Origin of the sequence: Nonomuraea sp. NPDC000554, assembly GCF_040300065.1 — a bacterium.
In the GTDB taxonomy this organism is placed as follows: Bacteria; Actinomycetota; Actinomycetes; order Streptosporangiales; family Streptosporangiaceae; genus Nonomuraea.
In genome coordinates this window covers 1-57,059 of record NZ_JBEPDC010000010.1, presented here as the reverse complement: position 1 = coordinate 57,059, position 57,059 = coordinate 1, and the positions used below count along the sequence as shown (strand labels likewise).

The 57,059-nt window shown below is 71.1% G+C and carries 52 protein-coding genes; 29 read left to right on the top strand and 23 right to left on the bottom strand.

The window, feature by feature from the left end; all coding sequences use genetic code 11:
• Positions 1-56 precede the first annotated feature (56 nt).
• The 7 genes from greA (at position 57) to phoH2 (ending at position 7,648) form a co-directional block, all read left to right on the top strand.
• Positions 57-557: a transcription elongation factor GreA gene (gene greA / locus ABT294_RS20150; protein ID WP_350807536.1), complete on the top strand. Its 501-nt coding sequence runs from the start codon at positions 57-59 to the stop codon at positions 555-557.
• Between the two features lie 86 nt (positions 558-643).
• A complete protein-coding gene (locus tag ABT294_RS20145; protein WP_350807535.1) occupies positions 644-1,849 on the top strand; it encodes a C40 family peptidase in 1,206 nt (401 codons plus the stop codon).
• Between the two features lie 193 nt (positions 1,850-2,042).
• Positions 2,043-2,564, top strand: a complete 522-nt coding sequence (gene abmR / locus ABT294_RS20140; RefSeq protein WP_350807534.1) for an ATP-binding transcription factor AbmR — start codon at positions 2,043-2,045, stop codon at positions 2,562-2,564.
• 248 nt (positions 2,565-2,812) lie between these two features.
• A complete protein-coding gene (locus ABT294_RS20135) occupies positions 2,813-4,645 on the top strand; it encodes a phosphoenolpyruvate carboxykinase (GTP) (RefSeq protein ID WP_502912079.1) in 1,833 nt (610 codons plus the stop codon).
• A 114-nt stretch (positions 4,646-4,759) separates the two neighbouring features.
• Positions 4,760-5,299: a hypothetical protein gene (locus tag ABT294_RS20130; protein WP_350807532.1), complete on the top strand. Its 540-nt coding sequence runs from the start codon at positions 4,760-4,762 to the stop codon at positions 5,297-5,299.
• A gap of 54 nt (positions 5,300-5,353) precedes the next feature.
• Positions 5,354-6,121 carry an isoprenyl transferase gene (locus ABT294_RS20125; RefSeq protein WP_350807530.1) on the top strand — a complete coding sequence of 256 codons (768 nt, stop codon included), beginning with the start codon at positions 5,354-5,356 and terminating at the stop codon, positions 6,119-6,121.
• 207 nt (positions 6,122-6,328) lie between these two features.
• The gene (gene phoH2, locus ABT294_RS20120) at positions 6,329-7,648 is read left to right on the top strand and encodes an RNA 5'-3' helicase PhoH2 (RefSeq protein WP_350807529.1); all 1,320 of its coding nucleotides are present in this window, start codon (positions 6,329-6,331) and stop codon (positions 7,646-7,648) included.
• Position 7,649: 1 nt separating this feature from the next.
• Here phoH2 and ABT294_RS20115 read toward each other — a convergent pair whose 3' ends face one another.
• Genes ABT294_RS20115 through ABT294_RS20105 form a run of 3 tightly spaced genes read right to left on the bottom strand, consistent with a single transcriptional unit; the run spans position 7,650 to position 10,233 of the window.
• Positions 7,650-8,153 carry a hypothetical protein gene (locus ABT294_RS20115; protein WP_350807527.1) on the bottom strand — a complete coding sequence of 168 codons (504 nt, stop codon included), beginning with the start codon at positions 8,151-8,153 and terminating at the stop codon, positions 7,650-7,652.
• Positions 8,150-9,562, bottom strand: a complete 1,413-nt coding sequence (locus ABT294_RS20110) for an ATP-binding protein (protein WP_350807526.1) — start codon at positions 9,560-9,562, stop codon at positions 8,150-8,152. Before ABT294_RS20110 ends, ABT294_RS20115 begins: the two co-directional genes overlap by 4 nt.
• The gene (locus ABT294_RS20105; RefSeq protein ID WP_350807525.1) at positions 9,559-10,233 is read right to left on the bottom strand and encodes a response regulator; all 675 of its coding nucleotides are present in this window, start codon (positions 10,231-10,233) and stop codon (positions 9,559-9,561) included. Before ABT294_RS20105 ends, ABT294_RS20110 begins: the two co-directional genes overlap by 4 nt.
• 339 nt (positions 10,234-10,572) lie before the next feature.
• On the opposite strand from ABT294_RS20105, the gene ABT294_RS20100 reads away from it, so the two are divergent.
• Together ABT294_RS20100 and ABT294_RS20095 are read left to right on the top strand one after the other, a co-directional pair.
• Positions 10,573-11,208 carry an aggregation-promoting factor C-terminal-like domain-containing protein gene (locus ABT294_RS20100; RefSeq protein ID WP_350807524.1) on the top strand — a complete coding sequence of 212 codons (636 nt, stop codon included), beginning with the start codon at positions 10,573-10,575 and terminating at the stop codon, positions 11,206-11,208.
• Positions 11,209-11,279: 71 nt separating this feature from the next.
• On the top strand, positions 11,280-13,277 hold the full coding sequence (locus tag ABT294_RS20095; protein ID WP_350807523.1) for a glycosyltransferase family 2 protein: 1,998 nt from the start codon (positions 11,280-11,282) through the stop codon (positions 13,275-13,277).
• Here ABT294_RS20095 and ABT294_RS20090 read toward each other — a convergent pair.
• The 5 genes from ABT294_RS20090 to ABT294_RS20070 are packed head-to-tail and all read right to left on the bottom strand — an operon-like array spanning position 13,267 to position 19,398.
• Positions 13,267-14,412 carry an alpha/beta hydrolase family protein gene (locus ABT294_RS20090; RefSeq protein WP_350807522.1) on the bottom strand — a complete coding sequence of 382 codons (1,146 nt, stop codon included), beginning with the start codon at positions 14,410-14,412 and terminating at the stop codon, positions 13,267-13,269. The two genes, ABT294_RS20095 and ABT294_RS20090, sit on opposite strands and share 11 nt — an antisense overlap.
• The gene (locus ABT294_RS20085; RefSeq protein WP_350807521.1) at positions 14,412-15,407 is read right to left on the bottom strand and encodes an alpha/beta fold hydrolase; all 996 of its coding nucleotides are present in this window, start codon (positions 15,405-15,407) and stop codon (positions 14,412-14,414) included. The genes ABT294_RS20090 and ABT294_RS20085 overlap by 1 nt, the downstream gene beginning before the upstream one ends.
• Positions 15,404-16,675: an MFS transporter gene (locus ABT294_RS20080; protein ID WP_350807519.1), complete on the bottom strand. Its 1,272-nt coding sequence runs from the start codon at positions 16,673-16,675 to the stop codon at positions 15,404-15,406. Before ABT294_RS20080 ends, ABT294_RS20085 begins: the two co-directional genes overlap by 4 nt.
• A 58-nt stretch (positions 16,676-16,733) precedes the next feature.
• Positions 16,734-18,593, bottom strand: coding sequence for a helix-turn-helix domain-containing protein (locus ABT294_RS20075; protein WP_350807518.1), 1,860 nt, complete (start codon positions 18,591-18,593; stop codon positions 16,734-16,736).
• 52 nt (positions 18,594-18,645) lie between these two features.
• Complete coding sequence (locus ABT294_RS20070; protein ID WP_350807517.1) at positions 18,646-19,398, bottom strand: 3-hydroxybutyrate dehydrogenase; 753 nt, start codon at positions 19,396-19,398, stop codon at positions 18,646-18,648.
• Between the two features lie 286 nt (positions 19,399-19,684).
• On the opposite strand from ABT294_RS20070, the gene trpD reads away from it, so the two are divergent.
• Positions 19,685-20,722: an anthranilate phosphoribosyltransferase gene (trpD, locus tag ABT294_RS20065; RefSeq protein ID WP_350807516.1), complete on the top strand. Its 1,038-nt coding sequence runs from the start codon at positions 19,685-19,687 to the stop codon at positions 20,720-20,722.
• Here trpD and ABT294_RS20060 read toward each other — a convergent pair.
• The 4 genes from ABT294_RS20060 to ABT294_RS20045 all read right to left on the bottom strand — a co-directional run bounded on the left by ABT294_RS20060 (position 20,719) and on the right by ABT294_RS20045 (position 25,595).
• Complete coding sequence (locus tag ABT294_RS20060; RefSeq protein ID WP_350807515.1) at positions 20,719-22,119, bottom strand: class II fumarate hydratase; 1,401 nt, start codon at positions 22,117-22,119, stop codon at positions 20,719-20,721. The two genes, trpD and ABT294_RS20060, sit on opposite strands and share 4 nt — an antisense overlap.
• A gap of 29 nt (positions 22,120-22,148) precedes the next feature.
• The gene (locus ABT294_RS20055) at positions 22,149-23,771 is read right to left on the bottom strand and encodes a serine/threonine-protein kinase (protein WP_350807513.1); all 1,623 of its coding nucleotides are present in this window, start codon (positions 23,769-23,771) and stop codon (positions 22,149-22,151) included.
• A 35-nt stretch (positions 23,772-23,806) separates the two neighbouring features.
• Positions 23,807-24,916 carry a serine/threonine-protein kinase gene (locus tag ABT294_RS20050; protein ID WP_350807512.1) on the bottom strand — a complete coding sequence of 370 codons (1,110 nt, stop codon included), beginning with the start codon at positions 24,914-24,916 and terminating at the stop codon, positions 23,807-23,809.
• 70 nt (positions 24,917-24,986) lie between these two features.
• Positions 24,987-25,595 carry a superoxide dismutase gene (locus tag ABT294_RS20045; RefSeq protein ID WP_350807511.1) on the bottom strand — a complete coding sequence of 203 codons (609 nt, stop codon included), beginning with the start codon at positions 25,593-25,595 and terminating at the stop codon, positions 24,987-24,989.
• A 530-nt stretch (positions 25,596-26,125) separates the two neighbouring features.
• Here ABT294_RS20045 and ABT294_RS20040 point away from each other — a divergent pair.
• On the top strand, positions 26,126-26,314 hold the full coding sequence (locus ABT294_RS20040; RefSeq protein ID WP_350807509.1) for a DUF5999 family protein: 189 nt from the start codon (positions 26,126-26,128) through the stop codon (positions 26,312-26,314).
• 93 nt (positions 26,315-26,407) lie between these two features.
• On the opposite strand, the gene ABT294_RS20035 is transcribed toward ABT294_RS20040, so the two are convergent.
• Together ABT294_RS20035 and ABT294_RS20030 are read right to left on the bottom strand one after the other, a co-directional pair.
• Positions 26,408-28,060, bottom strand: coding sequence for a fumarate hydratase (locus ABT294_RS20035; protein ID WP_350807801.1), 1,653 nt, complete (start codon positions 28,058-28,060; stop codon positions 26,408-26,410).
• A gap of 25 nt (positions 28,061-28,085) precedes the next feature.
• Complete coding sequence (locus tag ABT294_RS20030; RefSeq protein ID WP_350807507.1) at positions 28,086-29,018, bottom strand: DMT family transporter; 933 nt, start codon at positions 29,016-29,018, stop codon at positions 28,086-28,088.
• A 68-nt stretch (positions 29,019-29,086) separates the two neighbouring features.
• On the opposite strand from ABT294_RS20030, the gene pdxR reads away from it, so the two are divergent.
• Genes pdxR through ABT294_RS50850 form a run of 3 tightly spaced genes read left to right on the top strand, consistent with a single transcriptional unit; the run spans position 29,087 to position 31,816 of the window.
• Positions 29,087-30,604 (top strand): MocR-like pyridoxine biosynthesis transcription factor PdxR, encoded by a 1,518-nt coding sequence (pdxR, locus tag ABT294_RS20025; protein WP_350807506.1) that lies wholly within the window; start codon positions 29,087-29,089, stop codon positions 30,602-30,604.
• Between the two features lie 53 nt (positions 30,605-30,657).
• Positions 30,658-31,596, top strand: coding sequence for a Gfo/Idh/MocA family protein (locus ABT294_RS20020; RefSeq protein WP_350807505.1), 939 nt, complete (start codon positions 30,658-30,660; stop codon positions 31,594-31,596).
• Positions 31,597-31,627: 31 nt separating this feature from the next.
• The gene (locus ABT294_RS50850) at positions 31,628-31,816 is read left to right on the top strand and encodes a Cgl0159 family (beta/alpha)8-fold protein (RefSeq protein WP_502912078.1); all 189 of its coding nucleotides are present in this window, start codon (positions 31,628-31,630) and stop codon (positions 31,814-31,816) included.
• On the opposite strand, the gene ABT294_RS20010 is transcribed toward ABT294_RS50850, so the two are convergent.
• From ABT294_RS20010 to ABT294_RS20000, 3 genes are all read right to left on the bottom strand, one after another.
• Positions 31,813-32,976: an MFS transporter gene (locus ABT294_RS20010; protein ID WP_350807504.1), complete on the bottom strand. Its 1,164-nt coding sequence runs from the start codon at positions 32,974-32,976 to the stop codon at positions 31,813-31,815. The genes ABT294_RS50850 and ABT294_RS20010 overlap by 4 nt on opposite strands.
• Before the next feature lie 269 nt (positions 32,977-33,245).
• The gene (locus ABT294_RS20005; protein ID WP_350807503.1) at positions 33,246-33,770 is read right to left on the bottom strand and encodes a DUF998 domain-containing protein; all 525 of its coding nucleotides are present in this window, start codon (positions 33,768-33,770) and stop codon (positions 33,246-33,248) included.
• 183 nt (positions 33,771-33,953) lie between these two features.
• Positions 33,954-34,661 (bottom strand): SDR family oxidoreductase, encoded by a 708-nt coding sequence (locus ABT294_RS20000; protein ID WP_350807502.1) that lies wholly within the window; start codon positions 34,659-34,661, stop codon positions 33,954-33,956.
• 73 nt (positions 34,662-34,734) lie between these two features.
• Between ABT294_RS20000 and ABT294_RS19995 the strand changes: the two genes are divergently transcribed.
• A complete protein-coding gene (locus tag ABT294_RS19995; RefSeq protein WP_350807501.1) occupies positions 34,735-35,286 on the top strand; it encodes a TetR/AcrR family transcriptional regulator in 552 nt (183 codons plus the stop codon).
• Between the two features lie 77 nt (positions 35,287-35,363).
• Positions 35,364-35,987 (top strand): DUF1707 SHOCT-like domain-containing protein, encoded by a 624-nt coding sequence (locus ABT294_RS19990; RefSeq protein ID WP_350807500.1) that lies wholly within the window; start codon positions 35,364-35,366, stop codon positions 35,985-35,987.
• A gap of 69 nt (positions 35,988-36,056) precedes the next feature.
• Here ABT294_RS19990 and glpX read toward each other — a convergent pair whose 3' ends face one another.
• Positions 36,057-37,091: a class II fructose-bisphosphatase gene (gene glpX / locus ABT294_RS19985; protein ID WP_350807499.1), complete on the bottom strand. Its 1,035-nt coding sequence runs from the start codon at positions 37,089-37,091 to the stop codon at positions 36,057-36,059.
• A gap of 173 nt (positions 37,092-37,264) precedes the next feature.
• On the opposite strand from glpX, the gene ABT294_RS19980 reads away from it, so the two are divergent.
• The 3 genes from ABT294_RS19980 (at position 37,265) to ABT294_RS19970 (ending at position 38,750) form a co-directional block, all read left to right on the top strand.
• A complete protein-coding gene (locus ABT294_RS19980) occupies positions 37,265-37,876 on the top strand; it encodes a TetR/AcrR family transcriptional regulator (protein ID WP_350807498.1) in 612 nt (203 codons plus the stop codon).
• Between the two features lie 11 nt (positions 37,877-37,887).
• The gene (locus tag ABT294_RS19975; RefSeq protein ID WP_350807497.1) at positions 37,888-38,418 is read left to right on the top strand and encodes a DUF4245 domain-containing protein; all 531 of its coding nucleotides are present in this window, start codon (positions 37,888-37,890) and stop codon (positions 38,416-38,418) included.
• A 95-nt stretch (positions 38,419-38,513) separates the two neighbouring features.
• Complete coding sequence (locus ABT294_RS19970; protein WP_350807496.1) at positions 38,514-38,750, top strand: exodeoxyribonuclease VII small subunit; 237 nt, start codon at positions 38,514-38,516, stop codon at positions 38,748-38,750.
• A 147-nt stretch (positions 38,751-38,897) separates the two neighbouring features.
• Here ABT294_RS19970 and ABT294_RS19965 read toward each other — a convergent pair whose 3' ends face one another.
• Complete coding sequence (locus ABT294_RS19965) at positions 38,898-39,314, bottom strand: nitroreductase family deazaflavin-dependent oxidoreductase (protein ID WP_350807495.1); 417 nt, start codon at positions 39,312-39,314, stop codon at positions 38,898-38,900.
• A gap of 87 nt (positions 39,315-39,401) precedes the next feature.
• Here ABT294_RS19965 and ABT294_RS19960 point away from each other — a divergent pair, with 87 nt between their 5' ends.
• Entirely contained in the window at positions 39,402-40,034 is a 633-nt protein-coding gene (locus tag ABT294_RS19960) for a TetR/AcrR family transcriptional regulator (protein WP_350807494.1), read from the top strand.
• Between the two features lie 103 nt (positions 40,035-40,137).
• Here ABT294_RS19960 and xseA read toward each other — a convergent pair whose 3' ends face one another.
• Positions 40,138-41,355, bottom strand: coding sequence for an exodeoxyribonuclease VII large subunit (gene xseA / locus ABT294_RS19955; RefSeq protein ID WP_350807492.1), 1,218 nt, complete (start codon positions 41,353-41,355; stop codon positions 40,138-40,140).
• Between the two features lie 26 nt (positions 41,356-41,381).
• The gene (locus ABT294_RS19950) at positions 41,382-42,449 is read right to left on the bottom strand and encodes a DUF8129 domain-containing protein (protein ID WP_350807490.1); all 1,068 of its coding nucleotides are present in this window, start codon (positions 42,447-42,449) and stop codon (positions 41,382-41,384) included.
• Between the two features lie 100 nt (positions 42,450-42,549).
• Between ABT294_RS19950 and ABT294_RS19945 the strand changes: the two genes are divergently transcribed.
• Positions 42,550-43,518, top strand: a complete 969-nt coding sequence (locus ABT294_RS19945) for a 4-hydroxy-3-methylbut-2-enyl diphosphate reductase (RefSeq protein WP_350807489.1) — start codon at positions 42,550-42,552, stop codon at positions 43,516-43,518.
• Here the strand turns inward: ABT294_RS19945 and ABT294_RS19940 are convergent.
• Both ABT294_RS19940 and ABT294_RS19935 read right to left on the bottom strand, forming a co-directional pair.
• On the bottom strand, positions 43,515-44,024 hold the full coding sequence (locus tag ABT294_RS19940) for a DUF6542 domain-containing protein (protein ID WP_350807488.1): 510 nt from the start codon (positions 44,022-44,024) through the stop codon (positions 43,515-43,517). The genes ABT294_RS19945 and ABT294_RS19940 overlap by 4 nt on opposite strands.
• A gap of 14 nt (positions 44,025-44,038) precedes the next feature.
• A complete protein-coding gene (locus ABT294_RS19935) occupies positions 44,039-45,304 on the bottom strand; it encodes a DNA recombination protein RmuC (RefSeq protein ID WP_350807799.1) in 1,266 nt (421 codons plus the stop codon).
• 87 nt (positions 45,305-45,391) lie between these two features.
• On the opposite strand from ABT294_RS19935, the gene ABT294_RS19930 reads away from it, so the two are divergent.
• From ABT294_RS19930 to ABT294_RS19895, 8 genes are all read left to right on the top strand, one after another.
• Positions 45,392-46,108 carry a hypothetical protein gene (locus tag ABT294_RS19930; protein ID WP_350807487.1) on the top strand — a complete coding sequence of 239 codons (717 nt, stop codon included), beginning with the start codon at positions 45,392-45,394 and terminating at the stop codon, positions 46,106-46,108.
• Between the two features lie 11 nt (positions 46,109-46,119).
• Positions 46,120-47,196, top strand: coding sequence for a redox-regulated ATPase YchF (gene ychF, locus ABT294_RS19925; protein ID WP_350807486.1), 1,077 nt, complete (start codon positions 46,120-46,122; stop codon positions 47,194-47,196).
• Positions 47,197-47,279: 83 nt separating this feature from the next.
• Entirely contained in the window at positions 47,280-47,576 is a 297-nt protein-coding gene (locus ABT294_RS19920) for a hypothetical protein (protein ID WP_350807485.1), read from the top strand.
• 600 nt (positions 47,577-48,176) lie between these two features.
• Positions 48,177-48,956 (top strand): conjugal transfer protein, encoded by a 780-nt coding sequence (locus ABT294_RS19915; RefSeq protein WP_350807484.1) that lies wholly within the window; start codon positions 48,177-48,179, stop codon positions 48,954-48,956.
• Between the two features lie 57 nt (positions 48,957-49,013).
• Positions 49,014-49,280, top strand: coding sequence for a hypothetical protein (locus tag ABT294_RS19910; protein WP_502912089.1), 267 nt, complete (start codon positions 49,014-49,016; stop codon positions 49,278-49,280).
• A gap of 55 nt (positions 49,281-49,335) precedes the next feature.
• Positions 49,336-52,770 carry a TcpE family conjugal transfer membrane protein gene (locus tag ABT294_RS19905; protein ID WP_350807482.1) on the top strand — a complete coding sequence of 1,145 codons (3,435 nt, stop codon included), beginning with the start codon at positions 49,336-49,338 and terminating at the stop codon, positions 52,768-52,770.
• A gap of 47 nt (positions 52,771-52,817) precedes the next feature.
• Complete coding sequence (locus ABT294_RS19900; protein ID WP_350807481.1) at positions 52,818-55,295, top strand: ATP-binding protein; 2,478 nt, start codon at positions 52,818-52,820, stop codon at positions 55,293-55,295.
• Positions 55,292-57,059, top strand: a 1,768-nt coding sequence (locus ABT294_RS19895; RefSeq protein WP_350807480.1) for a type IV secretion system protein, incomplete at its 3' end; no start/stop codon positions are given. The genes ABT294_RS19900 and ABT294_RS19895, both read left to right, overlap by 4 nt.

Sequence of the window (57,059 nt, the reverse complement as noted above, 5' to 3'; positions counted from 1 at the left end):
CAACTGGACGCAACCTCGACAGAGCTCAGTGCCCCCTAGGCAAGCAAGGAGAACCCGTGGCCGACTCTCGCGATGAGAACGTCACATGGCTGACGCAGGAGGCGTACGACCGTCTGAAGGCGGAGTACGAGTATCTCTCGGGCCCAGGGCGCGTCGACATCGCCAAGAAGATCGAGGCCGCCCGCGAGGAAGGTGACCTGAAGGAGAACGGTGGCTACCACGCCGCCAAGGACGAGCAGGGCAAGATGGAGGCCCGCATCTTCCACCTCCGCCAGATCATCGACAACGCCCAGGTGGGTGAGGCGCCGAAGACCGAGGGCATCGTCGGCCCCGGCATGACCGTGACGATCCGGTTCGTCGGCGACGACGACGAGGTCACCTTCCTGCTCGCCTCCCGCGAGGAGAGCGGAGCACCCATCGACGTCTACTCGCCCAGGTCGCCCCTCGGCGCCGCGATCAACGGCAAGAAGATCGGCGAGAAGGCGACGTACGCCATGCCGAACGGTCGTCAGAACACCGTCGAGATCCTCGAGGCCGTGCCGTACATCGGCAACTGACTCCCGAAGACCAGACCCGCCGGGCCTATCCGAGTCCGGCGGGCTTTTCGCGTTCCTCGGGCATCCGCCAGGACCTCGGCTTCCTCATGGCCGCCTCCACCCGGCGCGACCACCGCAGGCTGGTGCCGTTCATCGTGGTGGCGCTGGTCGCGGTGCTCACCGCCGACACCCTGCTGCTCGTCCAGTCGGGCGAGCGCGCCGACACGACCGTGGCGCGGCGGCGGCCGGCCGCGGTGGTTCCCAGGCAGACCCTGGCGGCCGAGACCAGGCCCCAGACCAATCCCCAGACCAATCCCCAGGTCACGACCACCATGCAGCCGGTGGCGCCGCTCGGGCAGCTGCACAAGCCCAACCTGTTCGTGGTCACCCGCAAGCCCCTCACCAACCAGCTCTTACGCAAGGTCGCCCGGGTCAAGGGGGTCAAGGCGCTGGAACTGGCCGACGCCGCGTCCGTCCTGCTCGACAACAAGCGGGTGCAGACCCTGGCCGTCAACCCGTCCTCGTTCCGGGCGTACACGCCGAAGGTGACCGCGTCCTCCGACGCGCTCTGGACGAACGTCGCCGCCGGTGACGTCGCCGTCTCGTTCGTGCTGGGCAACGACGGCGGGCTCGCGCTGCACCGCCGCGTCTCCGGCCCGGCGGGGGAGCTGCGGATCGGCGCCTACGCCACGACCGGCTTCGGCGCGGTCGACGCGGTCGTGTCCAGGGAGACCGGGCGGACCCTCGGGCTGCCGCAGAACAACGCGCTGATCGTCAGCGCTCCCGGCGTCGACTCGGCCAAGCTACGCAAGTCCGTGCTCGGCCGGCTGCCCAAGGGCACGCAGGCGGTCATGGTGAACCCGGTGCTGCCCAAGCCGCAGACCAGGCAACAGACGCTGGCCACGGGCTCGTTCATGACGGCCGCCCAGATCACCGTGGCGCTGAAGGCCGCGGTGTCCAAGCTCGGCAGGCCGTACGTGTGGGGGGCGGAAGGCCCCAACACCTTCGACTGCTCGGGCCTCGTGCAGTGGGCGTACGCGCAGGCGGGCGTGCGGATGCCGCGGGTGACCCACCAGCAGTGGGTGACGGGGCCGCAGGTGTCGCTGGCGCAGGCGCAGCCGGGTGACCTGCTGTTCTGGCGCAGCGACCCGACCAACCCGGGCTACATCTCGCACGTGGCGATCTACTGGGGCAACGGGAAGATGCTGCAGGCGCCGCGCACCGGGGACGTGGTGAAGTTCTCCCCGGTGAACACCCGCAACCTGGCCGGCGTCGTCCGGGTCAGCCCGGTACTGGCGTCCCGGGTCCGCTGACACGAGCCTGCCCCGCCCCTCCCACGTCCCACCTCACCGCCGCCCGCGCCTGCCTGCATGCTCGGCGGCTCCCTCGCGACCCGCCCGCGCCGCGTTCAGCGGCCCCGGCTCGGATGTCGCTTCGCCGCCACAAGGCCCTGACAGGCGCCTCCTGGGGGGTGTATTTCGCGCGCAAGTGTGTAATGTTGATTACATGGCAAACGAGGAAGCAACAGCGCAGATCCGGGCCTGGTTCACCGGCCGCCTCCCCGAGGGCTGGTTCACCGGCGCGCCGGAGATCGTGAGGGACCGCGAGGAGATCGCGGTCCTCGGGACGCTCCAGGAGCCCGAGGCCGAGGGCTCGGAGGCCGAGCGGGTCGCCCTGGTCGACGGGCTGATCCGACGGTTCCGCGAAGAGACCCGCGACAGGCGCATCGAGATCGCCAAGGAGGCCGAGCGCAGGTTCCGGCAGAAGGTGTCCTGGGGCGTCGTCTGCGGCGGCGAGACTGTGATGTTCACCACTCTCTCGGTGCCGGTGATGACCCGGCTGCGCCAGTCGGAGAGGCAGGTCCTCGACACGCTGGTGGCCGCTGGCGTGGCCCGCAGCCGCAGCGACGCGCTGGCGTGGTGCGTCCGGCTGGTCGGCAAGAACACCGACACCTGGCTGACCGAATTGCGCGACGCTTTGCAGCACGTCGACCGTGTTCGCTCCTCCGGGCCGGATGTCAATTCCTGAGAGCACCCAGCGGAAACGGGCCGGAAATTGGACTATACCTCTTACCAGATTGGTTTAGACCAGCGCTATTGTGCCCGTCCGGCGCGCTGACCGAATTCTTTAAAAGCCCTCTTCCTGGGTAGGCTCCCCCAATCGTCAAGGCCGCTGCCTGCGGCGACGCCGTATCCAACAGGTCTATGCCAATTGGATTCCAGACGGCGTCTGCGTTAAAGATGTTTGGGCGCCGACAGAGTGGAGGAGCCACAGCCGTGTCCGTTTCCGTGGAAGTACCGGCCCCGACGACCAATGCCGAATTGGTCGCGTGGGTGAACGAGATCGCAGCCCTGACCCAGCCCGACCGGATCGAGTGGTGCGACGGCTCGGAGGAGGAGTGGACGCGCCTGACGAACCTGCTCGTGGAGCAGGGCACGTTCACCCGACTGGCCAAGCGGCCGAACAGCTTCTACGCCAAGTCCGACCCGAGCGACGTGGCCAGGGTCGAGGACCGCACGTTCATCTGCTCGGAGCGCGAGCAGGACGCGGGCCCGACCAACAACTGGATCGCTCCGGCCGAGATGCGGCGGACGTTCGGCCAGCTGTTCAAGGGCTGCATGCGCGGCCGCACCATGTACGTGGTGCCGTTCTGCATGGGCCCCCTGGGAGGTGAGATCTCCCAACTCGGTGTCGAGATCACCGACTCGCCGTACGTGGCGGTGTCGATGCGGGTGATGACGAGGATGGGCGACCGGGCGCTGCGCCTGATCGAGAAGCGTGCGGCGGCGCGAAAGGCCGGGAAGCGCGACCATGAGCACAGCGACTTCGTCAAGGCGGTGCACAGCGTGGGCGCCCCGCTGGCGCCGGGCCAGCACGATGTCCCGTGGCCGTGCAGTTCCACCAAGTACATCAGCCACTTCCCCGAGACCCGCGAGATCTGGTCGTACGGCTCGGGCTACGGCGGCAACGCGCTGCTGGGCAAGAAGTGCTACGCGCTGCGCATCGCCAGCACGATGGCCCGTGACGAGGGCTGGATGGCCGAGCACATGCTCATCCTGAAGCTCACGCCGCCGTCGGGTGAGACGCGCTACATCGCCGCGGCCTTCCCGAGCGCGTGCGGCAAGACGAACCTGGCCATGCTGCAGCCGACGATTCCCGGCTGGAAGGTCGAGACGGTCGGCGACGACATCGCCTGGATGCGCTTCGGCGACGACGGCCGTCTCTACGCGATCAATCCGGAGGCCGGCTTCTTCGGCGTGGCTCCGGGAACCGGCGAGGTCACCAACGCCAACGCGGTCAAGACGCTCTGGGGCAACAGCATCTTCACCAACGTCGCGCTCACCGACGACGGCGACGTGTGGTGGGAGGGCCTCACCGACGAGCCGCCCGCGCACCTGACCGACTGGAAGGGCCGCTCCTGGACGCCTGACAGCGACGAGCCGGCGGCCCACCCGAACGCCCGCTTCACCACACCCGCCTCGCAGTGCCCCACGATCGCCCCCGAGTGGCAGGACCCCAAGGGCGTGCCCATCTCGGCGATCCTGTTCGGCGGCCGGCGCGCCACCGCGGTGCCGCTGGTCACCGAGTCGCTGAGCTGGGAGCACGGCGTCTTCCTCGGAGCCAACGTCGCCTCCGAGAAGACCGCCGCTGCCGAGGGCAAGGTCGGGGAGCTGCGCCACGACCCGTTCGCCATGCTGCCGTTCTGCGGCTACAACATGGGCGACTACTTCGCCCACTGGCTGAAGATCGGCAGGCGTTCGGGCGCGCAGCTGCCGCGCATCTACTACGTGAACTGGTTCCGCAAGGACGCCGACGGCAGGTTCATCTGGCCGGGCTTCGGCGAGAACAGCCGCGTGCTCAAGTGGATCGTGGACCGGCTCAACGGCGAGGCCAAGGCCGTCCCGACGCCGATCGGCCTGCTGCCGGAGGCGCTCGACACCGAGGGCCTGGACCTGTCGGAGGAGGACCTGCGCACGTTGCTGTCGGTGGACCGTGAGGTCTGGCGCGAGGAGGCGTCGCTGATCCCGGCGCACTTCCGCACCTTCGGCGACCACCTGCCGAAGGAGCTGTGGGACGAGTACACCGCCCTGGTCGACCGCCTGGGCTGACGAGGTCGCAGAGGTACGGTCCACGGGGCCGTACCTCTTGAAGGGCGCTGGGGTTTTTGCGGGTTTAGCTGACTTTCGGGCGGAAACCTCTCTCTCGTGGGGGGACTGCGCTGTGTGGACGGCTCATACCTGACCGTCACGCCTGTCGCGTGCACGGACAGTGTCGGCAGGCCGTACGAGATCACCTTGGAGCTGCGCCGCGACGGCACGCCGTACGGGGTCGTGGGGGAGAGGTGCGGCTGGCTGCTCGCCCGGCTGGCCCGGGGCGTGGACGACGCCCGTGATGGCCGCGGCGGGGCCGGGCTCTGGCCGGACCCCGACGACCGGTTCCCCGACGAGGAGCCCGAGAGCGAGCTGTTCTCCTTCCGCTATCGCACAAGGTCCGGCGTGGTGGGCGGCGGGGAGCTACGCTGCCAGCTCAGGACCATCCCGATCTGGGTTCCGCGCCGCGAGGGCTGCGGCGAGTGGCGCCTGACCCGCAGGGCGTACGTGGAGGCGTGGGGCGCCTCCGGCATCGGCATGCGGGCGGTGCTCACCTCGGCCGAACTGGCCGTGTTCGTCCGCGGCCTGGTGGACGAGGCCGAGGGCTGCCTTGACGGTAGAGATCTGGCCAGGAATCCCGTTGAGGGAGCAGGCAGGGGTGAATCGCGGTGATAATTGCCTGTTAGGTCATACGACCACAGGCACAGCACCGCTGGGGAGGGCTCCGTGGGCCTGCGCGATCTGGTCTACCGGGTGTACGAGCACCGGTTGGAGACCAAGCTGTCGAAGGTGAAGGGCAGCATCCCCCGGCATGTCGGGGTCATCATCGACGGCAACCGCCGCTGGGCGCGGTCCATGGGCATGTCCGACGTCGCCACCGGCCATCGCAAGGGCGCCGACAAGATCTCCGAGCTGCTCACCTGGTGCCGCGAGACGGGCGTCGAGGTCGTCACGGTCTGGATGCTGTCGAACGACAACCTGAACCGTCCCAGGGAGGAACTGGAGCCGCTGCTGCGGATCATCGAGGACGTCACGCAGGAGCTGGTGGAGGAGGGCTGGCGGATCAGCCCGGTGGGCGCGCTGGACCTGCTGCCGGACAGAACGGCGAATGTCCTGAAAACTGCGAAAGAGGCCACATCGCACCGTCCCGGCCTGATTGTGAACGTTGCAGTTGGGTACGGTGGAAGACGTGAGATTGCCGATGCGGTGCGCTCACTCCTCCAGGAGCACGCCAGCAAGGGGGCCAGCATCGAGGACCTCGTCGAGGTTCTCGATGTCGAGCACATCGCGGAGCATCTCTACACTCGCGGTCAGCCCGACCCGGATCTTCTCATCCGGACCTCGGGCGAACAGCGTCTGTCGGGCTTCATGCTGTGGCAGAGCGCTCACTCTGAGTTCTACTTCCACGAGGCCTACTGGCCCGACTTCCGCAGGGTCGACTTCCTGCGGGCGCTGCGCGACTATGCCGCGAGACACCGGCGTTACGGTTTCTGACCCGCGAAGCGGGTATTCAGGACGTAACGTTGGAAGTGTTCGGCCACAGGCCGAACACTCCGGAAAGGGCCCGCCTTTGCGCCACGACCTGCTGAGGGGGGCCGGAACCCGGCACCGCCGGCATGTCGCGGTAGGGGATGCGGGTCCGGTCCGATTCCCGCCTCGTCTGCAGGGCTCCCGCTCTCATGGGCGCCCGGGGGAGAACGTGTGGCAGTGTCCTCGAGCAACCCTTCTTCCAAGCCCGCCAAGCGCACTTATGTGCTGGACACCTCGGTCCTGCTCGCCGACCCGGCGGCATTGACCCGTTTCGCGGAGCATGACGTCGTCCTTCCGATCGTCGTGATCACGGAGCTTGAGGGGAAGCGGCACCATCCCGAACTCGGCTACTTCGCGCGGAAGGCCCTGCGCTACCTCGACGACCTGCGCGTGCAGTACGGCAGGCTGGACGAGCCGATGCCGACCGGGGATGGAACGATCAGGGTTGAGCTCAACCACAGCGATCCGTCCGTGCTTCCCGTCGGCTTCCGGCTGGGCGACAACGACACCCGCATCCTGACCGTGGCGCGCACGCTCGCCGCCGAGGGCTGCGACGTCGTGCTCGTCTCCAAGGACCTGCCGATGCGGATCAAGGCGGGCTCGATCGGCCTGCTGGCGGAGGAGTACCGCGCCGAGCTGGTCGTCGAGTCGGGCTGGACGGGAATGGCCGAGCTCCAGGCCACCACGGAGGACGTGGAGACGCTCTTCGAGCACGGCACCGCCGACATGGACGAGGCCAGGGACCTGCCCACGCACACCGGCCTGCGGCTGCTGTCGGCCAAGGGCTCGGCGCTCGGCCGGGTCCTGCCCGACAAGTCGGTGCGGCTGGTGCGCGGCGACCGCGAGGCGTTCGGGCTGCACGGCCGCTCCGCCGAGCAGCGCATCGCGCTGGACCTGCTGATGGACCCCGAGATCGGGATCGTCTCGCTGGGCGGCCGGGCGGGCACCGGCAAGTCGGCCCTGGCCCTCTGCGCGGGCCTGGAGGCCGTCCTGGAGCGCCGCCAGCACCGCAAGGTGGTCGTCTTCCGCCCGCTGTACGCGGTGGGCGGCCAGGAGCTCGGCTACCTGCCGGGAACCGAGGGCGAGAAGATGGGCCCGTGGGCCCAGGCGGTCTACGACACGCTGAGCGCGGTCACCTCGCCCGAGGTGATCGAGGAGGTGCTCGACCGCGGCATGCTGGAGGTGCTGCCGCTCACGCACATCCGCGGCCGGTCGCTGCACGACGCGTTCGTGATCGTGGACGAGGCCCAGTCGCTGGAGCGCGGGGTGCTGCTGACCGTGCTGAGCCGGATCGGCGCCAACTCCCGCGTGGTGCTCACCCACGACATCGCCCAGCGCGACAACCTGCGCGTCGGCAGGCACGACGGCGTGGTGGCGGTGGTGGAGAAGCTCAAGGGCCACCCGCTGTTCGCGCACGTCACGCTGACCAGGTCGGAGCGCTCGCCGATCGCCGCGCTGGTGACCGAGATGCTGGAGGACATCACGATCTAGGTCACCTCAGGTCGCCGCAGATGAACCGCCCTTCCATCTTGGAGGGGCGGTTCGCGTACCTGTGGACGATCTGGACCTGCTCGAAGGCGGCGTCCTGCTGGGCGGTGCAGACGATCTGCGCCTTGGCCTCCTTGCTCAGCTCGCCCTCGCCCTTGACGTAGACGGTGAGGGTGGAGGTGCGCGGCAGCTGGACCTCGTCACGCTTGATGGGGTTGAGCGAGTCGGAGATGCCCTCCAGGGTGAAGCCGCGCAGCGCGGTGTCGCGGTCGCCGAGCGGCGCGCTGGACGCGGCGAAGAGGGCGTTGAGGAGGCTGTCGACCCTGTCGGACGTCACGTTGGCGGGCTCCAGCGTCAGCTTGCCGTCCTTGAGCAGGTAGATCGTCTTGGACGGCGGCGGCACGGTGATCGTGGGCGGCTTGGCCCGGTCCTCGACGTCCGAGGGCGTGATGCCGCAGGCCGCCACCGCCAGCAGCGCGGCCGCCGCGAGGAGCTGACCGGCTGTCATCCGTGCGGCAGCCAGACCGTGAACAGGGTGCCGGGCTCCTGCCTGCGCACCGAGATCGTCCCGCCGTGCAGGTGGACGTTGGCCCGCGCGATGGCCAGGCCGAGGCCGCTGCCCTGGCTGCGGGCCCGCCCCGCGCCCGCCTTGAAGAAGCGGTCGAAGACGTGCGGCAGGGCCTCCTCCGGGATGCCCTTGCCGTGGTCGCGCACCTTCACCTCCAGGCCGTTCTCGGTGCCCCTGGCGCTGACCAGGACGGGGGGCAGGCCGTGCTTGAGCGCGTTGCCGACGAGGTTGGCCACGATGACGTCGAACCTCCTCGGGTCGAGGTTGACCGTCAGGCTCTGGGAGGCGTTCACCCGCACCTGGTCGCTCCAGCCTCTCACCTCCAGGCAGTCCTGGACCGCGTCGGCCACGTTGACCGGTTCCAGGTTGAGCGTGGCGGTGCCCGCGTCGAAGCGGCTGATCTCGATGAGGTGCTCGACCAGCTCGCGCAGCCGCTCGATCTCGCCGAGCACCAGCCTGACCGCCTCGGCGGGGGCGTCCGGCAGCCGTTTGGCCTCGTCGGAGAGCATGTCGGCGACGGCGGTCATCGCGGTGAGCGGGGTGCGCAGCTCGTGCGAGACGTCGGCGACGAACCGGCGCGACATCGCCTCCAGCGACCGCAGCTCGGCCACGCTCAGCTCCAGCGCCGCCGCCGCGTCGTTGAACAGCGCGGACAGCCCGGCCAGCTCGTCGTGCCCGCTCACGGGCAGACGCGTGTCGAGGCGGCCCTCGCCGAGCGCCTGGGCCGCCGCGCTGAGCCGCCTGACCGGCAGCAGCACCTGTCTGGCCGACAGCAGCGCCACGACCAGCGCGATCAGCAGGATGACCACGCCTGCCTGGGTGAACGTGGTGCGCAGGGCGGCGAGCTGGGCCTCCTCGTCGTGCAGCGGGAAGAAGACGAACACGCGCAGCCCGGTGGGCTCAGGGAAGCCGCTGTCCGCCCGGTAGACCTCGGCGCCGATGATCAGCCAGAGCTCGTCGTGGATGACCTTGCGCTGGCTGACGACGCCCTGCTTGGCCCGTCCGTACAGCTCGTTGGGCACGTTGGCCATGGTCAGCTGGCCCTCGGCGTAGGCCAGGTCGCGGTACTCGACGATGACGCTCCTGCCCGGCCCGCTCAGCGCCGCGGACACGGTGGCCAGCTCGGTCGTGGTGGGCGCGGCCTCGCCGGGCCTGAGCCTGCCGACGGGGAAGGCGATCCGCTCCAGCTCTCTGGTCACCAGGTCGATCGAGCTGTTCTCGGCCCGCTCGATCAGCGCCCCCTTGGCCAGCTCGAAGCCGATGGTGGCGACCAGCACCGACGCTCCCACGGCGACCAGCGTGAAGGTGATGACCAGGCGCGCCCGGAGCCCGGTCGGCAGCCGGATCACGGGGGGCTGAAGCGGTAGCCGAATCCGCGGACGGTGTGGATGAAGACCGGCTCGGCCGGCCTCGGCTCGATCTTCGCCCGTACGCGCTGCACGCAGGCGTCGACGAGCCGGGAGTCGGCGACGTGGGTGTGGTCCCAGACCGCCCGCAGCAGATAGCGGCGGTTGAGCACCTGGCCCGGGTGCCGCACCAGCTCCAGCAGCAGCCGCAGCTCGGTGGGCGTCAGGTGGATCTCCTTGCTGCCCAGGGTGACCTTGAGCGCGCCCCGGTCGATCATGAGGTCGCCGAACGAGATCCGGTCGGACGCCGCCGACTCGGCCCTGCGCAGGACGGCTCTGATGCGCGCGTCCAGGACTCTCGGCTCGACCGGCTTGACCACGTAGTCGTCGGCGCCCGCCTCCAGGCCGACCACCACGTCGAGGTCGTCGCCGCGGGCGGTGAGCAGGATGACGGGGAGCTGGTCCAGTCTGCGGATGCGGCGGCACACCTCGACGCCGTCGATGCCGGGCAGCATGACGTCCAGGATGGCGATCTCGGGCCTGCGCGACCTGATGTGGTCGAGCGCCTCCTCGCCCGTCCCGTAGGACGTCACGGAATGGCCCTGCCTGGTCAGCGCCAGCTCCAGGGCCGTACGCACCGAGGGGTCGTCTTCGACGAGGAGGATGCCAGCCACGCGCACATTATTCTTCCATGTCGTGTATATCCGTGTTGTGTCATGAAACTGTGACATGCCACTCACGTGATCCCGAAGAAGCCGGGGCAGCCTGAAAGCGGTCCTCCCTTCGGCGGTGGGGCCCGAAGGGCGGGCCCTCTTTGTTGTGACCAACATCACAGCGAACGGGAAAGCCTGCCCTAACCTGCTGATTAGTCAATGGAACGCCAACCGAATGTCCCGTTTCGGTTGCGGACCACCCCCCAGGACAGGGCAAGCTCATGGATCGTGAGCCCAGGTCCGCAGTTGAGTGAGCGCCAGACGCAGGAGACCCCCCGCTCGACACGCCGATCCTCGCGGGTGAGCGTGAAGCGGGTCGCCATCATCGCCGTGGCCGCCGCGGCCGTCATCGGCGGCGGCGGGTTCGTCGCCTACCGTGCCGTCCAGAACGCCGACATCGTTCGCGACCCGCTCACGCCCCAGGACTTCGGCAAGATCGCGTCGGGCGACCTCAGCGCCCCCGACCCCGAGAACGACGCGCTCAAGGACGCGGCGGCCCAGAAGTACCGGGCCGACAAGCTCAAGGAGGGCCGCGACGGCGGCAAGTCCAAGCTCGACTGGGTCGAGGTGAAGAAGCCCCCCACCAGCGACGGCTTCCCGCCCGCCACCTTCCCGCCGGGCAGCAACCCCTCGCCCGGCAGCAACAAGGGCGTCGCCAAGAGCATGCTCGCCTCGGCGGGCTTCGGCGCCGACCAGTGGGGCTGCCTCGAACGGCTCTGGATGAAGGAGAGCGGCTGGAACGAGCGGGCCATGAACCGCTACTCCGGCGCCTACGGCATCCCGCAGGCCCTGCCTGGCAGCAAGATGGCCAGCGCGGGCGGCGACTGGCAGACCAACGCCGCCACCCAGATCAAGTGGGGCCTCGCCTACATCAAGGGCAGGTACGGCACGCCGTGCGGCGCGTGGGGCCACTCGCAGGCCACGGGTTGGTACTGACAGGTCATCTTTTCCTTCTGCAATCGGCAAGCCGCCGGGCCACCTGATGTATGACGGCGCACGCTGGCCGCATGGGTGTGAAGGTCAGCGTGATCGTGAGTGTCCACAACCCGGGCGATACGGCCGACGCGTGCATCCGCTCCGTCCTGGAGCAGACCCTGCGGGCCGAGGAGTACGAGGTCGTCTTCGTGGACGACGGGTCCACGGACGGCATCGCCGAGCGGCTCGACACCGTCGCCGCGGTCCGCAGGAACGTCAGGGTCCTGCACCTGCCGCACTCGGGCTCCCCGATGGTCGGGCGCAACGTCGCGCTGGCCGCGGCCAAGGGTGAGTACGTCTACCTGATGGACCAGCGGGACCGGCTGGAGCGCGACGCGCTGCACCGCATGTACGAGCGGGCCGTCGAGACCGACGCCGACGTGCTGATCGGCCGCCTGGTCCGCGACAGCGGGCCGCCCGTGCCCGGCTTCGAGCGCAGCAAGGCCCGCGCCGACATCCTGCGTGACCGGCTGCTCACCCTGATCACGCCGCACAAGCTCTACCGCCGCGCCTTCCTGGAGGAGCACGAGCTGGGCTTCGCCGTGCCCGGCGGGCGGATCGCCGAGCAGGCGTTCGTGGTGCGGGCCTACCTCCAGGCCAAGGTCATCGCGGTGCTCGCCGACCAGCCCTGCTGCCACCTGGGCGAGCGGGCGGAGCCCGAGGAGGACCCGCAGGTCGTGGTGGCCGAGCTGCGCGCCCTGCTGTCCGCGATCGACGAGCACGTGGGCGAGGGACGCCCGCGCGAGCGCATGTACGGCTACTGGTACCGCTCGACCGTCCTGCGCCCGCTACTCAGCCAGCGCTTCGCCACCTCCTCCGTGGACAGGGGCCTGCACTTCAGGCTGGTCAGGGAGCTCATGGAGGAGCGCTTCCCCGAGCGGCTCGACCGCCACCTGCCCGTCCACTACCGGGCCCTGGCCACGCTCGTCCGCGCCGGGCGGCTGGACCAGGTCGTCGTCCTGGCCAACTCCTCCAAGCGGGCGGGCCTGCTCGCCGATCTGAACGAGGTCCGGTGGGACGCGCACGTCCTGGTGCTCGGCCTGACCGTGGAGGTGCTGGCCGGTGACGGCGAGCCCACCAGGTTCCGGACGGACGGCGACCGGCTGTACTGGTCCCCGCCCCGGTCCATCGACGACGACCTGCTGCCCGACAGCGTCAAGGACGTCACCGCGGCCGTCGAGCGGGCCCGCATCGAGGTGTACGTGCGGCACGCCGAGACCGGCGTCGTCCACTTCCTCCCGGTGGCCTACCAGGTGGAGCACGTCCCGGACGGCCGCCGCCATGTCCGCGTGCAGATCGCCGGCGAGGCCAGGGTGGACGTGACGGTCGCGGCGCTCGGCGAGCCGCTCAAGTCCGGCCAGTGGGAGGTGCACGTGCGCATGTACGGCGGCGCCCACCAGGCCAGGAGCCGCGTGCGACGCCCCGAGGGCCCGCTCAACTGCCTCGGCGTGCTGGCCCAGCGGCCCAGGACGCGGCTCGTGGTGCCCTGCTGGACGGACGCCGGAGAGCTGGGCCTGGCCGTCGAGCCGCGCTCGTTCTCCGAGTCGATCGCGCTCGTGTCGCCAGGCGTGACGCTCAGACAGCAGGACAGCCACCTGTACGTCGTGCTGCCCGTCCCGTACGTGCCGCCGAGCGGCGGGCCGCCGGTGGAGCTGGTGCTGCGCAGCGCCGCCAGGAGCGACCACGAGTTGACCGTGCCCGCGCTGGTCGAGCCGGGCGTGCCAGGCAGGTTCGCCGGGCAGCTGGTGGCCAAGGTCCCGGTCAAGCGGATGCTGGCGGGCAAGGACGCGCTCGGCCCCGGTCTCTGGCTGTTGTCGCTGCGCACCGCCGACGACGAGACCGGGCTGCGGTTCGGGCTGGAGATGCGCAGGGGCAGGGTCACGGTGCGTCCCTCGGCCATGGTGACCCCCGAGCGGCGCTCGCCGCTCGGCCGCGACACCAGGCTGCACAGGCTGGGCCGCCGCCTGCCCGGCGCGCGGCACATCGTGCGCCTGGCGCGCGCGGGCAAGCACCGCTACCTCAAGGACTGACCCACTCCTCCAGCTCGGCGAACGCGCTCCTGAAGGCCGGGAGCATCGGCTTGAGCTTGTCGGGGTAGGCGTCGACCAGGCTGTCGAGGTGATTGCCGCCCTCGATCCGGTGGTAGCGGAACGGCCGGTGCGGGCCGACCATCTTCGCGTACACGTCCGAGTCGCGGGCGATCGGCAGCAGCGTGTCGAGCGTGCCGTGGATGGTGATCAGCGGCTTGGTGATCCGGCCGGTCAACGCGATCTTCGCGACGGCCGCGTAAGGCTTGCGCGCGTCGTAGTCGTAGTCGGCCGCGGCGCCCTCGTACGAGGGGTCCAGCTCCTTCTGGTGGAGCTGCTGGGTGAGCTCCCAGTAGTGCTGCCGGTGGAACGGCCACAGGAACTCCGAGCCCTCGGCGAACCCGGCCGCGAGCACCCCTGACTGGTCCGGGTACGCCTTGAGCGCCTTCGGCAGGTAGTTGAGCAGGTTGTCGCCCTTGACCCGCCAGAGCGTGCCCTCCCAGTCGACGCCGCCGTCGTACAGCCGGCCCCGGTTCTCCAGCTGCCACCTGACGAGGTAGCCGCCGTTGGAGATCCCGGCCATGAACGTCCGCTCGGGCGACCTGCCGTACCGCTGCCTGACGACGGCCTTGGCGGCGACCGCGAGCTGGGTGACGCGCTCGTTCCACTCGGCGATCGCGTCGCCGGGCCGGCGGCCGTCGGTGTGGAAGCCGACGCCCGTGTTGCCCTTGTCGGTGGCGGCGAACGCGTACCCCTTCGACAGGACCCAGTCGGAGATCGTGTAGTCGTTGGCGTACTGCTCCCTGTTGCCGGGGGTGCCCGACACCACCAGCCCGCCGGTCCAGTTCTCCGGCAGCCTGATCACGAACTGGGCGTCGTGGTTCCAGCCGTGGTTGGTGTTGGTGGTGGACGTGTCGGGGAAGTAGCCGTCGATCTGGATGCCGGGCACCCCGGTCGGATTGACCGTGGCCGCCGAGTGCAGGCCGGCCCAGTCGGCCGGGTCGGTGTGCCCGGTCGCGACGGTGCCCGCGGTGGTCAGGTCGTCCAGCCTGGCGACGACCGCGCGCTCGGCGCCCGGCACGGTGAGCTGCTGCACGGGCGTGAGCAGGCTCGCGACCAGGGTGAGGGCGACCAACATCAGGCCTCCCTGAGGTGCTCTGCCAGCAGCCGCTGGAACTCGGCCGGGTGTTCCAGGTGCGGGCTGTGGCCGCACTCGTCGAGCACGGCCTCGCGGTAGCGGCCGTACCGCTCCAGGACGGCCCTGGTCTGGCTGACCATCGGCTGGGCCGGCGTCCCCGGCGAGCCGGGCACCACGCCGAGCGCGCCCAGGTGGGCCAGGTCGAACAGGGAGGTGTCGGAGACGATCACGTCGTCGGCGCCCCTGATCCACAGGATCGCCGGCTTGGGGTCGATCTCGTGCAGGTCGTCCAGCCGGAAGTTGGTCGGGGCGATGGCGTTCAGCACGCCGCGCTTGCCGGGCGACACGCCGGGCCACTCGGCCGACCCCGCGGCGTCGCCGGGGTAGTTCGCCTCGCCGACGTGCGTGGTGAGCATCGACCGGACGTAGAAGCCCTCGTCGGGGACGGGGTTCTTGACGTACGAGCTACGGAAGACCGACAGCGGGGAGGTCGGCGCTTCGGCGGAGACGTCGCCCACGCTCAGCCGGGCCACGAAGTCGGGGTTGGCGGCGCCCGCGCCCGCGCCCGTCCCGTCGGGGTGCGTCAGCCGGCCGTCGGCGCCCTCGGTCCCGCCGAACCCGTACGGCGAGATGGGGTTGACCAGGGTGACGGACCTGACGGCCGCGGGACGGTCGCGCAGCATCTGCAGCACGACGCCGCCGCCCAGGCTCCACCCGACCAGGTGGACGCCGTCCAGCTCCAGCGCGTCCACCAGCTCCAGCAGGTCGTCGGAGAAGTCGCGCAGCCCGCGGGCGGCGTCGACGGGCGCGGGGTCGGTGCCGCCGAACCCGCGCAGGTCCACCGCGAGCGGCCGGCAACCCTGCGGGAGGGCGGCCATGCTGTCGCGCCAGAAGGCGGCGGATGAGACGTTGCCGTGCACGAACAGGACGGGCTCGCCGCTCCTGCCCTCGACGGTCATGACGTGCTGCGTGAGCCGGGGGGTGGTGACGTTCACGCGTGGATCCTCTCGGCCAGGTCGCGGCCCTGGGTCTCCTTGGCGGCGAAGACCGCGACGAGGGTGAGCACGGCCGCCAGACCGAGGTAGACGGAGATCGGCAGGGCGCTGGAGTAGCTCTTGAGCAGGGCCACCGCGATGATCGGGGCGAGGGCTCCCGCCACGATCGCCGACAGCTGGGCGCCGATGGACACCCCGGTGTACCGCATCCTCGTCCCGAACAGCTCGGAGAAGAAGGCCGCCTGCGGGCCGTACATCATGCCGTGGAAGAGCAGGCCCACGGTGACGGCGAGCGTGATGGCCAGGAAGTTGCCGGTGTCGACCAGCGGGAAGAACGCGAAGATCCACAGCCCGATCCCGGCGGCGCCCGCCAGGTAGATCGGGCGGCGGCCGATCCGGTCCGACAGCGCGCCCCACATCGGGATCGTCACGAAGTGGATGGCCGAGGCGATGAGCACGGCGTTGAGCACGGTGGAGTTGTCGAGCTTGTTGGTCTTGGCGTAGGTGATGACGAAGACCGTGAGCAGGTAGAAGGAGATGTTCTCCGCCAGCCTGGCGCCGATCGCGGTGATCACGTCCCGCCAGTGGTGGCGCAGCACGCCCACGATCGGCGCGGTCTCCACCGGCTCGGCCTGCTGGAACACCGGCGACTCGGTGATCGACAGCCGGATCCACAGGCCGATCAGCACCAGCACGCCCGACAGCAGGAACGGGACCCGCCAGCCCCAGGCGAGGAACGCCTCGTCCGACTGCCAGGCGGCCAGCGCCGCCAGCACGCCGGTGGCCAGCAGGTTGCCGCCGGGCGCGCCCGCCTGCGGCCAGGAGGCCCAGAAGCCGCGCCGCCCCGCCTCGCCGTGCTCGGAGACGATCAGCACCGCGCCGCCCCACTCGCCGCCCAGCGCGAAGCCCTGCACCAGCCGGAGGGTGGTCAGCAGCAGCGGGGCCGCCGCGCCGACGGCCGCGTGGGTGGGCAGGCAGCCGATGAGGAAGGTGGCGGCGCCCATCATCAGCAGGCTGACGACCAGCAGCGTCTTGCGGCCGAGCCGGTCGCCGAAATGGCCGAAGACCAGGCCGCCGAGCGGGCGGGCGATGAATCCGACGGCGTAGGTGAGGAACGCCAGCAGCGTCCCGGTGAGCGGGTCGGCGTCGGGGAAGAAGAGCTTGTTGAACACCAGGGCGGCTGCCGAGCCGTACAGGAAGAAGTCGTACCACTCGATGGTGGTGCCGATCAGGCTCGCGGCGACGATCTTCTTGATGGAAGTGGCCATGCCGGTCACGCTAGGGAGTGACCGGCGTCACTCATATGGGGCCGGAGCCCACAGTCTGTCAGGTTGATGTGTGGCCGAGCCGGTGCAGCCGGAGGGCGAGCTGGATCTCCAGGGCCCGCTCCGGCTCCAGCCAGCCGTCGCCGAGCAGCTTGCCGACGCGGTCGAGGCGCTGGGTGACGGTGTTGACGTGGATGTGCATGGCCTCGGCGGTCCGCGAGGGCGAACCGCCCGAGCCGAAGTAGGCCGTGAGGGTGCCGGCCAGCGCCGTGCCCCTGCGCGCGTCGTAGTCGATCACCGGGCCGAGCACCGAGGTGACGAAGCCCGTCACGTCCCGTCCGTCGCCGATCAGCAGGCCGACGAAGCCCAGCTCGGACGCGCTCGCGCCGTCTCCGGCGCGGCCCAGCGCGCTGAGCGCCTCGGCGCAGCGCCGCGCCTCCAGGTAGGCGGTCCCGACCCCGATGGCGCCGTTCCCCGCCGCCCTCGACGCGCCCGCCGTGGCGGGGCTGTGCAGGGACGCGGTCAGGTCGGCGGCCACGCGGCGAGCCACGGCGCCCGCGTCCTGCCCCGGCAGCAGCAGCACCACCTCGCCGGCCCTGGCGGCGGCGAGCCCGTGGCGGAGCGCGGCCTGGGAGGAGGCCCAGAAGGCGGCGCGCTCGCGCTGCCCGTCGTGCCTGGCCACCACCACGACGTGCGGCGCGGACAGGTCGACGCCCAGCCTGCGCGCCCGGTCGGCCAGCCCCGGCGAGCCGGGACGGGAGATCAGGTCGTCGAGCAGCTCGCCGCGCACCCGGCCCTCCGCCTCCGCGACACTCCGGCGGAACAGCAGCAGCAGCGCGCACACCAGCGCGGCACGCTCCAGGATGCGCTCGTCGGCGTCGTCGCTGCGCAGGATCAGCGTGCACAGCGGCTCCCCGCCGACGTCCACGGACGCGATCAGCAGGTCCGCCCTGCGCACGGTGCGGCCGAGCGCCCGCGACGCCTGCGCGGCCTCGAACACGCCCGTGTCCAGCTCGCCCACGCTGCCGCTGAGCGGCCCGTTGATCGGCCTGCCCAGGTCGTCGAGGACGGCCAGCGAGCCGCCGAGCACGTCGGTCACCACGGCGGCCACGTCCTCGATGCCGCCGCCACGCAGGACCAGCGAGGTCATCCTGTCGTGGGCGAGCGCGGCCCGTTCGACGGCGTCGCCGTGCTCCCTGGCGGTGCGGTGCGCGGCCGACAGCTCCTCAAGCGCGTTCCTCGTCTCCTGGAGCAGCCTGGCGTTGTCGATCGCGACCGACGCGTGCGCCGCCAGGCTGGCCAGCAGCGACACCTCCTCCTGGTGGAACGGCCTGGCGCTGCGGTTCGCCGCGAACAGCACGCCGATCACCCGCTGGCCCAGCCGCAGCGGCACGCCCAGGATCGCGACCAGGCCCTCCTCCTCGACGGCCTCGTCGATGTGGCTCTTGTGCCGGAAGCGGGCGTCGGCGAAGTAGTCGGCCGTCGAGTACGGCGTCGCCGTCTGCGCCACCAGCCCGCCCAGCCCCGCCCCCATGGCCAGCCGCAGCGCCCGGAACTTGGCCGAGATCGAGCCGTCGGTGACCTGCATGTACGTGTCGCCCCTGGCGGGATCGTGCAGGGTGAGGTAGGCGGTGTCGGTCGCCAGCAGCTGCCTGGCGCGGTGCACGATCGCCTCCAGCACCGCGTCCAGGTCGCGCAGCGCCGCCAGGTCGCCGGCCGTGTCGTACAGCGCCGACAGCTCGGCCTCGCGCCTGGCCCTGCGTTTCAGCAGCGCCCGCACCTGCAGCGCCTCGACCTTGGCCTTCTCCAGCTCCTCGATCGTGGCGGGGTCGGCGCCCTCGGCCCGCGCCTGGATGATGGGCCCCTCGAACTCCACCGCCGAGGCCTCCCTGGCGAGCAGTTCCAGGAAGCGCCTGCTCATGGCCTCACTCCGTGGGGCGGACTCAGCCGCCGGATGCCGCCGCCTCGCACCACTAGCGCGCCGTCCAGCCGCCGTCGACGGGCAGCGACACGCCGGTGATGAACGACCCGCTCGGCCCGCACAGGTAGGCGACCAGCTCGGCCACCTCCTCCGGCTCGATCAGCCGCTTGACGGCCGCGGGTTCCAGCATGATGTCCTCGACCACCTGTTCGGGCGGGATGCCGTGCACCTTGGCCTGGTCGGCGATCTGCCCCTCCACCAGCTCGGTCCGGACGTAGGCGGGGCACACGCAGGTGGACGTCACCCCGTGCGCCGCCCCTTCGAGCGCCAGCACCTTGGACAGGCCCTCCAGCGCGTGCTTGGCCGTCGTGTAGGCCGACTTGTACGGCGAAGCCCGCAGCCCGTGCACCGACGAGATGTTGACGATCCGGCCCCAGCCTCTGTCGTACATCCCCGGCAGGACGTGCCGGGCGATCAGGAACGGCGCCTCGACCATGACCCTGAGCATGGCGGAGAACACCTCGGGCGGGAACTCCTCGACCGGCGCCACGTGCTGGAACCCGGCGTTGTTCACCACGATGTCCACCGGCCCGTCAGGCAGCCGCTCCAGGAAGCCCGGCTCGCCCAGATCGGCCACCACGGGCACCCCGCCGATCTCGGCGGCCACCTTCTCGGCCGGCTCCGACCTCCGGTCCACTACCAGCACCTTCGCCCCGCCGGCGGCCAGCCGTCTCGCGCACGCGGCCCCGATCCCGCCCCCGGCCCCCGTCACCAGCGCAGTCCGCCCAGTCAGCTCCTTCGCCATGCTCCGACCCTAGGCGGTCGCGGGGCGTGGACGCATGGGTGCAGACGACATAGATCGCCACCGTCCTATGTGGTCTTCGCGGGATGGTCCGCCCGGTCAGTCTTGCCCAGGCGCCTGCTACGGTTGGCCCGTGAACGCGTTCGCATACTCGTGGTGGCCCGCCTCCTAGGCGGTCCCACCGGCGCACGCGCATCCCGGCCGCCTCGACGAGGCGGCCGTTGGCATTTCCGGACGTCCCGTCGGGCATCTCAGACGAAGTCGAGCATCTCAGACGAAAGGGCGTCACGTGACAACCTGGCCAGCACTGCTCAGCACGCTCCTCGACGGCGCATCGCTCACCTCCCAGCAGGCCTCCTGGGCCATGGGACAGATCATGTCCGGCGCGGCGAGCGACGCCCAGATCGCCGCCTTCGCCGTCGCCATGCGGGCCAAGGGCGAGACCGTGGCGGAGGTGGCCGGGCTCGCTGACGGCATGCTCGCCCGGTCGGCGGCGATCCGGATCCCCGGCGACCCGGTGGACCTCGTCGGCACAGGCGGCGACCGCGCGAACACGGTCAACGTCTCGACCATGGCGGCCATCGTCGCGGCGGCGGCCGGGGCCAAGGTGGTCAAGCACGGGGGAAGGTCGGCGTCCTCGTCGGCGGGCGCGGCGGACGTCCTGGAGGAGCTCGGCGTCCGGATCGACCTGTCCGCGGCGGGCGTGGCGCGGGTGGCCGAGGAGGTGGGGATCACGTTCCTGTTCGCCCCCACCTTCCACCCGGCGTTCAAACGGACGTCGGGGCCGCGCCGCGAGCTAGGGGTCCCCACGGTCTTCAACTTCCTCGGGCCGCTCACCAACCCCGCGCTCCCGGCCGCGCAGGCGGTGGGCACCTTCCACCCGCGGATGGCCGAGGTGATCGCCGGCGTCCTCGCCGAACGCGGCGGCTCGTCCCTGGTCTTCCGCGGCGACGACGGCCTGGACGAACTGACCACCACCGGCCCCTCGACGGTCTGGGTGGTGCGCCGGGGAAGGGCCACCCAGACCCGGTTCGACCCGGCCGACCTGTCCGTTCCCCGGGCCACCGTCGAGGCTCTCAGGGGCGGCGACGCCCGGCACAACGCCGAGGTGGCCCGCGCCCTGCTGGCGGGCAGGCCGGGCCCGGTGCGCGAGATCGTCCTGCTGAACGCGGCGGCCGCCCTGGTGGCCGCTGACGGCGCCCCGCCCCCGGCCGAGCTCACCGCCGCCCTGGCGGACGCCCGCAAGCGGGCCGCCGACGCCGTCGACTCGGGAGCCGCGGCCGCCCTCCTGGACCGCTGGAGCCTCGCCTCCCAGCGCGCCGCCTAGTCTCGCGACTGCCGGGGCCGCGTCATCGACATCACGTCGAGGAGGTCGTCGAGCTGGGCTTCCGTGACCTTGCCCGAGGTCACGTGCCCGCGCTCGACGACCACCTCGCGGATCGTCTTGCGCTCCTTCAGCGCCTGCTTGGCCACCTCGGCCGCCTCCTCGTAGCCGAGGTACCTGTTCAGCGGCGTGACGATCGACGGCGACGACTCGGCGTACTCCCGCAGCCGCTCCACGTTCGCCGTGATGCCCGACACGCACCGGTCCGCGAGCAGCCGCGAGACGTTCGCCAGCAGCCGGATCGACTCCAGGATGTTCCGCGCGATCACCGGGAGCTGCACGTTCAGCTCGAAGCTGCCCGAGGCCCCCGCGAACGTGATGGCCGCGTCGTTGCCGATGACCTGCGCCGCCACCATCGCCGTGGCCTCGGGGATCACCGGGTTGACCTTGCCGGGCATGATGGACGAGCCGGGCTGCAGATCGGGCAGGTTGATCTCGCCGAGCCCCGCGCGGGGCCCCGAGCCCATCCACCGGAGGTCGTTGGCGATCTTGTTGAGCGAGACGGCCACCACTTTGAGCTGGCCCGACAGCTCGACGATGGAGTCCTGGGCGCCCTGCGCCTCGAAGTGGTCCAGCGCCTCGCGGAAGGAGATACCGGTCGCCTCCCGCAGCTTCGTGATCGCCTTCTCGGCGAACCCGGGCGGTGTGTTGATGCCGGTGCCCACCGCGGTGCCGCCCAGCGGCAACTCCAGTACGTGCCCCAGCGCCGACTTCACGCGTACCGCGCCGTGCTCCACCTGCGAGGCGTACCCGCCGAACTCCTGGCCGAGCGTCACCGGGGTGGCGTCCATCAGGTGGGTCCGCCCGGACTTCACCACGCCGTCGAACTGGATCGCCTTGGCCCGCAGCGTCGTCGCCAGGTGTTCCAGCGACGGCAGCAGATGGTAGGCGACCTCGGTCGCCGCGGCTACGTGGATCGAGGTCGGGAAGACGTCGTTGGACGACTGCGACGCGTTCACGTGGTCGTTCGGGTGCACGGGACGGCCCAGCCGCTCCTGCGCCAGTGTCGCGATCACCTCGTTGGCGTTCATGTTCGACGAGGTGCCCGAGCCGGTCTGGAAGACGTCGATCGGGAAGTCCGCGTCGTGCTCGTTCTCGGCGACGTCCGCGGCGGCCTGCGCGATCGCCTCGGCCATGTCCTTGTCGATCACGCCGAGCTCCGCGTTGACCTCCGCGGCGACCGCCTTGATCAGCCCGAGCGCGGCGATGTGCGACGGTTCCAGCGGCCGTCCTGAGATCGGGAAGTTCTCCACGGCCCGCTGGGTCTGAGCACGCCACCTGGCCCCGGCGGGGACGCGGACCTCGCCCATCGAGTCATGCTCGATTCTGAACTCGCTCATGCCTCCCAGTCTGGCCCACGCCTGGTGGATCAGCTGGAAATGACCGCCACGATGAGGATGGCGATCACCACGGCCGCGCCCGCCGCCACGCCCATCAGCACGAGCATGCCGTTGCGGTTGCCGCCGTCGCGCTGCTCCGGCTGCCCGGCGATGGCGAACAGGTCGGTTCCCAGGCCCTTCGGGACGGGCAGGTCGGGCATCATCGGCTGCGGCATGGGAGGCGACATCGGCGGCGCGGGCAGCGGGTAGACCTGCTGGCCCGGCGACCCGTTCTGCGGCAGCTGCACGCGCCTGGTGGTGACGGCCGCCTCGTCGCCCGTCCACTGCTGAGGCGGCGGCTGGGGCGGACTCGCCTGCGGGGGCGCCGGCTGGGGCGGACTTGCCTTCGGGGGCGCCGACTGGGGCGGCGCGCCGCGCTGGCCCATTCCCTTCGGGATGGGCGTCTTGGGACGCGCCACGGTGATCGTCTGCTCGGGGTCGTACGGCTGGGGAGCGGACCCAGGGGCGAACGCCCCGGCGGGGGACACGCCCCCCTGGGCTGGGCCGAACGCACCGGCGGGAGCGCCGCTCGACGGCGCCGAGCCGAACGCCCCGGCGCGGGGCACGCCACTGCCGCCCTGGGCGGCGGGCGCGGCGCCCTGGGGGCCTGCCGCGGGTGGCCGGTTGCCGGGCGTGGGTGGCCGGGAGCCCCTCGTCGGGCCGGCAGCGGCGGTGGGGCCGCCCTTGGAAGCGGGGGAGGACGGGACGCCGGGCGCCGCGTCCTTCGCGTTGGGCACGGGTGGCTCCTGCTTGTTCGATGCCTCGATGTTGATCACCGGCATCTCGCTCGTGGGCGTGTCGGCGACCATCCGCAGCATGGTCTCGGCCTGGGCGGCGCCCAGCCGTTGCCGGTAGTCCTTGTTCAGCAGCCCGGTCAGGACCGGCCGCAGCTGGCCGGCCTGGGTGGGCGGGTCGGCGTTCTCGCTCAGCAGCGCCGCCAGCGTCTCGGCGATCGTGGCCCGCTCGTACGCGGGACGCCCCTCGACGGCGAAGTACAGCGTCGCGCCCAGCGACCAGATGTCGGACTCGGGCCCGGTGTACTCGCCTCTGGCCCGTTCGGGCGCCGTGTACCCGGGGGAACCGATGACCATGCCGGTCTTGGTGAGCCTGGAGTCGCCCTCGGCCTTGGCGATGCCGAAGTCGGTCAGCACCACGCGCCCGTTCTCGGTGATCAGCACGTTGCCCGGCTTCACGTCGCGGTGCGTGATGCCCGCCGCGTGCGCCGCGCGCAACGCGCCGAGCAGGTCCACGCCGATCTCCGCGACCAGCCGGGGCGGCAGCGGCCCCTCCTCGTCGATGACCTGCTCCAGCGAGCGGGCCTCGATCAGCTCCATGATGATCCACGGGCTGTTGTCCTGGATGATCACGTCGTGGATGGCGGCGACGGCCGGATGGCTGATCCGTGCGGCGAGGCGCCCCTCGCGGACCATCCGTTCCCGCAGTTCGACGCGCTGCTCTTCGGTCAGACCAGGGTCCTGGCGGATTTCCTTGACCGCCACCTCGCGCCCCAGGGCGCGGTCGCGGGCGCGCCACACGGTGCCCATGGTCCCCCGACCGAGCGGCGCGATCAGCTCGTAGCGATCCGCGAGCAGGCGTTTCTGCTGTTCCGGCATGAGACGACGATATCGATTCTCGGTTGGGAAGTGCTTTACCCTCGCTTGCGAAGGTCCTTGGGCCAGAACCTACGCGGAAGGCACAACTTTATCACCGTCGCCTTGAACCGGGCATAAGTGGACGGAGTTGGCTTGGGTTCGACCCGCTTCCGGTGGACGCCCTCGCCCGGCTTGCGTTCCTGCCGGGGCGCGGGCACCGCCATCGTCGTCGTGGTGGTCTCGGCCCGGTGCAGGCCCCGGTGCGACGGCCTGCGGGCGAACGACGGCGTCGTGATCGCCGATGCCGTCCGCGCAGGCTTGCGCGGGGTCATCGGCTCCTCGGCGGAACCACCCGCCGCCACCCGCGCGAGCAGCAGCGAGGCGCGGACGGAGTCGAGCCGCGTCTGCGGGTCGATGCGCAGCAGCGCGTCGAGCACCGGCGCGAGCGGGCCCGCCTTGGTCATCGGGATCGGCTCGCCGCTCGTCAGGGCGGCCAGCGCGGCGGCCGCCGTGCGCCGCCCGTGCAGGCCCCGCCCCTCCACGGCGGTGTAGAGGGTCGCGCCCAGCGACCACAGGTCGGCCGCGGGGCTGGCTTTCGCGCCGAGGACCCGCTCGGGTGCGATGTACCCGGCCGAGCCGAGCACGATGCCCGCCTGCGTGATCGAGACGTCGCCCTCCAGCGCGGCCAGCCCGAAGTCGGTGAGCACCGCGCGGTCCTCCGTCACCAGCACGTTGCTGGGCTTCACGTCGCGGTGCAGGATCCCCTTGGCGTGGACGGCGCGCAGCGCCCCGAGGATCTGCCGCCCGATCTCGGCGGCCTTGCGCGGGTGCAGCGGGCCGCCCTCCTGGATGAGCTGCTCCAGGGACCTGGCCTGGAGCAGCTCCATCACGATCCACGGCCGGTCGTCCTCGGTGACCACGTCGAACACGGTGATGACCGAGGGGTGCGCGACCATCGCGGTGGCCCGTCCCTCGCGCTCGGTCCGGTGGCACAGCTCGGCGCGCAGCTCCTCGTCGAGGACGGCGGGCAGCCGCACCTCCTTGACCGCGACGTCGCGGTCGAGCAGCTCGTCGTGCGCCCGCCAAACGGTGCCCATGCCGCCGCGTCCAACCGGTTCCAAAAGCCGGTAGCGCGCGGCGAGTAGGTAACCGGAGGGCGCACGCATGCCTGGCAGCTTACCTATTTGTGTAAACCGACCAGTAGAGGCGGGGCCGATAAAATGTTGCGAACTTAAGTCAACCCGTCTGACTCGTCACGTCAGCAAAGCGCCTGGCCACATCGGTCCAGTTGACCAAGCCCCACAGCTTCTCGACATAGTCCGGGCGCACGTTACGGTACTGCAAGTAGTAGGCGTGCTCCCAGGCGTCGAATACGAGCAGGGGAGTGGTGTTCATGCCGATGTTGCCGTGGTGGTCGTAGACCTGCTCGACGACGAGCCTGCGGCTCAGCGGCTCCCAGGCCAGTACGCCCCAGCCGGAGCCCTGCACCGACGCCGTGGCCGTGGTGAGCTGCCGCTGGAACGCCTCGAACGTGCCGAAGTGCTCGTCGATGGCGTCCCTCAGTGCTCCGTCGGGCCGGTCGCCGCCGTCGGGTGAGAGGTTTTCCCAGAAGATCGAGTGCAGCACGTGGCCCGACAGGTTGAACGCGAACGTCTTCTCCAGCCCCACGAGGTTGCCGAAGTCGCCTCCGTCGCGGGCCTCGGCGAGCCGGTCCAGGGTGTCGTTGGCGCCCTTGACGTAGGCGGCGTGGTGCTTGGCGTGGTGCAGCTCCAGGATCTCGCCGGTGATGGCGGGCTCCAGCGCGGCGTAGTCGTAGGGCATGTCAGGAAGGGTGTACTTCCCCATGGTGTCCTCCTAGTCGATCTCTGTGACATCGACACTATTGCAACTAGGTTGCAACTGCATCGGTCTTGCGACCTAGGTCCACGACAGGGCAGTCTGGGGTTGTCAGTAAGGTCCCGGGTCCGCGCGGGTGGCGACGGCCGCCCGCGCGGACGCCGTTCCGGGGCGGGAAGTTCGCCGAATCGCAGGTCGGGGCGGGTACGCGGGGCGCGGCAAGGTCACTGACAAACGGATCCGTGGATTTCGTCAGCAAGTTGTAAGGACCTGGTAAGGCTGCGGGGGCAAGGTGGTGAGTAAGGAAAGTCAACCGCCCCCCAGGGAAGCCGCCAAAGTGTCAGTAGCCGGCGTCAGAATGGGGACAAGCGTCACAGGAACCGAAGACCGCCGAGACTTCGTTGAGGGACGTGATGAGATGCGCCAGACACAGGTTCGCCGCCGGCCGCAGAAGCCGACAGGGGCCACTCTGGATCTCCGCACGCCGTCAGGGCGAAAGCTGCCCTTCTAGGAATCCAGCGTCATCTGTGAGGTGCGCGATGTGCAGTCACACCCCCGCCTGTCCGACCGCCTACTCCGCCGACCGTGAGGCGTCGCACGTGGTCTCGTCCCACCCTGACCAGGGGTGGAGCCTCCTGTGCAACGGCATCGTGCTGTTCGAGGACACCGGCCTGCTGCTGCCCGACGGCACCGTCGTCGCGCCGCACCGGGCGCCGGTCGCCGCCTGAGCGCGAGGCCGTCGCTGATCGACGGGTACCGGCCGGTGCCGGGCGACGCGATCGCCCACCCGGCACCCTCCGGAGCCCCGTCTGCCTACGCGTCTACCTACGGCCGATCGAGAGCGCCGGGCCGGTGCGGTCGGTGAAGAAGTCGTCGCCCTTGTCGTCGACGACGATGAACGCGGGGAAGTCCTCGACCTCGATCTTCCACACCGCCTCCATGCCGAGTTCCGGGTACTCCAGCAACTCCACCTTCTTGATGCAGTCCTGCGCCAGCCGCGCGCCGGGGCCGCCGATGCTCCCCAGGTAGAAGCCGCCGTACTGCTGGCACGCCTGGGTCACCTGCTTCGACCGGTTGCCCTTGGCGAGCATGACCATCGAGCCGCCCGCCGCCTGGAAACGTTCGACGTAGGAGTCCATGCGACCCGCCGTGGTGGGGCCGAAGGAGCCCGACGCGTAGCCCTCGGGCGTCTTGGCGGGGCCCGCGTAGTAGACCGGGTGGTCCTTCAGGTACTGGGGCATCTCGCCGCCGTTGTCGAGCAGCTCGGCGATCTTCGCGTGCGCGATGTCACGGGCGACGACCAGCGGGCCGCTCAGGGAGAGCCGCGTCTTGACCGGATATTTCGTCAACTGGGCGAGGATCTCCGGCATGGGACGGTTGAGGTCCACCTGGAGTACGTCGTCCGACAGGTGAGCGTCGGTCGTCTCCGGGAGGAAACGCGCCGGGTCCGTCTCCAGCTTCTCCAGGAAGACGCCCTCCGGCGTGATCTTGGCCAGCGCCTGACGGTCGGCCGAGCACGACACGGCGATCGCCACCGGGCAGGACGCGCCGTGCCGGGGCAGCCGGATGACCCGCACGTCGTGGCAGAAGTACTTGCCGCCGAACTGCGCCCCGATGCCGAGCTTCTGCGTCAGCTCGAACACCTTGGCCTCCATCTCCAGGTCGCGGAACCCGTGCGCGGACGCCGAGCCGGACGTGGGGATCGAGTCGAGATAGCGGGCGCTGGCGTACTTGGCCGTCTTCAGCGCGTACTCGGCGGACGTGCCGCCCACGACGACCGCCAGGTGGTACGGCGGGCAGGCGGCGGTGCCGAGCGAGCGGATCTTCTCCTCCAGGAAGGCCAGCATCCGCTTCTCGTTCAGCACGGCCTTGGTCTCCTGGTACAGGAACGACTTGTTGGCCGAACCGCCGCCCTTGGCCATGAACAGCAGCTTGTACTCGTCGGGGTGGCCGTGCGGGTCCTCGGCGTAGAGCTCGATCTGGGCGGGCAGGTTGGAGCCCGTGTTCTTCTCCTCCCACATGGTCAGCGGGGCCATCTGGGAGTAGCGCAGGTTCAGCCTGGTGTAGGCGTCGTAGACGCCGCGCGAGACGTGCTCGGCGTCGCGGCCGTCGGTCAGGACGTGCCGGCCGCGCTTGCCCATGACGATCGCGGTGCCGGTGTCCTGGCACATGGGCAGCACGCCGCCGGCCGAGATCGAGGCGTTCTTGAGCAGGTCGAGGGCGACGAAACGGTCGTTGCCGCTGGACTCGGGGTCATCGACGATCTTGCGGAGCTGGGCGAGGTGCGAGGAGCGCAGGAAGTGCGAGATGTCGTGGATCGCCGTCTCGGTGAGCAGCCGCAACACCTCGGGCTCGACCTCGAGGAACGTCCTCCCCGCCGCTTCGACCCGCCGCACCCCCTCCGTCGTGATCAGCCGATACTCCGTGTCGTCGGCCCCAAGTGGAAGAAGGTCGCTGTAGTCGAACTCGCCCATGTCCATCCTTTCGGTCTCCTAGAGATTACGCGTCCCGCCGCCCCCTCCCGTCTCCGACCGGCCTCCGGGCACGGGACGCGCTCAGACCGACCAGGATGCCCGCGATCACCAGGGCCGCGCCCAGCAGGTCGTACGCGGACGGCGTGGCGACGCCGAGCACCAGGCCGGTGACGATCGCCCCCACCGGGATGAGCCCGGCGAACAGGCCCGCGCGCCCCGGGCCGAGCCTGGGCAGCGAGGAGTACCAGAGGAAGAAGGCCACCACCGTGACCACGACCGCCAGGTAGCCGAAGCCGAGCGCCTCGGCGGCCGTCGGCACCCTGAACATGCCCGGGCCCTCCTGCACCAGCCCGATGGCCGCCAGCATCGGCCCGGCCAGCGCCGTCGAGTACGCCGATACCCGGATCGGGCCCAGCTTCGGCAGCAGCGGGATGGCCAGCATGGAGAAGCTGATCTCCCCGATCCAGGCGCCGAGCGCCCACAGCAGGCCGGGCAGGTTGCCGGTGCCGAGCCCGGTGGCCAGCGTCCCGCCCGCCACCACCACGGCCGCCCCGATCAGCAGCCGGGGCGCGGGCCGGCCGCCGAACAGCGCCAGGCCCAGCGGGACGGTGCCGAGCACGGTCCCGACCAGGGCGGGGCCGGACGCGCGGGTCGACTCGACCACGCAGACGTTGAACAGGGCCAGGCCGAGCAACGCCAGCGCGCCGAGCAGCAGGCCCTCGCGCCAGGTCAGCCGGACGAAGCGCAGGCCGAGCGCCCGGGTGACGGCGAGCAGGATGGCCGAGGCCACCAGGTAGCGCACCAACTGCCCGCCGTACAGCGGGTAGTCCTTGATCAGTCCCGACACGCCCGCCAGCGTCCCGACGATGAACATGGCGGTCGCCGCGCCGGCGGCTCCGTTCCCGTTGACCGCGGCGAGCCCGGGGGGCGTGGCTGTGTCGGCGACTCCGTTTCTCATGGCAAGGATGCTAGGGAGACAATGGTTCCCATAAAGGGTCCAATAGCGTGATATTAAGGGGGGCCAATGTGGGCGACCTCCACGTGCCGATAGACCGGGAGCGAGGGGGGATCGCTGGGCAGATCGCGTCCGAGCTGCGGGCGGCGATCCGCCGGGGGCGGCTCGAACCCGGCACCCGCCTGCCCGCCAGTCGCGAGCTCGCCGCCGACCTCCAGGTGTCCAGGGGAGTGGTGGTCGAGGCGTACGAGCAGCTCGTGGCGGAAGGCTTCCTGATCTCCCGCGTCGGTCACGGCACCCACGTGGCCCCGGCCGCCGCCCGCGACGTCCCCGAGCCCGATCCCCTCGCCGAGCCGCCCGCGACGGCGTGCGCGCCCTACTACGGGCACCGGCCCACCTCGCCCGACCTCGGGGGGTTCCCGAGGGAGCGGTGGCTGGCCGCGCTGCGCCACGTCCTGGCCACGATGCCGTCGGACGCGCTCGACTACGGCGACCCCGGAGGCGTTCCGGAGCTGCGCGAGGAGCTGGCCGGGTACCTGCGGCGGGTCAGGGCCGCGGACGTCCGGGCGGAGAACCTGGTGATCGTCGGCGGGGTGGCGCAGGGGCTGAGCCTGGTGCTGCACGTCCTCGCGCAGCAGGGGCCGCTGCGACTGGCCGTCGAGGACCCGGGCAGCCACCGCCAGGTGCCGCTGCTCCTCAGGTCCGGCGCCGAGCTGGTGCCGGTGCCCGTCGACGATGAGGGCCTGGACGTGGCCGCGCTCGGCCCCGCCGACGCGGCGCTCGTCACCCCGGCCCATCAGTACCCGACCGGCGTGGTCCTGTCGCCGGCCCGCCGCGCCGCCCTCATGGAGTGGGCCGCGGCCGGCCGGGCCACGATCCTGGAGGACGACTACGACGCCGAGTTCCGCTTCGACCGCGACCCCGTCGGCTGCCTGCAGGGTCTCGCCCCTGACCGGGTGGTGCTCTCCGGCAGCGTGAGCAAGGCGCTCGCCCCCGGGCTCAGGCTGGGCTGGGTGGCCGCCCCCGCCGACCTCGCGGACGCCATCCGCCGGGCGAGGAGCGAGCTGGACCTCGGCTCGCCGGTCATCGAGCAGTACGCGCTCGCCCGCTTCCTGCGTACCGGCGCCTACGACCGGCACCTGCGCCGCATGCGCAGGGAGTACCGTCGCCGCCGGGACTCCCTTGTCAGGGCGCTGGCCGAGCACCTTCCCGAGGTGCGGGTCCGCGGCATCGAGGCGGGCCTGCACGCCTACCTGGACCTGCCGGACGGCTGGGACGAGGGCCAGGTGGTGGCGCACGCCCAGGCGCTCGGGCTGGCCGCGGAGCCGCTCGGCCCGATGCGCTTCACACCCGGGCCTCCGGCCGTCGTGGTCGGCTTCGCCCGCCTCCCCGCCCACCGGACGACAGAGGCGATCCGAGCCTTGAAGACCAGAACGGCCTCCCTGCGCACTCCCGCGGCCTCCCGCCTCACGGCTCCTCCTTCCGCGGCCTCCACTACTGCGGTCTCCGCTCCTCCCGCGAACCTTCCTGCTGCGAAAGACGGAGGCCGTCCGAGGCTTAAAGGTCAGAATGTCAGGACAAAATATTGACTGAAGCCAAACGCGTCACCTAGAAAGAATCTCCACCCCCGTTTGGAGGCGCCATGCGCGTGGGACTGCTGGGCTTGGGCAGGATCGGGGCGTTTCACGCCGCCACCCTGGCCGCACATCCGCTGGTGGACGAGCTGATCGTGGCCGACCCCGTGCGCACCTCGCCGCACGGCCGGCCCGGTGACCCCTTCGACGCGGACGCCGTGGTCATCGCCACCCCGACCAGCACCCACGCCGAGCTCCTGACCAGGGCCTGCAAGCTGGGCGTCAAGGTGTTCTGCGAGAAGCCCGTGGCCGGCGGCGTCCGCGAGACCATCGAGGTGCTGGAAGCCGGCGCGGGCACCTTCGTGCAGATCGGCTTCCAGCGCAGGTTCGACGCGGGCTACGTCCAGGCGGCCGTCGCCCTGGGCGGCGGCGAGCTGGGGGAGCTGCACCGCGTCCACCTGCTCACCGCCGACCCCGCGCCACCGCCCGCCGAGTACATCCCGATGTCCGGCGGCATCTACCGCGACTGCCACATCCACGACTTCGACATCCTGCGCTGGGTGACGGGCCGCGAGGTGGTCTCGGTCTACGCGACGGGCGCCAACCGGGGCGCCGACTTCTTCCGGCAGGCAGGCGACGTCGACACCAGCGCCGCGCTGCTGACGCTCGACGACGGCACCCTCGCCACGCTCCAGGGCTCCCGCTACAACGGCGCGGGCTACGACGTGCGGATGGAGCTGGCGGGAACCAAGGGCACCTGGGCGGTCGGCCTGGGCCCGCGCGCCCCGCTGCACGCCACCGAGGGCCTCCGGCCGACCGGCGAGCCCTGGCCCGACTTCGTCACCCGGTTCGCCGACGCCTACGTTGCCGAGATCGACTCCTTCCTGCGCGCCGACGAGAGCCCCTGCTCCATAGAGGACGCCCTGGCCGCCCTCTACGTCGCCGAGGCCGCCGAACTGTCGCGCCGCGAAGGACGTCCCGTCGAGGTCGCGGAGGTGACGCGATGAAGCTCGCGGGAGCCCCCATCTCCTGAGGCGTGTGCGAGGTGCCCGGCTGGGGGCACCAGCTCGAACCCGAGCGGGTGCTCGCCGAGATACGCGCGCTCGGCCTCACCGCGACCGAGCGCTGCGGCTGCCGGGTGTGCGCGGTCTGGTGGTCGGCCGCGCGCTCCTCTACCCACCGGACGACGACGTGGCCGCCGCCATGCTGGGACCGGCCGCCCGTTAGGCGGCCGACGGTTCGGCTGTCTGCTTCGGCTGGAAGCCCGGCGCGAGGGCGATGATCACACCCGCCAGCAGGAGCGGCGCGGCGAACGCCACCCGCATGTCGGTGGCGTCCGCGATGCCGCCGACCAGGGCCGCACCCACGATGAAGCCGACGTAGTTGAACAGGTTGACCCGGGCGATCGCCACCCCGGTGCCCGCCGGGTCGAGCCTGCCGGCCGCGGAGAACGACTGCGGCGCGACCACCGACAGGCCGACGCCGGTCAGCCCGAACGCCACGATGGCCAGTGGCTGGTTGGGGGCGAGCACGACGCCGAGGAATCCGAGCGTGGCGATCGCCCCGCCGATCCTGACGATCGAGGCCGGTCCGTACGTCCTGACGGCGAGGTCGCCGCCGAGCCTGACGGCCAGCGTGGTGGCCTGGTAGGCGGCGTAGGCGAGCGGTACCACCCCGGCGTTGGCCAGAAGGATCTTCTCCATGTAGACGGTGCTGAAGTTGGAGACCGCGGCGTCGCCGATGTACAGGAAGCCCATCGCCAGGCAGAGCGGGATGATCGGCTTCCACGGGAAGTGGCCGGTGGCCGCGACGGCCGTCTCCGTCTTCTCCTCGTCGACGGTGCACAGCTTCGGCCCGGCGTAGAGCGAGCCCGCCCCGGCCAGGACCATCGGCACCGCCATGATCACGCTCAGCGGGAGCGAGGACGCCGCCGCCGCCCAGAGCGCCCCGGCCAGGCTGAAGACGCTCCACAGGCAGTGGAAGCCGTTCAGCACCGCCCTGCCGTACCGGCGTTCGACCGCGACGCCCTGCATGTTGATGCCGGCGTCCACCGCGCCGACCGCCAGCCCGAACAGCAGCAGGGCGGGCACGAGCAGCGGCACGCTCGGAGCGAGCCCGGCGAGCACCACGGCGACCGCCACGATCGGCTGGGCGACGCGCAGCAGTAGCATGCTGCCGTGCCGCGCCGCGAACGTGCCCGCGGCCACGCTGCCCACCCCGGCGAAGACCGGCACGATCAGCAACAGCAGCGTGAGCGTGCCCTCGTCGAGGTGGTGCTTGTTCTGGAGGTTCGCGACCTGCGTGAGGAGCGTCGCGAACGACAGACCCTGGACGGCGTAGACGACGAACGTGGCGATGCGGGCCTGACGGTCACGCGGGGTCGGCACGGTGGCCTCCTGGTGGGGGGAATCAAACGTGAGGCGCCGTCAGGTTAGTGCTTCGACACGCCCCCACGCCAGCAGCGGGGGACACTGAGTGAAGGCCGTGTGACACGCGTTCGGAGAGGCGGATCGCGGCGGCCACGCGCTGCCGGAGCCGCCGCGTGCGCGGTCTGATCAGGGTTCGGCGGGGTGGTGTCGCGCTGACCACACGCCCAGTGCCACCAGGGCCGCGATCTCCGTGACCGCCAGCCCGCGCTCGACCAGGCCGAGGGGCATCACCCGCCACCACGGCAGCCCGCTGCGGGCCCCAGCAGCACCATCGCGGCGATCCCCAGCACCCACAGCACCGAGCCGAGCCCGAACCCGAACGCCGCCCACGACGCCCCGCGCCTGCCCGCGTGCCGCCACGGGCGGGCGATGACCAGCGCCGCCACCGGCAGGCTGAGGAACGCCACCAGGCTGCCGACCCGGTGGATGTCGCCGCTCAGGCTGGGCCCGACCGACCAGTCGTGCTTGGGGAACGACGCCGTCACGAACAGCCCCGCACTCCACGCCATCAGGGCCAGGGTGCCCGCCAGACCGGCCAGCCGCCTACGCATGATCGACAGACCGATGGCTGCGGACCCGGCCGCCAGCAGGCCCACCCCCAGCGCGAAGATCCAGCCCTGCGCGCCGAGGCCGTGCTCGCTGATGGTCCGCCGCAGCGGGTTGACCTCGTCGAGATTGACCAGGTCCAGGCTCACGATCACCGTGACACCCGCGCCGACCGCGCCGAGTCCCCACCATGCTGCTCGATGCACGACACGCCCCCTTTCACGGCCTTCCTGATCAACCCAACGGGCGAGCCTCCCGCTCGATTCCTCCCCGACGGCCGACCCTGCGGCGTTCATCCGAAACGCAAGCGGGCGACCGGGCCGGGGCTGTCAGAGGCCGAGCCAACTCGCGGCCGAGCCCGTCGGTGGCTCCGGTGATCAGGATCGTTCTCACGCCTTCAGCCTGCCTCCCCCGTCGACGGTGAGCACCGTGCCGGTGACGAACGAGTTGTTCACCAGGAAGGCGATCGTGCTCGCCACGTCGTGCGCCGTGCCGACGCGGCCGACCGTCGCCCTGGCGGCCGAGGACTCGAAGACCGCCGCGCGGGTCTCCTCGTCCAGGACGGACCACCACTCGGTGTCGATCACGCCGGGGGAAACGGCGTTCACCCGCAGCGGCGCCAGCTCGACGGCCAGCCCCGGCACGGCGGACTCGATGCCGCCGTTGATCGCGGCCAGGGCGGCGACGCCCGGCAGCGCGGCGCCCGCCGACGCGGCCGTCACGAACGTGATCGACCCGGTGGGGGCGAGCACGTCGAGCGCGGCCTGTGCGGTGAGCAGGTGCGGGATCAGCTTGCCGGCGGCGGCCTGGGCGATCGCGTCCGCCGTCAGCGTGCGCAGGGGGCCCGCGCCACCGCGGCCCGTGACGGTGATCACCACGTGGTCGATCTCGCCGATCCTGGCGAAGAAGGCCCGCATCGCCGCGCTGTCGCACGCGTCGACGGCCTCGCCGGACGCGCGGTCGCCGAGCTGCTTCAGCGCCTGCTCCACGCGCTCGGGCGAGCGCCCGGTGATGACGACCTCGGCGCCCGACCCGGCCAGCAGGGACGCCGTTTCCAGGCCGATGCCCGTGGTACCGCCCACGATCACAACACGCATGTCGTTCTCCTATTTCGAGACATCTTGCCTCGAAACCATAAAACGAGGCACTGTGTCTTGTAAAGTGGCGCGCATGGCAGGGAGACCGCGCAGTGAAGAGGCCAGGCGGGCGATTCTGGAGGCGGCGCTGGCGCTTGTCGAGCGCGACGGCTACCAGGACGTCACGCTCAAGGGCATCGCCGAGGCGGCCGGCACTGGCAGGCAGACGCTCTACCGCTGGTGGCAGAGCAAGGCGGAGGTGCTGCTCGAAGCGATCGCCGAGCTGGTGGGGCCGGAGCTGCAACCGCCCCCCGAGAGCGGCGACCCGCACGCCGACCTGGTGGCCTTCCTGGAAGAGACGTTCGGGGCGGCCCACGGCGTAGCCGGACGCGTGGTCGTCGGGCTCATGGCCGACGCGCAGGCCGACGAGAAATTCGCGGCGGAGCTGAGAGCCAGGCTGATAGGGCCGCGCAGACAGGCCCTGCGCACGGTGCTCGCCCGCGGGGCGCTGCCCGCCGACCTGGACCTGGACCTGGCGGTCGACGTGGTCTTCGGGGCCATGTGGTACCGGCTGCTGAACCGCCACGCCGAGGTGGACGAGAAACTGGCCAGGGAGATCGCCGGGTTGCTCGGGCGAATCAGGTGATACGGGTCCCCAGGGAGGAGCGAATTCCCCGGTTGCCGGATATCGTCGAAAGCGTGAATGAGCGCGCAGGATCCTGGTTGCCTCGCTTGCAGGAGGTCGGAGAGCGGCTGGCCGAGGAGTGGGTCTCGGCGCGCCGCCCCAAGCAGAGCGAAGGGCCGCAGCCGCACGAGCTGCGCGCGTCCGACGCCGACAGGGAGCGCATCGCCCAGGTGCTCCAGGACGCGCACGCCGACGGGCGGCTCACCCTGGACGAGCTGGAAGAGCGGCTCGGCGTGGTCTTCTCCGCGCGCACGCTCGGCGAGCTGGCCCAGCTGACCGCCGACCTGCTGCCCGCCGACCAGCAACCGCTGAACCTCGACGGGCGGCCCGTGTCGGCGTTCTTCAAGCAGGAGCAGCGCGGCGGGCGCTGGGTGGTGCCCGCCGAGCTGGACGTGACCGCCATGTTCGGCACGACCAAGCTCGACTTCCGCGACGCGATCCTGCAGAACCGGCGCATCGTCATCAACGCCACGCTGGTCTTCGGCGGGCTGGAGATCCACGTGCCGGAGGGGCTCGAGGTGATCCGCGTCGCGAAGGGCAACACCGTCCGGCTCACCAAGCAGCCGGCCGGGCCCGACGCGCCCGTGGTGGAGGTCCGCACCACGAACTTCGCGGGCGACGTCAAGGTCAAGGAGCCCCCGCGCCGCAAACGCCGCCGCTGAGCCACCCCGCTGAGCCGGCCCGCGCTGAGCTGCCCCGCGCTGAACTGCCCCGCGCTGAGCCGCCGTTGACTAACCCGCGGTGTCGAAGTTGATCGCGCTGTAGGCGCGCAGCTTCCAGAGCTGGTGCTCGCTCTCGACCTTGCGGATCGTGCCCGAACGCCCCCGCATCACCAGCGAGTGCGTCACCGCGACCCCCGCCCGGAAGCGGACGCCCTGCATGAGCTCGCCCTGCGTGATGCCGGTGGCGGCGAAGAACACGTCGTCGGAGCTGACCAGGTCGTTGGTGGTGAGCACCTGGTCCAGGTCGTGCCCGGCGTCCAGCGCCTTGCGCCGCTCGGCGTCGTCGCGCGGCCACAGCTTGCCCTGGATCACGCCGCCGAGGCACTTGAGCGCGCACGCGGCCACGATGCCCTCGGGCGTGCCGCCGATGCCCAGCATCAGGTCGATGCCGGTGCCGGCGCGTGCGGCCATGATCGCGCCGGCCACGTCGCCGTCGGGAATGAACTTGATCCGCGCGCCCGTCTCCCTGATCTCCTTCACCAGCCGCTCGTGCCGCGGACGGTCCAGGACGACGACCGTGACGTCCGCCGCCGAGATCCCCTTCGCCCTGGCCACCGCGTTGATGTTCGCGGACACCGGCGCGTTGATGTCCACCACGTCGGCCGCGTCGGCCCCCGTCACCAGCTTCTCCATGTAGAACACCGCGGACGGGTCGTACATCGAGCCGCGCTCGCTCACCGCGATCACCGACACCGCGTCGGGCATGCCGAGCGCGGTCAGCCGGGTGCCGTCGATCGGGTCGACGGCCACGTCGCAGTCGGGCCCGCTGCCGTCGCCGACCTGCTCGCCGTTGAAGAGCATCGGCGCGTGGTCCTTCTCACCCTCGCCGATCACCACCACGCCGTTCATGGACACCGTGTTGATCAACTGTCGCATCGCGTTCACCGCGGCGCCGTCGGCCCCGTTCTTGTCGCCCCTGCCGACCCAGCGCGCGGCCGCCATCGCGGCCGCCTCGGTGACGCGGACCAGTTCAAGGGCGAGGTTTCGATCAGGGGCGTGCTCGCCCGTGGCCAGGGCTGCGGGTACGGACGTCTGATCGGACATGCGTGAGGCCTCCTCGTGGACAACTGTCTCGATGGTAGTTGTCCCTCTATCCCCGATCAGCGGAGGATAATGTGCCTCCCTTGCCGCACTCCCCTTCCGGCGCGCTGTCACGGGGGCGCCGAACAGGGGGAATCCGCCCCCGCGCGGCAGGGCGGCGCCATGGAGGAGATCGAATGAGCGAAGAGGAACAGCCGGTGACAGTGCCGCGCACGTCCGAGCGGGGCGCCGCCACGCGCGCGGCGCTTCTCACCGCCGCCAGGGACGTCTTCGTCTCCAGGGGCTTCGCGGAAGCGGGTGTGACGGACGTCGTGGCCAGGGCCGAGGCCAGCGTCGGCAGCCTTTACCACCACTTCTCCGGCAAGGCCGACCTCTACCTCACGCTGTTCGAGGAGTTCCAGGCCAGACAGTCGCAGCGCACCAAGCAGGCCGCCCGCCAGGCGCGCGCCGCCGGGGAGAGCGACCCGATGCGGGTCTTCATCAGCGCCGCCCGCGCCTACCTCGACGGCTGCCTGGAGGAACGCGAGCTCGCCGCCCTCTTCCTGAGGGGCGACGGTCCTCCCGGCTTCGAGGTCGTCATGCGCGACAGGCTCCGCACGTGGGCCCAGCGCAACGCCGCCCTCTTCGAAGAGGACGAGAGCGCGCTCGTCGTCGTCCTCACGGGCGCCCTCGCGGCGGCGGTCTCGGAGGTGACGCTCTCGGGCGATCGCGGCCTGGCCGAGGACGTCCTCGCCATCATCGGCCAGATCCGGCCCTCCACTTCGGCAGGCGGTGCCACCAGCCGGTAATCTCGCCAGGTGTGCGACGGTTCACCCAAGGTTTCTACGGCTACGCGGTAGCCCTGTTCGTCTGCCTGGCGGCGGCGGCGCTCTTCCTGCTGATCACCCCGCAGAGCCGCGAGGAGCACATCCCCAGGCTCGACTACTCCATCACCGTCGCCAACTTCGGCCACGCCGTGCCGTACCAGGTCTGGGCCCCCGCCAAGGACCCGGCTGGCTGGGTGCCCAACAGTAACAAGATCGCCAAGGGCCAGAACGGCGCCCAGGTCCTCTACCTCGGGTACGCCACCACCAAGAGGCAGCACGCCATGTTCGTGCAGAGCGACGAGAAGCCGCCGGCCGAGTTCGCCAGCCGGATGGCCAACTCCGACAAGGCGGTGGGCACCGAGCAGATCAACGGCCAGCCGTGGGAACGGCGCTTCCGCGAGGACAAGAACCAGCGCACGCTGGTCCGCGCCCTGCCCGACGTCACCCTCGTGGTCACGGGCACCGCCGACTGGCCGGAACTGGCCGAGCTCGCCGCCTCCCTCCAGCAGCGTCCCAAGGGCTAGCCGGGATGTCTGCGGCGGTCGCGGCGCGGACGGGCACGGGGCTCCTCGGCGGGCCAGGGGAGTGACTGTCGGCTTCTGACTCTAGGGTGGTGTTCGTGGCAGACGACAAGGCACCCTCATACGAGCAGGCCCGCGAGGAGCTGACCGAGGTGGTGCGCCGGCTGGAGACGGGCGGCCTCACCCTGGAGCAGTCGATCGAGCTGTGGGAGCGCGGCGAGAAGCTGGCCGCGATCTGCGAGGAGTGGCTGCAGGGCGCCAGGGTGAAGCTCGCCGCCGCGATGGCCCGCCGTTCCGAGCCGACCAACGGCGAAGCCGACGGCGCCCCGTTCTAGCCACCCGTCCGACCGGCCGCTCCGTCCGTCTGGTCGCTCCGTCCGTCCGGCGCGTCCGTCCGGACCGTCTGATCGGCCGCTCCGTCCGACCGGCCGCTCCGTCCGAGCCGTGGTTGCGTCTGATCGGCGGCTGGGGCTGACCAGCGGTCAGGCGGTCGCCCGGTGCAGGGCCACGATCGGGATCCTGCGGGTGGTGCCGGCCTGGTAGTCGGCGAAGCCCGGTGCGACCGAGACCACGTGCGCGAAGAGCCTGTCACGCTCCTCGCCCTCGACGAACAGCTCGGCCTTGGCCGTGAACGACTCCGTGCCGATCTCGACGGTGAGAGCGGGGTTGGCCCGCAGGTTGTGGTACCAGGCGGGGTGGCGGTCCTGGCCTCCGTTGGAGGCGACGACGTAGATGGTGCCGCCGTCCTGGAAGTACATCACCGGCGACGTGCTCTTCTTGCCGCTCTTGGCGCCGGTGGTCGTGAGCAGGGCCAGCGTGGCGCCCTCGAAGGGCCCGCCGACCACGCCCCCGTTCGCGCGGAACTCCTCGATCACCTGCTTGTTGAAATCGTCAGACATCCTTGGCTCCTTCGAATCGGAGGTTTCTCCGGTTAACAGCGGAGCCTAACCGGAGATTCCTCCGGTTACAACGGCTATGCTCATCGTGTGTGCGGACGTCACCTACCCCTCCTCGGGCAGTCACAGCCGGAACGGGCCGACGCCGCGCGCAACAGACAGAAGATCATCGACGTCGCGTTCCAGATGCTCGCCGAGCGGGGGGCCGACCAGCTCTCCTTGGACGAGGTGGCCCGCGCGGCCTGCGTCGGCGTCGGCACGGTCTACCGGCGCTTCGGCGACAGGGCCGGGCTGGTGTGGGCGCTGATCGACGAGCGGGAGCAGCGGTTCCAGGCGTCCTTCCTGAGCGGGCCGCCGCCCGTGGGGCCCGGCGCGCCGCCCGCCGACCGGATCAGGGCGTTCCTGCGCGGGCTGGTCGATCGCATCGTGGACCAGCACGATCTGTTCCTGCTGGTGGAGAAGGGCTCGCCCGAGGCCAGGTTCGCCGGCCCCTACCGCGTCTATTACACCCATCTGGCCGTCCTGCTGGCGCAGGCGCGCCCGGAGACCGACAACCACTACCTGGCCGACGCGCTGCTCGCCGCCGCCAACGCCCATCTGGTACGCCACCAGCGCGAGGAGCGCGGCATGACGGTCGAGGCGATCAAGGACGGGCTCTCCGAACTGTCAGACGCCGTCACGCGCCCGGCACCATCCGCCCGCGGCCACGCGGCTTCAGGCTGACGCGGCGGTCCCCCAGGGCGCACTCCTGGCCGAGCCAGCCGTCACCCGGACGTTCCGGGCTCCACCGCGCGGCCGTCAGTCAGACGGCTCCTCCGTGCGGCCGTCAGCCAGACGATTCCGGCTCCTCCGTGCGGACCGTCAGCCGGTCGTCGGTGAGGCGGACGGTGAGGACGGTGCCGGGGGAGACGTCCTTGGCCAGCCGGACCACCTCGCCCGACGGATACTGCACGATCGCGTACCCCCGCTCCAGCGTGGCCGCCGGGGAGAGCGCCACCAGCCGGGCACGCAGGTGCGACAGGGAGTCTTCGGCGCGGTCGAGCGAGCCCGTCAGGCAGCGCCTGGCCCGGTCGCGCAGCGCCTCCACCTGCTCGGCCCGCCGCTCCAGCTCACGCACCGGATCGGCCAGCGACGGACGCGACCGGACGGACGTCAGCCACGACGCCTCCCGGTCGAGCCAGCCGCCCAGCACCCTGCGCCCCCGGTCACGCAGCTGCCGCACCAGCGAGAGCTGCTCCCCGACATCGGGGACGACCTTCTTCGCGGCGTCGGTGGGCGTGGACGCGCGGACGTCGGCCACCAGGTCGAGCAGCGGGCTGTCCTGCTCGTGCCCGATCGCGCTCACCACCGGAGTACGGCACGCGGCCACCGCACGCACCAGCGTCTCGTCGGAGAACGGCAGCAGATCCTCCAGCGACCCGCCGCCCCTGGCGATGACGATCACGTCCACGGAGGAGTCGGCGTCGAGCCGGCCCAGCGCCTCGCTGACCTCGCCCACCGCGTATGGGCCCTGGACGGCCACCTCCTCCACCTTGAACCGCACCGCGGGCCAGCGCCGCCTGGCGTTCTCCAGCACGTCGCGCTCGGCCGCGGAGTCGCGACCGCAGATCAGGCCCACCGTGCCGGGCAGGAACGGCAGCCGCCGCTTCCTGTCGGTGTTGAACAGGCCCTCGGCGGCCAGCAACTGGCGCAGCCGCTCCAGCCGGGCCAGCAACTCGCCCACGCCGATGGGACGGATCTCCAGAGCGGTGAAGGCGAACGAGCCCTTGTTGACCCAGAAGTCGGGCTTGACGTGCATCACGACCCTGGCGCCGTCGGACGGGCGCGGCACGGTCGCCTCGTAGACGCCGCGCGGTGCGGTGACCCTGGCCGACACGTTGGCCACCGGGTCGCGCAGCGTCAGGAACACCGTTCCGCCGCGGGCGCTCAGGTCGGTGATCTGACCCTCGACCCAGACCGTGCCGAGCTTGCCGATCCACCCGCCCACCATCTGCAGGACCGTGCGGATCGGCAGCGGAGACTCGGGCGAGGTCTTCGAGGTCATGGCGGAAGACTACGGTGCGCGGCCGACTATTCGGCTGCCTGGAGCTTGGCCAGGCGGTTCTCGAACATCCGGATGACCTCGGCCCGCGCGGTCGTGGCCTGCTCGTACGCCAGGAGCTCGCCGATCTGCTCGGCGGTCTTGCCGCGCATCCTGGCTCGCAGCGACGCGACGGTCATGCCGGAGTAGCCGGGCAACGGCTCGGCCGGCTCGCCGGCCTTGCCGGGCGCGGCCTCGCTGGCCTCAGCGGCGGCCTTCGGAGCCGCCTTCGGCTTCGCGGCGGCACGCGTCTTCGGCTTCGTCTCGGCAGTCGGCTTCGCCGCAGCGGCGGGCTTCTTGGCGGCGGGCTTCCTCGTGGCGGGCCGAGCGGCAGGCGCGGGAGCCGCCTCAGCGGGAGCGGCCTCGAGAGCGGCCTCTGGAGCAGCCTCGGGCGCGACCACGGGCTCAGCGGCGGCCTCAGGAGCGGCGACGCTCACCGGCTCGGCGGCAGCGGCGGGCTCAGCGGCGGCCTTGGGCTCGGCAGGCTCGGCGGCAGCGGCGGGCTCCGGCTCGGCGGTCGGCTCGGCGACGGCCGTACCGGCGGCGGGCTCGGCGGCGGCCTTGGGCTCGGGCGCGGCGGCCTCGGCCGCGGGCTTGGGGGCGACCGCGGGCTCGGCAGCGGCTTCAGGGGCGGCTTCAGGGGCGGCGGGCTTGGACGCGGCAGGCTCGGCGGCCTCGGGCTTGGCCGGGGCGAAGATGACCGGGTCCGGCTTGGTCTTGGAGGTGCCGTTCTGCTCGGCCGCGCTGGGACCCTGCTCGCCCTTGCCGGGACGCGGCGCGAAGATGACCGGCTCCTTGCGGGCGGGCTTGGCCTCCTCCGCAGGCGGCGTGGCCAACTGCTCGACGGCGGGGCGGGAGTCGTGCTCCTCCTCCTGCTCCTCCTTGCCGCCCAATCCCTTGATCGAGTTCTTCACCCGGTCCACGAGCAGCAGCGCCTGCCCTGCGGCGCTGAGCGTGGTCTGGACGACGACGAGAGGAAGGTCCTTGATCTTCGTCTTCAACTCGTCCTTGTCGGTGACGGTCTTGGTGATGTTGCGTATCACGTCGCTGAGGGACATGACGACTCCCTGGGAGGTCAGTATTGGACGGCCAGTCTGGCAAACCGCGGCTAACCATGCACGCGCGGCCCTGTTGGTCGCTCCACGTAGCATAAGAAGTATGGAGCCCAAGACCCCCACTACCCGCAGAGTCCTCGTAGCCAAGCCGCGCGGCTACTGCGCCGGAGTCGACCGCGCCGTCGTCGCGGTCGAGAAGGCTCTCGAGCAGTATGGTGCGCCGATCTACGTCCGCAAGCAGATCGTGCACAACACCCACGTGGTCCGTACGCTCGAAGCCAAGGGCGCCATCTTCGTCGAGGAGACGGCGGACGTGCCCGAGGGGGAGATCGTGGTGTTCTCCGCCCATGGAGTCTCGCCCGCCGTCCACGCCGAGGCCGAACAGCGCCGGCTGCGCACCGTCGACGCCACCTGCCCGCTGGTCACCAAGGTGCACAACGAGGCGAAGCGGTTCGCCGGCCAGGACTACGACATCCTGCTCATCGGGCACGAAGGCCACGAGGAGGTCGAGGGCACCTCGGGTGAGGCCCCCGAGCACATCCAGCTGGTCGACGGCCTCGACTCGGTCGAGCACGTCCAGGTGCGCAACCCCGACAAGCTGGTCTGGCTGTCGCAGACCACGCTGTCGGTCGACGAGACCAACGAGACGGTCGCCAAGCTCAAGGAGCGTTTCCCCACCCTGATCGACCCGCCGAGCGACGACATCTGCTACGCCACCCAGAACCGCCAGGTGGCGGTCAAGGAGATCGCGGCGCAGTCGCAGCTCGTCATCGTGGTCGGCTCCGAGAACTCGTCCAACTCCAAGCGCCTGGTCGAGGTGGCCAAGGACCACGGCGCGGCGGCGTCCTACCTGGTCGACAACGCCTCGTTCATCCGCGACGAGTGGCTCGAAGGGGTCACCACGGTCGGCGTCACCAGCGGCGCGTCGGTGCCGGAAGAGCTGGTCGACGAGGTGCTCGCCCGGCTGGCGCAGCACGGCTTCGACGACGTCGAGCAGGTCGAGTCGGTGCAGGAGAGCATGCGGTTCGCGCTGCCGCACGAGCTGCGCAAGGACCTCCGGGTCGTCTCCTAGTCGTCGGAGCGCGGCGTGCCGTACACCTTGGGCTCGAAGTAACCCTCGGGCTCGGGCGCGTAGAGCTGGCGCGTACGCGGCACGTCCGCGCCGGCCCGCAGCTCCTCGCGCAGGTCGCGGACGTTGTCACGCAGGCCGCGCCGCCAGGCCACGGCGAGCACGATCGCCGAGCCCGCGAACAGCCACGGCGCGCCGCGCGACAGCGAGCCGTAGAGCCCGAGCGCGAGCGACTGCACGATCGACACCGAGCCGAGCGCCCGGCCCAGCTCCACGAAGAGTGTGGCCGCGAAGAACACCAGCGGCGGGGTCACCACCAGCGACAGCAGCTCGCGCGGGTTGACCAGCAGCACGCCCAGCACGCTCGCGAGCACGAACGCCAGGCCGATCAGGATCGGCAGGTTCACCAGCGCCGCCACGATGTAGCCCGCCAGGGTGGCGACCAGGGCGAGCGCGATGGCGCCGCGAGCGGTCAGCTTGACAGCCGAACGCCTGCCTTTCTCAGTCACTGGCCCCGCCCCCCTTACTGCGCCCCGTTGGCCAACTTACCGTTCACCTGAGAAAGGAGAGACGGAGTTTCGAGCAGTTCGGGCGAGGCGAGCGGTCTGGGCAGGCCCTCCAGCATGCCGGGCGCGTCGAGGTCGCCGTCGACTACGCCCAGATCGTGCAGTTTGCGGGCACTGACCAGGACGCGGCTCTCGAGCGACCCCACCGTCTTGTTGTACGCCTCCACCGCCCGGGTCAGCGACTTGCCGAGGGAGTCGACGTTCCGTCCCAGCGAGGAGAGCCGCTCGTACAGCTCCTTGCCCAGCTCGAACACCGCCCGCGCGTTGTCGCTGAGCGCGGCCTGCTGCCAGGCGTAGTGCGCGGTGCGCAGCATCGTGATCAGCGTGGTGGGGGTGGCGATGTGGACGCGCCGCGTCATCGCGTACTCCAGCAGCCCCGGATCGCGCTCCAGCGCCGGCGCGAGGAACGCCTCCCCGGGGATGAACAGCACCACGAACTCGGGCGACGGGTTGAACCCCTGCCAGTACGCCTTGGCCGCCAGCCGGTCGATGTGCTCGCGCACGTGCCTGGCGTGCGCGTCGAGCCGCACCGTGACCAGCGACTCGTCGGACGCCTCCGCCGCCTCCAGGTAGGCCGCCAGCGACACCTTGGAGTCGACCACGATGTTCTTGCCGCCCGCCAGCCGCACCACCATGTCGGGACGCATCGCGCCCTCGGTCACCTGCTCGTCGAAGTCGCAGTACCGCTGCATCCCGGCGATCTCGGCGACTCTGCGCAGCTGGAGCTCGCCCCACCGCCCGCGTGCCTCCGGCCGTTGCAGGGCGCGCACCAGCGCGGTGGTCTGCGAACGCAGCTCCTGGTTGCTCTGCCGGACGAACTCCATCTGCTTGGCCAGCTCGGCGCGGGCCGCGCGCTGGCCGGACTCGGTGTCGCGGAGCTGCGTCTCCACCCGCGCCAGCGCCTCCCGCAGCGGCTCCACCAGGTGCTCGACGGCCTGCCTGCGCTGGTCGAGGTCGCCCGCCGCCTCCGCGCGGCTCGCCGCGAGCCTGGTCTCGGCCAGTTCCAGGAAGCGGATGTTGTTGACGTCAAGCGCCCGCGTGGACAGCGCCTGGAAGCGCTCGGCGAGCTGCTCCTCGACGTACACCAGCTTGTCGGCGGACGCCTTGGCCCGCGCTTCCGCCTCGGCGACCCGCACCGCCGCGCGGGTCCTGGCGAGCATGAAGCCGATGGCCAGCCCGGCGGCGAGCCCGATGAGAAGCGCGACGACGTCCACTCCATCGATGATGGCAGCAACCGTGCGTGCGGATCTTCCCGACACGCTTGCGCAATCCGCTTGTGCGTACCGCCGATCGTCACGCAGAGTATCGATATGGTGACGAAAATTCTGGCGCCCCTCGCCGCGGCGCTGGCCGTGGTGGGTGTCGTGGTCGCGCTGACGGCCACCTCCCGGAACTACGCGACGGCCCCGGCGCGGCCGCTGCTGTGGACGCCGGGCGCCTGCGTGAGCAGGTCGGACGCCAGGTACGACCTCACGCAGTGCAACGGCGGCCACGCCGAGGTGCTGACCATCACCGCGGACCCGCCGGGGCTCGGCGCCTGCCCCGACGACACCGACGACGTCCTGCGCCTCGACGGCGGCCGCGCGGCCTGCGTGCGTGACTTCGTCGAACCGCACGCGGGCGTGCCGGGCGCCGGCGGCGGCGTCCTCAGGCCGGGCGACTGCGTCGCCCTCGACGGCCGCGAGCGCCCGTGCTCGGCTCCCAGCTGGTACGGCCGGGCCGTAGCGGTCGTCCAGGACGCGGCGAGCTGCCCCAAGGGCACCCTCGACACCGTGGGAGCCCTGGGCGTGGTCTGCCTCGGCCGGGGCGGGCGGGTGCTCGCCGAGGGCATGTGTGTGGCGGAGCCGGCGCGGCACGTGGTGAACAGGTCGGCGATCTCCCGGGTGGGGTGCGGGTCGCGGGCGGCCTGGGCGCAGGTGACCGCCCTGGAGACCTCCGCCAGGAACTGCCCCGACAACTCCGAGCGGTACCTGGAGGCACGCGGCGCCTTCCGTCCCGTGACCTGCCTGCATCTCGTCAGCAAGTAAACTCGCTCGACGTGAGCCTCTCTATCGGCATCGTCGGCCTGCCCAACGTCGGCAAGTCCACGCTCTTCAACGCGCTGACCAAGACCGGCAACGCGCTCGCCGCGAACTACCCGTTCGCCACCATCGAGCCCAACGTGGGCATCGTGGGCGTGCCCGACGACCGCCTGCCGAAGCTGGCCGAGATCTTCAGCTCGGCCCGCGTGCTGCCCGCCAAGGTGGAGTTCGTCGACATCGCGGGCCTGGTCAAGGGCGCCTCCGAGGGGCAGGGCAGAGGCAACCAGTTCCTCGCCAACATCCGCGACACCGACGCGATCTGCCAGGTCATCCGGGTCTTCAGCGACCCCGACGTCACGCACGTCGACGGCGAGATCTCTCCCAAGCGCGACATCGAGACCATCAACACCGAGTTGATCATGGCCGACCTGCAGACGGTCGAGAAGGCCATCCCGCGCCTGCAGAAGGAGGCGCGGAACAACAAGGACAAGAAGGCCGCGCTGGAGGCGGCCGAGGAGGCGCTGAAGGTCCTGGAGACCGGCAAGACCATCTTCGAGAGCGGCCTCGACAGCGAGGGGCTGCGCGAGCTGCACCTGCTGACCGCCAAGCCGTTCCTGTACGTCTTCAACCTCGACGCCGACGAGCTGATCGACTCCTCGCTCAGGGAGCAGCTCTCCACGCTGGTCGCCCCCGCCGAGGCGGTCTTCCTCGACGCCAAGATCGAGTCCGAGCTGGTGGAGCTCGACGACGAGGAGGCGCTGGAGCTGCTGCAGTCGGTAGGCCAGGACGAGTCGGGCCTGTCGCAGCTGGCCAGGGTCGGCTTCGAGACGCTCGGCCTGCAGACGTACCTGACGGCGGGGCCCAAGGAGACCAGGGCCTGGACCATCCGCCGCGGCGCCACCGCGCCCGAGGCGGCCGGTGTGATCCACACCGACTTCCAGCGCGGCTTCATCAAGGCCGAGGTGGTCTCGTTCGACGATCTGGTCGAGGCGGGCTCGATCGCCAACGCCCGGGCCGCGGGCAAGGCGCGCATCGAGGGCAAGGACTACGTCATGCGCGACGGCGACGTCGTGGAGTTCCGTTTCAACGTTTGATCCCGGGATAGCTGAAGGCGTCAACCACTTGAGGGCCCCGCGCGTCGAATCGTCACGGCGTTCACGCTGACTCGGGAGACCTCATGATCCGTCGCATCATCGGGAGACGACGCCCCGCGCCCTCACTCGCGGGCATCAGCTTGGAGGAGGAGCTCGCCCTGCTGCGGGTGGAGCTCATGTACGGCCTGCGCGTCAACCGCGAGGCCTACCTGCGCAGGAAGGTCGACGAGCGGGAGGAGATCGCCGTCCGGATGCTCGACAGCGAGCCCACCGCCATGCTGGCTGAGCTGCGCGGATCGTTGGAGCGGTCGGTGCGTCCGACCGTGGTGGACCTCCAGAGCAAGCGGGCGTCTCCGCGCCAGGATCCCGAGCCCGCCTGAGGCCGTCATCGCGCGGACGGGCCGCATGCCACACGGCGTGCGGCTTGTCGCGTCTTATACCAAATGCGCAGGTCGCGACAGTCCCTACGCCATTTGGACAGGAATCTCTGGCCGCCAAGTTATGTGGCACAGTGCCGTTGGCCTGGGCACATACCTATTTCGTCGCCATGTGTTGGGGACGGGCGTGCCGGGGTGCCGGCTGCGGCCGGTTTGCCCCTACACGGCGATGCCTGCAGCATGGGCGTGGCTTTCCTGGAACAATGGCAAGACCGGATAGGGTGATTGCCTCACCGCGGTGATGGGGATCGGCAACGGACGACACCGCGCCAGGCCGGGGGGATTGGCGCGAGCGGAGGCGTGATGGCTCGTAGGTCAACCGTCCAGCACGGTCCTCGGATCGCTGGCGACCCCGAGCTTTCGGCGCGCCCTGACTTGGCCGACTTCGACGCGCCGCCTCCCAGCAGGCCGCGTCGCGGCGGCTGGTCGGGCGGCGGCGGGAGATGGCTCGTCTGGACGGGCCGCATCATTCTCTGGGCGCTTATCGTGGTTATCGTCGTGAATGGGGTTCGTGCCCCATTTGAGAGGTTTACCCAGGAAAGCGTGGCAGCTCCGAATGGCGCCGCGCGGCCGAACCAGGGATTCCCCGCCGACCGTGGCATGGCGTTCGCCGCCCAGTTCGCGGGTGTTTATCTGAATTTCAGCCCGGCCGACGCGCAGAGCAGGGCGAGCAAGCTCGCCGCCTTCGTGGCCGACGGCTCGCAGCCGCAGTACGGCTGGGACGGTTTCGGCAAGCTGGCCGCCGTCGCCATCCAGCCGTACGACATCGAGACCACCGACTCCCAGAACGCGATCGTCAGCGTGGCCTTCCAGTCGGGAGCCCGCAGGTTCCTGCTGTCGGTGCCCGTCTACTACTCAGGCGACGCAGCGGGCAAGCGATTCGTCGTCTCCGGGCGGCCCGCGATCCTGCCCGCCCCGACGCCCGCCGACCTGCCCCAGGTGGTCGGGCCGGAGGCCGACGAGGCGGCCGCCGCGGAGCTCAAGCCGCAACTCGAGGACTTCTTCAAGAAGTACGCCTCGGGCGACACGGCCGGGCTCGCGCGCTACCTCGACGAAGGGAGGAGCCTGCCCAACTTCGGCGGCGCCTTCACCTTCGTACGGCTTGAGAAGCTCGTGGTGCCCGTGGGGGGAGCCACGCGAGACGTCCAGGCGGTCGTGACGTGGCTCGTGCCGAGCGGCGCGACGCCGACCGCCGACCCGAACGCCAACGACCAGGGCAACGGAGACGGCCACCTGGAGCAGGCCTACCGGCTCACCGTCGAGAAGCAGGGCGACAAATGGTACGTCAACGACATCCGCGGCGCCGGTCGGGCCGTTGGATAGCCGCAACCGCGCTGCTGATCGGTACCCCGGGAGGACCAAGAAGTGATCTTGAAGACCATCGTGCTCGACCTCGTCGCGCTATCGCCGACACCAACCCCGACCGGCGTGAACACCGAGGGGCTCGCCAGCTTCCTGCGCGCGTTCTTCGCCCCGCTCTTCCTCGTCGTCGTCTCAGTCGTCGCGCTCTTCTTCCTGTTCACCCGCGAGATCACGAGGTTCGTCCAGTTCCTGATCCTGGCCGTGGCCATCGGCGTGATCTTCTACGTTCCCAACATCATCGAGGTGACGGCGAAGGCGATCGCGGGCGCTCTGGGCATCAAGTAGAGGGTTGAGGCCGCGTCTCAGCGGTCATGAACGAGCGGGTGGAAAGGAGGACCGCGTGGACCTGCCTACGTATACGAATATCTGGCGCATCGAGAAGCGGCTGTACAAGCTGTACGATCTACGGCTGCCGATGCCGCTCCCGATCGTCTGGATCGGCGTGTTCGTCGGCGTCCTTGCCCCGTGGTCCCTGTTGCTGTGGCTAGTCGGCATCGACTTCGTCGCGCCGTGGCACGTGCTCTACCTGGTGCCGCCCGGTATCGTCACGTGGCTGTCCACCCGTCCCGTGATCGAGAACAAGCGGCTGACCGAACTCCTGCAGTCGCAGGCGCGGTACGTCGGCGAGCCGCGCGTGTGGTGCCGGATGGCTCCGGCCGCCGAGCCCGAGGCGATCGCGTTCTCCGGGCGCGTCTGGCGCGCCATGCCCGCCAGGGATCGCGTCAAGGCGACCCGCAAGGCCCGCCACTCGCAGCGCAGGCGCGCGGCCGAGCGTCCCGCCGGTCCCCGCCAGGTCCGTCCCGCCGTCGCCGCGGCTGCCGCAGCCGCCGCCCAGGCCCCTCTCACCGAACCCGCGACCGCGGGCCGCACCGGCTGGGGCTCCATCACCCGCCGCGGCACCGCCCCCGCCCTCCTCCAGGAACTGGACGTACGCAACGACGCGGCGCCGTCCCACCTGTCTGACGGCCAGGGCTCCTCGCCCGCGCCGGCCCGCCGCCCCGACCCGGAGCGCGCCGCCGACCGTCCCGGGGAGACCGCTCGGGAGGCGGCACCGACGGCGGGCACCTCCAGCGAACCGGCTCGCACGCCGGAACGGCCGGCCGCGTGGGGAGCGGTCCCGATGCCGGGGCGCGCGGAGCAGCGTGGCGCTCGGGAAGCGGAGGAGTCTGGCGTCCAGGGCGGGGGGCTTGACGCGCCAACGCCGAGGGAGACGCAGGCCGGGGGGGACGCGCCTGCCGCGCAGAGCCGGAAACCCGCCGATCGGCCGGGTCCCGTGGTGGGGAAGCCGATCGACACGGAGGCCCTGCGGCGGCTGCGCAGGCTCGCGGCAAGTGCCGACGCGAAGCCTGCCACCCCCGCACTTCCTCCGTCCCCGCCTCCGACGATCTCCGCAGACAGCTCCACCTCCACGGACAGCGCCAACGCCGCAGACACCGCCGCAGACACGGCCGCAGACACCGCCGCGCCCGCAGACACCGTCGCGCCCGCGGAAGCCGCCACCGCAGCAGACGGCGCCGTCCCGTCCGCCTCCCCTTCAGCGGCGACCTCGCCTGCGGAAGGGCCCACGCAGAAGTCCGCGTCTGGGGCGGGTGAAGTGGCGGCGTCCGCGCCTGCGCAGAGTGAAGTGGCGGCGTCCGCGCAGAATGACGCGGCGGCGTCCGCGCCTTCTGCGGGTGAAGCGGTGGCATCCACGTCTGTCGGGGCCTCGTCGGCGACGAGCGCGGCGTCAGCGGAATCTCCCTCGACCGAACCCGCAGCCGAGTCTGCGCCTGCGGAAGACGAGCCTGTGCCGGGCGCCGCGTCTGTGGGGGGTGAGGCGGCGTCCGCGCCTTCTGAGGGTGAATCTGTGGAGGAGGCCGCGGCTGCGGAGAGCGGGTTCCTGGAGGAGCCTGCGCTCGCGGAAGGTGGGTCTGCGGAGGAGCCTGCGTCCGTCGTCGGTGAAGCGGCGCCTGCCGAGGGAGCTTCGCCCGCAGCGAGCGTGTCCGCAACGGGGGCTGATGAAGGCGTCCCTGAGCGGTCTGGTGACGGTGCCGCTGGGGGAACTCGGGAGGACGAGGCTGCGCGGATCCAGCACAGGAAGGGGCAGCCGCCCAGGCAGAACCGGTCGCTGGGGTCGCCGGACACGCCGCAGGTCTGGCCGTTGCTGCGTCCCGACTCGAAGCCGGTGACTCTGCGTCCGATCGGCGGGGGTGCGCGTGACACCGCAGCGCCCGCGCAGGCGGCCGGCCACGGCGAGCCGTCCTTGCCTGTGCCGTCGGGGCGTGACGGTGAGGGGGCGCCTGGTCAGGGGCGGCAGCGCGACCCTGAGGGCGCGTCCGTGCCGGGTGAGCGTGAGGGCGTGCGTGTTCCTGAGGCGCGTCGCGACAGTGACAGCGCGCCTGGGGCGCGTCGTGATGCGGTGCAGGCGTCTGAGGCGGCTGGTAGCGAGGCGCGCGATGCCCGCGAGACCGATGGTCGCGCGGAACGCGATGGCGGCGAGTCCAGCGGTGGCGGCCGGCGCGGTGCTCGCGAGGCCGATGGTGGCGCGGAGCCTGGTGTCGGTGTGGCCGGTGGGCGTGACGGTCGGGGTGCTCGTGGGGCCGGTGGGCACGAGGAGCGCGAGGTCCGTGAGGTGGCTCGGCGGGAGGACGCCGAGGTGCCGGCTGGGCGGCGGGCCGAGGCGCCGCCGCTGCCGCGAGTGGGCGGGGACATCGCTGCATCTGCGCGCGATGAGGACGCTGCCTCCGACCGTGGTGAGGCGCGCCGTGAAGGGGACGACAGGCGCGGGCGGGCCGGGGACGCGGTGGTTCCGGGGCCGCGGTTCGGTGAGCGTGAGGGGCGGGTGCGGCGGGTCGAGTCCGTCGTCGGACGCGACTCCGGTGGCTGGCGGCGGATCGCGCAGGTGGTCGTCGGCGGCGGCGGGGTGCGGACCGACGGGTCGGAGATCGACGAGGCCAGGGCGCGGGGCGTGTTCAGCGGGAGCCGGAGGGTCGTGGTGCTCGGGTGCACCGGCGGCGCCGGGCAGAGCACCACGGCGTTGATGCTGGGCCACACGTTCGCCAGGTACCGCGACGACCGGGTGGTCGCGGTCGATGCGAGCACCGGCGGCAACACGCTGACCAGCAGGGTCCGGACGGAGACGCCGGAGACGCTCGCCTCGCTGCTGTCGGGGCTGGACCGGGTCAGCGGCTACCTGACGATGCGGGGCTACACGACCCGGACGGCGTCGGGCCTGGAGGTGATCGGGGCCGACACGGACGCGGAGGCCGAGCGGCGGCTGACCGACAGGACCCTCCTGTCCGACCACCGGCTGGGCCAGGCCATGCACCTGCTCGACCGGCACTACAAGCTGGCCGTCATCGACCCGGCCGCGGCGCTGGCTGCCCGGGTGCTGCCGTACGCGGACCAGCTCGTGCTGGTGGTTCCCGCGAGCGAGGAGGCGCCGGAGGCGGTGGCGATGACGTACGAGTGGCTCGACGGGCACGGCTGCGCGGACCTGCGCAGGCGTGCGGTGATGGTGGTCAACGGCGTGAGCAGGCGTTCGATGGCCGATGTCGAGCAGGCGGAGGCGGTGGCCAGGGGCAGGTGCCGGGCCATCGTCAGGGTGCCCTGGGAGGACGACCTGGCGCCGGGCGGCGCGGACGTCGTCGATCCCGGGCAGTTGCGAGCGGCCGGTCGGCGGGCGTATCTCGCGCTCGCCGGGGTCGTGGTCGCGGGCTTTGCGGCACAGACGATCCGTCCGAGCGAAGAGGAGTTGGCGAGTGACCCCCCGGGCACGAGAATCGGTGAGCGATAAGTGAACGAGCGAGCAGGTCTGGCCGGTTCATGCGCCGAGGGGGCGGCATGAGCAGGGCGTCCCGAGCGCATCAGCGCCTGGCGGTCCGTTACTTCGACGATCGCATCCTGCTCACCGAAACCTGCGCATGGGCGTACTTCCGCCTGCCGACGGTCAGCTACGAGTTCGTCACGCCGGACGAGCGCGAGGCGCTGGCCACGAACATCACGATCGCGCTGGCCGCGATCAGGATGCCCGACGCCGAGGTGCACCTGAGGGTGGCGCACCGCACCTACCCGGCGGCCGAGTGGGCGATGGCGCTGAACGCCACCTCCGACGAGGGCCCCGGCTGGCGCGACTACCTGGAGGAGATGTACCGCCACGTCTGGGCGAAGGACTTCTGGTCGAAGGAGGTCTACCTGGGGGTGCGGCTGGGGCTGCGAGGCAGGCAGATCGGGGCCGGGATGTTCTCGCAGCTCTTCGGCTTCTACCAGAAGACGGAGAAGGCGCTCGGCCTGGAGGACGACCACGTCCCCGAGGGCGAGATCTCCAAGTGGACCGAACAGGCCGAACGGCTCGGCAGAGCACTGGCGTCGAGCGCCTTGTACGCACGTCACGCCACCTCGGTCGAGGTGGCGTGGCTGTTCCAGCACTCGGCGGCGGGCGCGCTCGGCGATCCGCCGCCGTCGGCGAGCCCGAAGCGCCGCTGGGGCAAGGGCGAGATCGAGTCGCTGGTCGAGGGCGAGATCCACAACGGCAGGTCGCTGCTGCGGATCGTGCAGCCGCAGGGCGACTCGTACGTGGCCAACCTGTCGTTCGCCCGCTTCCCCGACCTCATGCCGTTCCCCGACGGCGAGCCGTGGATGCACTTCGCCGACCAGTTGCCGTTCCCGGTGGAGATCTCGTCCAGGATGCGGCTGATCCCGCCGGTGAAGGCGTCCAAGGACGTCGCCCGCAAGCTCGCGCACGCGCGTGACATGGACATCCACATCCGTGAGGCGGGGGCGGAGGCGCCGCTCGCGCTGGCGGAGCAGATCGACGCCGCCCGGATGCTGGAGCACGGCATCACCAAGGAGCGGCTGCCGTTCGTGTACGGGTGGCACCGGCTGATCGTGTCGGCGCCCACCGAGGAGATCTGCGTGCAGCGGGTCGAGGCGGTGGTCGAGCACTACCGCGACATGGGCATCGACGTGGTCAACTCCACCGGTGACCAGTTCTCGCTGTTCTGCGAGGCGCTGCCGGGCGAGAAGGTCAGGGTCAACGCGTACGCCCAGCGCCAGCCGCTGCGGACCATCGCGGGCGGCATGGCCACCGCCACCGTCGATCTCGGTGACAGGCTCGACGACGGCAGCGACGGCTGGCTCGGCCCGTACATCGGCGAGACCGTCGGCAGGGCGCGCAGCATCGTCCACTTCGACCCGTTGGTGGCGGCGACCCGCAACCGGCCGACCGCCATCGCGATCACCGGCGAGCCGGGCGGCGGCAAGACGACGCTGGCGCTGCTGATGATCTACCAGATGTCGCTGCGCGGGGTCACGGTCGCGGTGATCGACCCGAAGGGCGACGCCGAGTCGCTGGTGCAGCTGCTGCAGAAGCGCGAGCGGAAGGCGCGGATCATCCCGCTCGGCTCGGCCGCGCCGGGCCTGCTCGACCCGTTCTCGTTCGGCGACGACATCGCGGCCAAGAAGACGATGGCGACCGAGACGCTGCGGCTGCTGCTGCCCCGCATGTCGGAGGAGCGCGAGTCGGCGATGATCCAGGCGGTGGCGGCGGTCTCCAACGCGCCCGACCCGTCGCTGGGCAAGGTGGTCGACTTCCTGGAGAAGTCGGAGGACGCCGCGTCCAAGAACCTGGGCGCGGTGCTGCGTTCCATGTCGGAGATGCATCTGGCCAGGCTCTGCTTCGACCCGTCCGGCGGCGAGCAGATCGACAGCGAGGGCTGGACCACCGTGTTCACGCTGGGCGGGCTGACGCTGCCCGACGTGGCCACCGGCCGCGACGACTACTCCTACGAGCAGCGGCTGTCGGTGGCCCTGCTCTACCTGGTGTCGCAGTTCGCCCGGCGGCTGATGAACGGGCTCGACCGCCGCGCGCCCAAGGCGATCTTCCTGGACGAGGCGTGGGCGATCACGTCCACGCCGGAGGGCGCCAAGCTGGTGCCCGAGGTGAGCCGGATGGGCCGCTCCCGTAACACCGCGCTCGTGCTGGTCTCGCAGAACGCCGGAGACCTGCTGAACGAGCAGGTGACCAACTGCCTGTCGTCGGTGTTCGCGTTCAGGTCGACGGAGCGGGTCGAGGTCGAGCACGTGATGTCCCTGCTCGGGGTGGAGCCGTCGGAAGAGCACAAGGCCGCGCTGCGGGCGCTCGGCAACGGCGAATGCATTTTCCGCGATCTGGATGGCAGGGCCGGACGCATCGGAGTAGACCTGATCTCTGATGAGCTGCTTCGGTGGCTCGACACGAACCCGACACACGACAAACCCGACGACAGCGGGCATGATGATCTTCAGGGGGGCGTGCGCAGGGCGCAGGAGGTGCGGTCATGAAGATCCGGCTACCCAGGCGACTGGCTCTGGTCCTGGCGTTGCTGGCAGGCGTCCTCGTGGTGCCGATCGTGGTGGGTGGCCTGTCGTCGCCCGTCGCCGCGGCCCCGTGCGACCTGTCGGGCCCGCTCTACCCGGAGGTGATCGGCGGCGGCACCGACGGCATGATCCAGCCGCCGGCCCCCGAGGGCGGGGCGCCCGCGCCGACCACCAACTACGCCCAGTTCGGCATGGCCGGCCAGTTCTGGCAGACCCATGACCTGGGCTGCTCCGACTACGTCGCGGTGCTGGGCAACCTGTGGTCCAACGGGATCTTCAGGTTCGCCAAGGCGGTCGACCGGCTGACCATCACCACGTACCAGGCCGCCGCCACGGAGGGCCCGCTCGCGTCGATCAAGGACGTGGTCGACGACATCGTGACGAACCTGTCGAACGCGATGTACTGGCCGTTCCTCCGCCCGATCGTGATCCTCGCCGCCATCTGGCTGGCCTGGTACGGCCTGATCCGCAAGCGGGCCACCACGACCCTCGAAGGCGTCGTCTGGATGGTCCTCGCGGTCACGGTCGCCACCTGGTTCTTCAGCAGGCCCGGCGACTTCACCGGGCTCGGCAAGATCGTCACCGACAAGACCGGCGAGGTGGTCAACTCGGCCTTCGCCGGGCTGCCCGGCGCGGGCGGCGCGTCCTGCCTGCCCGCCTCCGGGCAGGCCAGCCCGCAGGTCAAGGCGGGCGGCTACGCCCAGGCCGGCACCCCGGGCGTCGACCAGAACGCCGACGCGCTCTGGTCCACGCTGGTCTGCAAGCCGTGGCTGATGGGCATGTTCGGCACCGCCGACCCCAACCAGCCGATCGTCCGCGACTTCGGCCGGACCATGCTGGAGATCCAGTCCATCCCCGCGGCCACGGCGGGCCAGCCCACGCCGGACGTCGGCGCCCGGCAGGCGAAGTACACGGAGATCGCGGAGAAGCTCAAGAACGATCCGCGCTACACCATCTTCTCCGGACGCGACTGGGGCAGCAGGCTGGGCGTGTCCATCAGCGCGCTCATCGCCGCCCTGGTCGCCGGGCTGCTCATCTTCCTGGTGGCGGTCTCGCTGCTGGTGCTGAAGGTGGGCTTCCTGTTGCTGCTGATCCTCGGGCCGGTGTTCCTGCTGATCGGCGTCCATCCGGGCAGCGGGCGGATCATCGCCATGCGCTGGGTGGAGATGCTGGTCGGCACGCTGCTCAGGCAGGCTGTGCTCGCGCTCGTGCTCGGCGTCCTCGTGTACGGGTACGCGCTGATCATCTCGACGGCCATGCCGTGGGGGCTGCAGATCCTGTTCATGGCGTTGCTGACGATCGCGGTGTTCTTCTACCGGCGGCCGTTCCAGCATCTGTTCGCGTCCATGAACGGGCACACGCTCGCCACCCGCATGCTGGGCGAGGCGGCCAGCTCGCCGGTGCTCGAACGGACGGGCACCGGTGTGCAGAGCATCACCCGCTGGGGCGTGCGCAAGGCCAGGCCGATCGTGACGGCGGCCATGAGCGGGAATCCGGCGGCCGTGGTGGCCGCCAGCGCGGCGCAGGGCAGAGGGCGCGGCGAGGAGGGCGAGGGCGCGGCGACACCGTCGGGCACCAGGGTGCCGGCCACGGCCGCGCCGCTCAACACCGACCAGCAGGGCGGCAAGGCCGCCGGACGGGCCGTGCCCGCGCCTCGCCAGGGGGCGGCGCCGCCGCTGAACCTGGGCGGCACGCCCACCCGCGCACGCGGCTCCGGCGGGAACGGCG

Excerpts from the sequence above, each read along its gene's own strand:
- ABT294_RS20145 (WP_350807535.1), top strand. The coding sequence starts at position 644 with ATGGCCGCCTCCACCCGGCGCGACCACCGCAGGCTGGTGCCGTTCATC.
- abmR (WP_350807534.1), top strand. The coding sequence starts at position 2,043 with ATGGCAAACGAGGAAGCAACAGCGCAGATCCGGGCCTGGTTCACCGGC.
- ABT294_RS20115 (WP_350807527.1), bottom strand. The coding sequence starts at position 8,153 with ATGACAGCCGGTCAGCTCCTCGCGGCGGCCGCGCTGCTGGCGGTGGCG.
- ABT294_RS20095 (WP_350807523.1), top strand. The coding sequence starts at position 11,280 with ATGGGTGTGAAGGTCAGCGTGATCGTGAGTGTCCACAACCCGGGCGAT.
- ABT294_RS20090 (WP_350807522.1), bottom strand. The coding sequence starts at position 14,412 with ATGTTGGTCGCCCTCACCCTGGTCGCGAGCCTGCTCACGCCCGTGCAG.
- ABT294_RS20080 (WP_350807519.1), bottom strand. The coding sequence starts at position 16,675 with ATGGCCACTTCCATCAAGAAGATCGTCGCCGCGAGCCTGATCGGCACC.
- ABT294_RS20075 (WP_350807518.1), bottom strand. The coding sequence starts at position 18,593 with ATGAGCAGGCGCTTCCTGGAACTGCTCGCCAGGGAGGCCTCGGCGGTG.
- ABT294_RS20070 (WP_350807517.1), bottom strand. The coding sequence starts at position 19,398 with ATGGCGAAGGAGCTGACTGGGCGGACTGCGCTGGTGACGGGGGCCGGG.
- ABT294_RS20060 (WP_350807515.1), bottom strand. The coding sequence starts at position 22,119 with ATGAGCGAGTTCAGAATCGAGCATGACTCGATGGGCGAGGTCCGCGTC.
- ABT294_RS20055 (WP_350807513.1), bottom strand. The coding sequence starts at position 23,771 with ATGCCGGAACAGCAGAAACGCCTGCTCGCGGATCGCTACGAGCTGATC.
- ABT294_RS20050 (WP_350807512.1), bottom strand. The coding sequence starts at position 24,916 with ATGCGTGCGCCCTCCGGTTACCTACTCGCCGCGCGCTACCGGCTTTTG.
- ABT294_RS20045 (WP_350807511.1), bottom strand. The coding sequence starts at position 25,595 with ATGGGGAAGTACACCCTTCCTGACATGCCCTACGACTACGCCGCGCTG.
- ABT294_RS20040 (WP_350807509.1), top strand. The coding sequence starts at position 26,126 with ATGTGCAGTCACACCCCCGCCTGTCCGACCGCCTACTCCGCCGACCGT.
- ABT294_RS20035 (WP_350807801.1), bottom strand. The coding sequence starts at position 28,060 with ATGGGCGAGTTCGACTACAGCGACCTTCTTCCACTTGGGGCCGACGAC.
- ABT294_RS20030 (WP_350807507.1), bottom strand. The coding sequence starts at position 29,018 with ATGAGAAACGGAGTCGCCGACACAGCCACGCCCCCCGGGCTCGCCGCG.
- ABT294_RS20020 (WP_350807505.1), top strand. The coding sequence starts at position 30,658 with ATGCGCGTGGGACTGCTGGGCTTGGGCAGGATCGGGGCGTTTCACGCC.
- ABT294_RS20000 (WP_350807502.1), bottom strand. The coding sequence starts at position 34,661 with ATGCGTGTTGTGATCGTGGGCGGTACCACGGGCATCGGCCTGGAAACG.
- ABT294_RS19995 (WP_350807501.1), top strand. The coding sequence starts at position 34,735 with ATGGCAGGGAGACCGCGCAGTGAAGAGGCCAGGCGGGCGATTCTGGAG.
- glpX (WP_350807499.1), bottom strand. The coding sequence starts at position 37,091 with ATGTCCGATCAGACGTCCGTACCCGCAGCCCTGGCCACGGGCGAGCAC.
- ABT294_RS19980 (WP_350807498.1), top strand. The coding sequence starts at position 37,265 with ATGAGCGAAGAGGAACAGCCGGTGACAGTGCCGCGCACGTCCGAGCGG.
- ABT294_RS19965 (WP_350807495.1), bottom strand. The coding sequence starts at position 39,314 with ATGTCTGACGATTTCAACAAGCAGGTGATCGAGGAGTTCCGCGCGAAC.
- xseA (WP_350807492.1), bottom strand. The coding sequence starts at position 41,355 with ATGACCTCGAAGACCTCGCCCGAGTCTCCGCTGCCGATCCGCACGGTC.
- ABT294_RS19950 (WP_350807490.1), bottom strand. The coding sequence starts at position 42,449 with ATGTCCCTCAGCGACGTGATACGCAACATCACCAAGACCGTCACCGAC.
- ABT294_RS19945 (WP_350807489.1), top strand. The coding sequence starts at position 42,550 with ATGGAGCCCAAGACCCCCACTACCCGCAGAGTCCTCGTAGCCAAGCCG.
- ABT294_RS19930 (WP_350807487.1), top strand. The coding sequence starts at position 45,392 with ATGGTGACGAAAATTCTGGCGCCCCTCGCCGCGGCGCTGGCCGTGGTG.
- ABT294_RS19920 (WP_350807485.1), top strand. The coding sequence starts at position 47,280 with ATGATCCGTCGCATCATCGGGAGACGACGCCCCGCGCCCTCACTCGCG.
- ABT294_RS19900 (WP_350807481.1), top strand. The coding sequence starts at position 52,818 with ATGAGCAGGGCGTCCCGAGCGCATCAGCGCCTGGCGGTCCGTTACTTC.